The organism is Citrobacter sp. S39 (genome assembly GCF_009495675.1).
GTDB classification, from domain to species: domain Bacteria; phylum Pseudomonadota; class Gammaproteobacteria; order Enterobacterales; family Enterobacteriaceae; genus Citrobacter; species Citrobacter freundii.
In genome coordinates this window covers 2,124,507-2,182,177 of the sequence record NZ_CP045555.1, presented here as the reverse complement: position 1 = coordinate 2,182,177, position 57,671 = coordinate 2,124,507, and the positions used below count along the sequence as shown (strand labels likewise).

Here is a 57,671-nt window from a genome sequence, read left to right as displayed (position 1 = left end):
ACGGTCGGGAGTGGAAAAATGAAAACCAATCCGCATGATGCCGCCATGGACGACCTCGATATCCGCCGCGAGCACCGTTTTTCCGGGGCCAGCCGCATTATTCTGCTCAGCACGCTGCTGTTTGCCGTCCTGGGTATCTGGGCATATTTCGGCAAGCTGGATGAAGTCTCAACCGGCAGCGGGAAAGTGATCCCCAGCTCGCGTGAACAAGTCTTGCAATCACTGGATGGCGGTATTCTCGCCGAACTGACGGTCCGCGAGGGAGATAAAGTCCAGGCTAATCAAATTGTTGCTCGCCTCGACCCTACCCGTTCAGAGTCCAACGTTGGGGAGAGCGCCGCCCGTTATCGCGCCTCACTGGCCTCCAGCGCAAGGCTCAATGCCGAAGTTAACGATCTGCCGCTGGTCTTTCCCGATTCACTGCGCGCTTGGCCGGATCTCATCGCCTCCGAAACTCGCCTGTATAAAAGCCGCCGCGCACAGCTTGCGGATTCAATGGCGGAACTGCAGGATGCGCTGGTCTCGGTAAATAAAGAATTGGCCATTACTCAGCGACTGGAGAAAAGCGGTGCCGCCAGCCACGTAGAAGTGCTGCGCCTGCAACGCCAAAAAAGCGATCTGGGATTAAAAATCACCGACCTGCGCTCGCAATATTTCGTGCAGGCGCGGGAAGCGCTGTCAAAAGCCAACGCCGAAGTGGATATGCTGGCGGCTATTTTAAAAGGACGCGAGGATTCCGTCACCCGCCTGACCGTACGCGCGCCGATGCGTGGTATTGTGAAAAATATCCAGGTCACCACCATTGGCGGCGTTATTCCGCCCAACGGCGAGATGATGGAGATTGTGCCGCTGGACGATCATCTGCTGATAGAAACCCGCCTGTCGCCGCGTGATATCGCGTTCATCCATCCTGGCCAGCGGGCGCTGGTGAAGATAACCGCCTATGACTACGCCATTTACGGCGGTCTGGAAGGCGTAGTCGAAACCATCTCACCGGACACCATTCAGGATAAAGTGAAACCGGAAATCTTCTATTACCGCGTGTTTATCCGCACCCATCAGGACTTCTTACAGAACAAACTGGGACGCCATTTCTCCATCGTACCGGGCATGATTGCCACAGTGGATATAAAAACAGGTGAAAAAACCATCGTCGACTATTTAATCAAACCGTTTAATCGCGCAAAAGAAGCGCTGCGTGAGCGCTAAATCCTTGAGGATTAGGGGTTGCGGGGGCTGGTCACGCGTGTCACAAGTCTGTTATACTTGTCCTAACACATTGGGGCTGATTCTGGATTCGACGGGATTCGCGAAACCCAAGGTGCATGCCGAGGGGCGGTTGGCCTCGTAAAAAGCCGCAAAAAAATAGTCGCAAACGACGAAAACTACGCTTTAGCAGCTTAATAACCTGCTCTGAGCCCTCTCTCCCTAGCTTCCGCTCTTAAGACGGGGATCAAAGAGAGGTCAAACCCAAAAGAGATCGCGTGGAGGCCCTGCCTGGGGTTGAAGCGTTAAATCTAATCAGGCTAGTCTGGTAGTGGCGTGTCTGTCCGCAGGTGCCAGGCGAATGTAAAGACTGACTAAGCATGTAGTACCGAGGATGTAGGAATTTCGGACGCGGGTTCAACTCCCGCCAGCTCCACCAAAATTCTCCATCGGTGATTACCAGAGTCATCCGATGAAGTCCTAAGAGCCCGCACGGCGCAAGCCCTGCGGGCTTTTTTATGCCTTGAATTTGTCCCGCGAAGTCTGATGCCAACTAATTAAATCCGAACCTTTTAGGCACCTTGTTAGGCACCTCATAAAGCTTTATTGTTTTTGAGGTGCCTAAAACCATGGAAACCCGGCAATGGCAAGACAAACCAAACCTCTATCCGTTAAAGAAATCGAATCTGCTAAGCCTAAGGAAGCGGACTACGTTCTCTATGATGGTGATGGCCTTGAGCTACTCATCAAATCCAGCGGCAGCAAAATCTGGCAGTTTCGCTACATTCGCCCTGTCACCAAGAAACGAGCAAAGAAGAGCATAGGTCCCTACCCGTCAGTTACGCTTGCCGATGCCAGAAACTACCGGGCAGAGTCACGCTCTCTCCTGGCGAAACAAATCGATCCACAGGAACATCAGCAAGAACAACTTCGCAGTTCGCTTGAAGCTAAAACTGTAGTGGTCAACTAAAACTGGCCACGGCTTTAGAGTTTTTCCAGTATCGGTTTTCCGATTCGTTTGGGGGCAACCCACCGTTATAGTCATGCGGCCTTAGCGAGCTGTAATACCCGACGATATAGTCTGTGATCGCATGAGCAGCATCGCTAAAGTTTATATAACCTGTCACTGGCACCCACTCGTTTTTCAGACTACGGAAGAAGCGTTCCATCGGGCTGTTGTCCCAACAGTTTCCACGTCGGCTCATACTCTGCCTGATCTGGCAACGCCACAGTAACTGCCGGAACTGCCTGCTTGTATAGTGGCTACCCTGGTCACTGTGGAACATCACTCCGGCTGGTTTACCGCGAGCTTCCCACGCCATTTCCAGCGCTCTGATGGTCAGCTTGCTATCCGGCGAGAATGACATTGCCCAGCCCACTGGTTTCCTTGCGAACAGATCGAGAACAACTGCAAGGTAAGCCCAACGCTTGCCTGTCCAGATGTACGTCACATCGCCGCACCACACCTGGTTAGGTTCTGTCACTGCGAACTGTCGCTCAAGGCGATTCGGGATAGCGATGTGTTCATGACCAACACGTTTATACCGGTGGGTAGGCTGCTGACAACTCACCAGCCCCAGTTCTTTCATGAGCCTGCCAGCAAGCCAGCGTCCCATTCTGAAGCCTCTCAGGGTTGCCATAATGGCGATACTTCTTGCGCCAGCAGAGCCATGGCTGATGTTATGCAGCTCCCGAACCTGGCTGCGTAACACAGCTCGCCAGCCGTCTGGCTTTTCGGCGCTTTTCTCCCAGTATTTGTAGCTACTGCGATGAACCCCGAACACGTGGCAGAGTGTGACCACAGGATACTGCGCTCTGAGTTTCCCGATTAACGAGAATTGTTCAGGGAGTCTGACATCAAGAGCGCGGTAGCCTTTTTTAATATGTCGTTTTCCATTTCAATGCGTTGTAGCTTTTTCTTCAGCTCACGTATTTCAATCTGTTCCGGGGTTATAGGGGAGGCTTTAGGTATTTTGCCCTGTCGTTCATCCCGCAACTGCTTTACCCATCGCGTCATGGTAGAAAGACCCACATCCATAGCACTGGCCGCAGCTGCAACGGTGTAGTTCTGATCAAGGACCAGTTGAGCGGATTCACGTTTAAACTCTGCGCTGAAATTTCTTTTTTTCATTAGGGCACCTGTAATGTTCTGAGGTGAGCATATCACCTCTGTTCAGGTGGCCAAATTCAGTAAACCACTACAGTTGATAGAACTGTTTGCTATATCGACTCCATAAATCAACCTGCGTATTGGAAATTTTCGACCACTTCTCCGTCATCTGCAAAATCTCACGTGGCGGTATGGCCTGTAGCGCTTTATCCATAACAGACTTCAACATAGGCTCGTGAGAAGAAATCGCAAAACTTACAGAGGCACCAGGCATATCTGGAAGCCTAAAAAAGTGCATATTTTTCTGATAGTAATGATCGACCATAAACCTTGCTGACAATTCGGTAGCAATTGCCGCATCAGCGCTGCCCTCCTTGACCATGACCATCGCAACACTGCCAGTATCAGCATTAACCCAGGTGGCCTGCGGATAGCGTTGCTTCAGCTCGCTTTCCAGTACATGCCCGGCAGGTAGCGCAATACGAATCGGCTTCTCCAGTAGCGAGTCGGCGGTTTCCTCACGGGAAGTGATCATCACAAATGCCACATTCATCAGAGGATCGCTAAAGGTCGAATTGTACGGGTTTTGATGAGTGAGCGTGATAGTGGGATACATATCCCACTGTTCGCCGCTTATTTGCTTTGTCTGCTCGCTTTTAGAGTTAGCTAAAATGGGTTCAAAATCGAGCCCCGTTTGCAGATGAATAATATTCAGTAAATCGCCAAGAATACCGCGTAATTCACCGCTGCGATCGACCAGCGTATAGGGCGGGTAATCTGGGTTGATTAAAATGCGGATGACATGCTTTTTCTTCAACCACGCTTTTTCCTGAGTGGTGAAAGGTATAGGTGCATTCAGATAGGCAAGGTTGCCGCGGTTCAGCCAGTTCTGCATGACTTGCATATGAATTTCATTACTGATTGACGTAATGAAACCATCAAGAATATTTCTTAATACCGGCTGATCTTCGTTAACGACAAAATAATTATATTGTTCTTGCTTATCAAAGTAGTGCGTAATAACCAGTGATTGTGAGAAGTATCGAGAGATGCAATGGCTGCTGGTGATATTGTTACCAATATAATATTGGTTATCACCATTCACTACCGAGGCCATGGCCTGATACTCGTCGTCATAAAATGAGACTTTAGCCTCAGGAAAGGCCCCCTGGATAACATCGAGAAAAGGGCAATCCCGCACACACGCGACGCTAACCTGATGGTTCGTGGTCAGCGGCAGCATAGTGTTTTTTAGCGATGTTACAAGCGTCGGCCACGTCGTCAGCAATACCGAAGTACGCAACAAATTTCCGCCAACATCCTGGCGTCGGGACAGTTGGGTTATCAGCGTATCAACATCGTTATTGGCGAGCGCGGCCAGCGCCTCTTGTTCATTATCATACTGCTTTATAATGATTTTCAGATTGAGGTTCTTTTGCATTAACGCAAGGTAATCTGCGTTGACTCCCCGATAATATTCGCCGCTATTTTGATAAACAATGGGGGAGACTTCAGGTAACCAGGTACCAACAACCAAGGTTTTTTTATGCGCTAACCAGTTTGTTTCTTCCCTGTTCAAGCTGATATTTTGTACTGAAGTATTATAGTTACTTTTTAGCTCAACTTGCCGAGCTGAGCTTACACCCGTAGACAACCCGATGGTAAATATGACCATCAAAAAAATAAACAAGCGTTCCAGCATTACTCTATCCTATTTTATTTCTCTGCGCATAATCATAGATTTCCATTAATGATGAACAATCTAATTTTTCCATCAACCGGCTTTTATAGGTACTCACCGTTTTATTACTGATATTCATTTTGCTGGCAATTGAGCTGTAATCCATGCCATTAAGGATATAACGCAATACTCTCATTTCCTGATTCGACAACGTATCAAGCTTATCCTGCTCGCTGACGGATGAACCAGTAAAATGCTCAAGGGAAAAGGGAAAATAGCTATAGCCATTTTTTGCTGCTTCGATTGCGGCAAGAATATTATTCATACCTTCTTTTTTACTCACAAATCCGTTGGCACCGTATTCGGCGCTACGTTTGCCGTAAAAAAATTCATTTTTGGCTGAAATGATAATGATTACACCAGCATAGTGCCGCTTTCTCAGTTGCTCCAGCACTTCGATGCCACTGATACCGGGAATATCTACATCGATAATCAACAGCTCCGGCTTAGTTTTTTCAACGGTTTGAACCACTTGATCTCCGCTGTCGAGTTCGGTGGTCACAGCGATACCATTAGTATCGAGTAAGTTGCGGATGGCAATGCGTGCCAATGGGTGATCGTCAACGATTATCGCGTTCATTGCGTATAAGAATCCCGATAAATAAAGAGAGGCGATGGCTATAGAGCAGGCGAGCCTTCAACATTATAATTTCTGAAAATAAGGCTTTATCAGGTAAATCCTAACATAATCACGCGTATATTTTATTCATTTTTTATAAAAAATGCAGAACAAGGTATAAACGCAACACTGTAATTTACAAATTTTAAACCTTGCGCCTATCTAAATATCAAACCATTAACACAACATAAAAGGAATATTCTTACACGCGTAGGACAAATCTCTCATTTATTATGATTTATTCTTAATAATTTAGGACATATAACCGGCATATTGTTCATCAGAACTACGAGGGGGGATATGCGAATAGCTATCTAAAAATAAATTTCATACCAGGTCAAATATGGAGAACAAGAGTACAAACCTGCTGAATTTAGAGAGAAACTCCCTGCAGCTCTGGAGCAGCAGTGCCACAGGGAGGCAGCGATTAATCAGGCTTTACTGGGCAATGCCCCTACTGCATGCGAGCTTTTCACAGTCAGTGTAACGACGGCAGAACACAACAGTGCGGCAATCATAAAGATAAAGGCGCTGTTATAGCTTCCGCCGCTACTTTGGATCAACCAGCCGATGATGGGCGCTGATACAACCCCTGCCATCTGGCCGCCAAAGTTAACAATACCGGATGCCCGCCCCATGATGTTGCTGGGAATGGTATCCATCAGAATACCCCAGAACGTTGCCATAGCGAAAAACATGAACAAGGCTGAAATACACTGATAAACCACCGCCATATCTGCACTGCTCACGCTGAAGGTCAGATACAGGAAACCCGCGGCAATAACAGAGGTTACGACATACAGCGTTTTACGCTGGGGTTTGAATTTATCTGAGCAATAACCACCTAATAATGTTCCGCCAGCCCCGAACAGGAAGGGAATGGCCGCCATGACACCGGTCTTTGCCAGAGAAAACTCTCGTACGGTAATCAGGTAGCTTGGCAGCCAGGTTGAAAAACCCCAGAAGGTGATATCAAACAAAAACCAGATACTGGCCATTTGCCAGAGCACCGGCATTTTGAGTACGTCTTTAAACGCGATAGCACTGGTGTTTTGCAGGCTCCCCTGGTCGTCAGCAGCCAGCTCCGCCAGGTCTTGTTGCGTAATGGCAGGGTGATCTTTCGGGTTGTCACGCGTAAATAAGTAGATACCTGCGGCGATAAACAGACCGGGAATACCCAGCACGATAAAAACCATGTGCCAGCCAAATGCCCCAATGATGCTTGCCGCCACGACTACCGCCAGCGCTGGGCCTAAGGTGTTTACCGTTGACTGAATCGCCGTGGCGCGGCCACGTTCTTTCGATGGGAAATAAGTTGATATCATCTTCCATGAGGCCGACGGGAAACATCCCTCACCGATACCAAAGAAGAAACGTACTGCTAACATCAGCGGAAGCGTCAGCACAGCGCCGGTTAAGCTGGTGAACACAGACCACCATGCAATACCAATGGCCATGATTTTTCGCGAGCCAAACTTATCCGCCAGTAATCCACCGGGAATTTGAAACGCGGCATAACCAATAAAAAAGGCGCTAATAATTAAACCTTGTTGAGTCGTATCAAGATTTAAATCTTTGCCAATATAAGGGAGTGAAACGCTCATCACCATTCTGTCGAGAAAAGAGAGCAGCCACGCCAGCCAGATCAGTGTCAGGACGGTATATCTTGCTTTCCAGGTCTTGGGTTTACCTGAAGGTAAAGACGTTTGTAGGTTCATTTTGATGTCCTTAGGGTGTAGTGATCTACCGCGGCCATAAATAGTCGCGATAGATCCATGCGTGTTTAGCGTTATTTATTAATATTGTTTTCTAATAACCGTACCGCTACAGGCATAACTTTCCGTGCCATTGATTAAGGCAATGCGCCCATTAACCATGACAATTTCAATCCCTTCCGGGTACTGATTGGGTTCAACAAAAGTGCCTTTATCCGCAATTGTGTTCGGATCGAACATCACGATATCCGCTGCATAACCGACCTTCAGCAGTCCGCGATCCTGCAAACCCAATACTTCAGCAGGTTTCCCCGTCATCTTGCGGATTGCTGCTTCCCAGCTCAGACATCCCTCTTCACGAACATATTTACCGAGCACGCGAGGGAATGCGCCAAACACGCGCGGGTGCGGTTTGCCAGCCCCCATCAAGCCATCGGTACAGACGTTTTGTTCAGGTCGACAGAGAAACTTAATCACGTGCTCTTCGGTACCGTAGAAGTCGACCATCCCCACGGCGTTTTCCTCTTCAAAGAGCAGATCGAAGGTGGCGTTGTACGGATCTTTTCCACGCAGCTCGCCCAACTGGACGAGGTTCAAACCGACAGCATCCTGATTTTTTGCCGTTTTCACGCTGGTGACAAAAATCTGGTCCAAACCGGCAAAATCGATAAAGTTATCCCAGCCAGGAATGCCCTGCTGAATATCGTCAATCATTTTGGCGCGCAGTTCGGGCGAGGCGAGACGCTCAAGTAATTTGTCCGTACCACCGGAGTGAACCCAGGGCGGCAGGATCACGCCGAGCATCGTGCTGCCCGCCACATACGGATACTGGTCGAAAGAGATACGAATCCCCTTTTCCTGCGCCTGTTCCAGCATGCCCAGCATTTGGTCGATCAGCCCCCAGTTTTTCTTGCCGCAAACCTTCATATGCGAAATATGCAGCCAGACGCCGGTGGCTGTGGCGATATCAATCAGTTCCTGGGTTGAGTTGATAATATCGTCAGCTTCACTGCGCTGATGCACCACAAAAATCCCGTCATATTTCGCCGTGACCTTACACAGTTCAATCATTTCGGCAGTATCACCAAAGGCGCAAGGCATATAGATAAGACCAGTGGAAAGTCCAAATGCCCCAGCTTTTAACTCCCGCTCAAGGACCTCACACATCTTCGCCACGTCTTCGCGGGTCGAAGGACGCCCATCCAGGCCCATCGCTTCCATGCGCACGTTGCCATGAGGAACTAAATACGCGAGGTTTGTCGCCGGATGACGCGATGCCAACAGATTGAGATAACCGTCTGTATTTTTATATTTCCAGTCAATTTTGTCGGTGTCACCGTCCAGTCCGGCGATATTTTTACGCCAGGCTGGAATATATTCTTCCGGTAGCGGCGCTAAGGCGACGCCATCCTGGCCCAACAGTTCGGTGGTGATACCCTGACGAATTTTTGCCGACAGAGCGGGGTTAATAATGGCTGACAGGTCAGAGTGCGTATGGGTATCAATAAAGCCAGGACAAATTATTTTTCCTGTTGCATCAATAACCTGCTCATTAACGCCAACCTCAATTTGGCCGATTGCGACAATACGTCCTTCATCAACCATCACATCGGCAATTCTGCCTTCACTGCCCGTCCCATCAATTACATTTCCGTTTTTGAAAATGGTTTTCATCGTTATTCTCCATGGCGGTGCTGCTGAGCTACACCGCCTGTAAGGTAAGAGGTGGTTATCTTTATTTTTATTGGCGATAGAGTGTCTGGATAATGCTGTAATAGCCGCTGGCCGAGCCGGTTAATTGCTCGATCTCGATATACTCATCAATGGTGTGTGCCAGGTTTTCTCGTGAAGGACCGAAGCCGATGGTTTTGATTCCCGCTTCGCCCGCATAGTGGCTACCGTTGGTACAAAATGAGTACTGCGTAATGGTTGGATTAAAGCCAGTCTCACGAACGCCCGCCAACGCTGCCTGCACGAATTCGTCGGACTCGTCGTACACCCAGCCTGGGAAGAACCGCTCTCCCTCAATCGTGGCGCCGGTATAGCAAGACTCCTGACCCACCGCGTAGGACACTCGGGCCTTAAACTGCGGATCCTGAGCAATAAGTTCCGCAAGCGCATTTTCCAGCGGAGCAATCACGCTTTCTTTGGTTTCACCCACCAGCAAACGGCGATCGTAGGTTGCGCGACAGTAATCCGGTACCACCGAGGCCCCCGGGTACGGCGAAGATTTAATGTCGGTCAGTTCCAGAATGCCTGGCCCCAGAACCGGATGCGTTGGCGGCGTAATCGTGCGAATTTTGTCGATCAATTGCGCCATTTTGTACACCGCGTTAATCCCCGCCTGCGGGTTAGCGGAGTGCGCGGGTTTACCAAAGGTTTCGACCACAATTTCAGCGCGGCCACGTTGACCAATTTTCAGGTTTAACTCGGAAGCTTCACCGATGATCACGTAGTCTGGCTTATAGCGCTCGCTGACCAGGCGAGCGGCAATACCTTCAAAACACTCTTCATGCACGATGCACGCAACGTAGATTTTCCCGGCAAAATTTCGCTGATTGTCCTGACCGAAAAAGCCCACGGCGGAGATCATCGCCGCCACGGCACCTTTCATGTCAGTTGTGCCGCGACCATAAATTTTGCCATCTTCAATATCGCCGCCGTATGGGTTGCGGGACCACTTCTCTTCGTTCACCGGCACGGTATCGATATGTCCATCGAGAACCAACGTTTTCCCTGGCTGGTTGCCGACAATACCGCCAACAATGTTGCCGTACTTATCAACGTGGATGTCATCGAATTGGTAATGCTGCATCATTGTTTTTATGGCATTAACCACTTCACCTTCCTGACCGGAATAACTTTTTTGTTGGATCAGCGCCTGACAGTTTTTAATGACTTCTTCAATGCGGTTTGCAGATAACATGGGTTTCTCCGTTATATCTCTTAATCAGGGAATTATTTGTTGATGCCCGGGTACTGTCCGCCCCAGACAATATCCAGATATTGTTGCGGGTCGGTATCCCCTTCGGTGCTGACTAACAGCACGCGAGAGTGCGCATCCAGCCCCAGTTGCTCACGCGTTTGCGCCAGTTCAGGTGAGGTCATCAACAGCGCCAGCAGACCGGTAGTAACCGCACCTGACTCACCCGAAATAATCTGTGGATCGCCTGCCAGCGGGTTGCCCAACATGCGCATGCCTAACGCTGCAACTTCATCCGGGCAGGAAGCAAATGCGTTGGCATAGTCGCGCAGCAGTTTCCAGCCGATACTGTTCGCCTCACCGCAGGCGAGACCGGCCATCACGGTTTGTAAATCACCGCCCACCGCAATGGCATCCCCCTCTTTCGAACGGGCTGAGCGGTAGAGGCAATCGGCAATTAACGCTTCGGCGACGATCACTTTCGGGCGATTCTCACCCCAGGCTGCCGTCACCATTCCCTGAACCATGCCGGCAAACGAGCCGACGCCTGCCTGCACAAAAATGTGAGTCGGCGCAACCTGATGCAGCTGATCTATCGCCTCCAGCATCAGCGTGCCGTAGCCCTGCATAATCCACTGCGGGATCTTTTCGTATCCTTCCCAGGCGGTATCCTGCACGACAATCCAGCCATACTTTTCGGCCTGCTCTGCGGTCATACGAACCGCATCGTCATAGTTCATATCGACGATCTCAGCGGTAGCGCCTTCGTTACGGATAGAGGTCAGACGTTGCTGCGAAGAGCCCTTTGGCATATAAACTACGGCGTTTTGCTTCAGTTGGCGCGCCATCCATGCCACGCCGCGACCGTGGTTGCCATCAGTGGTGGTAGCAAACGTGACGGTTTGCAGATCGTGGCGTACCTCTTCGCTGGTCATCACGTCAAACGGCAGTTCACTGATATCCTTACCAACTAATTCAGCGATATGGCACGCCATCGCATAGGAGCCACCCAGCGCTTTGAAGGCTTTCAGGCCAAAACGCTGAGATTCATCTTTGAGGTAGATATTTTTTACGCCCAGTTTTTGTGCAAGCGCCGGTAGCGTATACAGCGGCGTCGGCGCGTAGCCCGGAATAGACCGATGAAAATTCAACGCTTTTACCAGTTCCTGGCGGCTAAACGGTGCCAGCGGCGCGTTCGGATGTTCGGTAAACGGTGTCTGGTTGATAAAAAATGATAAGTTTTCCTGCATCATAAAACCTCATTGTCCTGGTATTTCATTCCCTGTAATCGGTGCAATACAGAGATATTTCCGTTATCGGTATTGGCAATAGAGCAAAATACTTACCAGCTTTTTATGAATTGAGTAAATTCTTATAAATATTTTAATAAAGGCTTTAATTTCAATAAATTAAATGAAATTTTAAATTGACAACCGAAAATATCAATACCTCAGTTTATCGCCTCGTTTTGATAAATTCTCATCATTGATAAATAGTGTGATCGCGGAATATAAAATAAGAAAAACATTCAAAAACAGCGTGGTAGATTGATTTTTCGCAAATCATTTTTGCATTGTTTCGCCTATTTATCATTTTCCTTGAGAAATGTGACACACCGTCGGAGAAGTACCATGATTTCAGTACTCAGCAATATTCAGGATGATATATGCAATTACGCCGATGCTATTTCTGGCATAACGGGCACGGACGTTGAAATCATTGATGAATCTTTAATGCGCATCGCGGGTACCGGGAAATACCGGCATATGCTCAATGAGAACGTGGCCAAAAATGGCTACATTTATCATCACGTATTGCAGGTGCGAGAAACGGTACTGATCAAAAACCCCGGCGAGCATCCGCTGTGTCAGTTATGTGAAAAACACCACTACTGTTCTGAAATGCTGGATTTGAACGCACCTATTTTTCTCAATAATCGCGTGATTGGCGTGATCGGGATTATTTGCTCAACCCAGGCACAGCGTGACACGTTATTGAGCCAGATTGATAAATTTGTCACCTTTATTGAGCAAATCGCCGTAATGATCTCCAGTAAGGTCTTTGAATGCCTGGAACGCTTACGCGCACAGGAAACGCTTGGCGCATTTCGGCGTCTGATCGATGCCATGGACCGCGGCGTGGTGGCGATTGATGGCAAGGGTCTTATCTGGCATGCCAATCATTCAGCCGATCGCATCCTCAACCGCGAGGTTCAGGGATTACCTCTGACCATTGAAACAACCGGGGACAGCCTGTATGGCGATGAAGAAGCGTGGCTGACGCTTGAAGGTCAGAAACATCATGTACTGTGCAAACAAATTTCGCTCTCCTCGCAGGATAACGATCGCTTAACCATGGTTATCTTTCGTGATGCACACGACTACCTGAGTAACCTTACTCCATCCCCTTATGAGTCCGACATACAGGTACGACTAATTGGTCACTCTCCCTCAATGGAACAGCTCAGAAGTACCATAGGTAAAATCGCCAACAGTTACGCCAGCGTGCTCATCACCGGGGAAAGTGGCTCGGGGAAAGAGGTCGTGGCATTTGCCATTCACCAGAGCAGTCCACGTAAAGCCGCGCCTTTCGTAACAATCAACTGCGCAGCTATCCCAGAACAACTGCTGGAAAGCGAACTGTTTGGTTATGTTCGCGGCGCATTCAGCGGGGCCGATCCCAAAGGGCGAATGGGGAAATTTGAACTGGCCAACGGCGGCAGCCTGTTTCTGGATGAGATTGGCGATATGCCACTGCACCTGCAGGCCAAGCTGCTCAGGGTATTGCAGGAAAAGGCGATCACCCGCGTTGGCTCTAATAACACCATCAATATTGATGTGCGCATTATTGCTGCAACTAACAAAAACATTAACGCGATGGTGGAAAATAATCAGTTTCGTGAAGATCTTTTCTATCGCCTGAACGTGGTCCCTCTGGTACTTCCTTCCCTGCGTGAACGCCGGGCTGATATTGCGGTCCTCGCACAGTATTTTGCCGATGAGTTTTCGGTCAGTTACCAGCGACCACCGCAAAAACTGCCTGATGACGTTATTAATCGCCTTTATGCCTGGCACTGGCCGGGTAACATTCGTGAATTACGCAACGTGATCGAATACATTTTTGTGATGCGCGGAGAAGCCGCTGGGATCAACGCCAGCCATCTTCCCCCTTACCTGCTTACCGCCGCTGACGGTAGAAAAACGACGATGACCGCGCAACCCCGACAGCTTGCCAGCAAAGGAAAACAAGCGGAAAGGGAGGCTATCGAAAACGTCATCCAGCGATTCGGCTCAAGCGTTGAGGGGAAAAAGCAAGCCGCGACAGAACTGGGGATCAGCATTGCCACGCTCTATAGAAAAATAAAACTGTACGGACTGTAAGCTTTCCTTATTAACTGAGAAGCCCGCACAACGCGGGCTTCTCATCGGTAGAACAGAGCACATTAAGCCCGAAAATACTTAATCAAACACACCATTAATTACCGCGGTGACAATCGCCGTACTCAGTGCAATCAACACCAGATTGTCGCCCACAACCTGCCATTCATAACCTGGATAATACGGCAATTGGTTCAGCATAGAGGATGGAACACTTTTCTTAGCGATCCCCGGAGGAAGCGGCTTTCCTCGCGCCAGATTTTTGGCGATACCCGGAGGCAGTGACTTATAGCCCGTCAAACCATATCTGACGGCATACTGTCTGGCCACGTTATAGCTGATGTCACTATCAACATGGTCCGGCTTACCATAATTTTTACGTTGTTCTGCCTGCGAATTGCCTTTCTGGCTATTGCCCTTATTCCCGCTATTACCATGATTGCTACTATTTCCATGGTTGCCACTATTACCATTGCCGTTGCCATTACCGGGGTTGGCCAATACTGGGGTGGCGCACATCGTCATCGCGGCAACGGCGACTAAAGCTGTTGCTAAAGCACGAAGTCTGGACATGATGATTCCTTAAAATGTGGATACATATAAAAATGTACGGTATCGCGTGAATACTGGCTATCGCTACAACTCCGATTTATTGGCAAAAAAGGGAAAGCACATAGCACACATCACGCTATTCGCCTCGCCGCGGTGGAGAAAAGTTAGCCAAAGATGTTGCAGAACTGCTATAAAGTCTTTCTCTTCTGTCGGCTGGTGTTAAACTGGAAAGTGTGATCTTCATCATAACCTGCTTAAACAGAGAAAAGAGACACTGCTATGCAACATATCATTGAGGGCTTCCTCAACTTCCAAAAAGAGATTTTCCCTCAACGCAAGGAACTCTTTCGCAGCCTGGCATCCAGCCAAAATCCTAAAGCGCTTTTCATCTCCTGTTCCGATAGCCGCCTGGTGCCAGAACTCGTTACTCAGCAAGATCCCGGACAGCTTTTCGTTATCCGCAACGCCGGTAATATCGTCCCCTCTTTCGGCCCGGAACCGGGTGGCGTATCCGCAACCATCGAATACGCGGTTGTGGCACTTGGAGTGACGGATATCGTCATCTGCGGACACTCCAACTGCGGCGCGATGAAAGCCATCGCCGATAGCCAGCCTCTGGATCCGATGCCTGCTGTGGCTCACTGGCTGCACTATGCCGATGCCGCGAAAGCCGTGGTCGAGAAAAAAACCTGGGCTAACCCAATCGATAAAGTTAACGCCATGGTGGAAGAGAACGTTATCGCGCAGCTCAACAACATTAAAACGCATCCTTGTGTCGCGGTTGGACTGAGAAATAATGCTCTTCGTCTGCACGGCTGGGTATATGACATCGAAAGCGGTGAAATCCGTACCCTGGATAAAAACAGCAAAACCTACGTTTCCCTTGCTGAAAACCCGCAGGTGCATTTCGAGTAATTCTTCCACTGGAGCAAGGATGCTCTGGACATCTCCTCCCCCTATTTCTGTTAGTAGACAAAAAACGGACTTGCGACTAGCTTTAAAGTGGCCACTGGTGTTCCCACATCGGTTTTCGCACATTTTATAAAATATTGCGACAGGTCTCATTTCCTGAGTCGCAAACAGCTGTTCATACATGGTGCAGGCGATAAAAGGAGCCGGTACGAATGCAAGCAAAAATAAAAAGAATAATGAATATGTTATTTTATCATGAGTCGTGGGATATCATGCTTATTAAGGATAATGGCACACACTTATTCCCTGATAACACCCTGGAGATATTAAGCAAATCCACTGCACAGCAGTTAAAAAAGAAATATACATTTCAGGCTGACCCTTTTCTGATTGAAAAAGACGATAAACTGTATGTTTTCTATGAAGCTCTTAGCTTTCGCAACTCAAAAGGCACGCTACGATGTCGCGTTCTTGACCGTGAACTGGTTGAACTTGATGATATTAAGCTTGAGGGCTTTGACGACTTAAAGTGTCATTTGTCATTCCCTTATCTGATTCATATCAACGATCAACTCTTCATGATCCCCGAGTCTTCAGAAAGAAAAGAGGTAATACTGTTTCAGTCAATAGAGTTCCCTGCACGCTGGAAGCAAGTTAAAGTTTTAATCTCTGATATCGAATTAACCGACAACTTATTTATATCAATTAATGAAGCCTGTTATCTTTTGTCCACCACGATGGATAATGAAATAATTATTCATTCGGCAGATCATATTTATGGACAATGGCAGCGGATTACCCCCTCATTGAAAGTGAGCAATCCTCATCATCGAGGCGCAGGAGCCTCCTATCAGGTCGAAAATAAAATGTACTTCCTTACTCAGGAGTGCACACCTGAAACTTATGGAAAATCAATCTATATCAAAGAATTAGTGACACTGAACGACGCTAATTTTGATGAGAACCTAATCGAACAAATCAATTCGTCGATCAACCACAGTGACGGCGTCCACACGCTGAACTTCTCAAATAACTATATTGTTTATGATACAAAAATAAACCAATTCAGCTTTTTATCTATACTTAAAAAAATATCTTATAAATGCATGGTGAGGTATCGCAACTATAACCTTACCAAACGTCACCAATAACGCGTTCTCTATGGTACTGGCGTGACTCAATCCCCGTTTATCTGGAGTCTGTATGGCAATTCTGGTCACTGGTGGTGCAGGTTATATTGGTTCACATACTGTTTTAACGCTACTGGAAAGAGGCGATGATGTCGTTGTCATCGATAATCTGGCGAACGCCAGTCAAATCTCGCTGGACAGGGTCGCGGAACTTACTGGAAGAGAGCCTATTGTCTATATCGCCGATGTTCTTGACAGGCCGGCATTGAAAAACATTTTCGCCAACCATAACATCACCGATGTCATTCATTTTGCGGGGCTTAAATCGGTTTCAGAGTCGATAAAAGAGCCCCTCGCCTACTATGAAAACAACGTCACCGGAACGCTGGTTTTACTGGATGAAATGCTGGCCGCAGGCGTTAATCGTTTCATTTTTAGCTCATCCGCCACGGTATATGGTAATCCGGAAAGCGTACCGCTTAGCGAGCAATCGCGTACGGGCGGCACCACCAATCCGTACGGCACGTCTAAGTTAATGGTCGAACAAATTCTGGCTGACTTCTCACGTGCACAACCCGATTTCCGCATTACCTGCCTGCGCTATTTCAACCCGGTCGGCGCCCATCCATCGGGTCGGATTGGTGAAGATCCTAACGGTATCCCCAATAATCTGGTTCCGTATATCTCTCAGGTCGCGATTGGTAAGCTGGAAACCGTGTCGGTGTACGGTAATGATTATCCCACTCCCGACGGTACCGGCGTGCGTGATTATATTCACGTCATGGATCTGGCGACCGGTCATTTAGCCGCGCTGGATTGCCTGAACAAAGGCGCGGCTTACAAGGTGATTAATCTCGGTACCGGTGTCGGTTATTCCGTGATTAAGTTGATTGAAGCATTTGAGAAAGCGGCCCAGACCAAAATTCATTATCAGTTTGTCGCCAGAAGACCCGGAGACATTGCCGAATGTTGGTCTGACCCATCGCTGGCATATAAGGAGTTAGGTTGGAAGGCCATCTACAGCCTTGATGAAATGATGCGTGACACCTGGAACTGGCAAAAAAACAACCCGAATGGGTATCAAATTTAATGTTCACAGCAGCGAGCCTGACCGTCAGGCTCGCTGCTGTGTCTGACTATTGTACTGTTATTGTTGATACCCGGTACCAGCCGCTGTTCTGCTTCCCTTCATTGGCAAAGTTAATTCTCGCCGCACCCGACTTATCCAACATCGCAACCTCAATCGCGTACTGCCCTTTTGCCAGTCGGCCTGGCATAGATAACGCATAACTGACCTGATACTTACCGGGGAGCCAGCGGCGAATATCCTCCGCGGAATTCCCCTGTGCCACCACCTTATTAGCATTGTCCACAACACGGAATGCCAGCATATAAGGCAGATAAATCGGAGCGATACCCTCATTGTACCAGGTACTGTTCAATGTCAGCGTTTGTCCGCTGTCCCACACGGACTCATGGCTCAGGGACGCCAGGCGAAATCGATAGCCCAATTTGGTCAGCGCATCGTCGACAATCGGTCGATAGTCGCTGGGTATCGCTCTCGATTTCAGGTTAATGGTACTGGCGTGCTGTTTGACCGCCCAGTCAAAAATCCCCTGCACTTCAGCACGTGTATAGTGAAAGGTATTCTTCCAGTCCTGCATATACGAGCAGATCTCCAGGCTCACCGGCGCACGTTTCCATGCGTCGTTGAACCCTGAATAACTCTGCTGCGCAGCCAGCAATCGCTGCGGGTAATCATCAGTCATATGGTTCCAGGAGTCCGAAAATACGCGCAGGTCCCCCCAACAGTCCGCACGCCATCCTGCCCCACGCTCCACCGCATTCGCCAGACTTTGTCCGCCGCTTATCAGCATGGTTTTTGGCGTCACCGGAAAAGCAGAAAAGTGCATCGCGACGTAGCGATCCAGTTGCGCCGTGGTGTATCGCTCCAGTAATGGCTTCAGGTTCGGGAAGTTGCTGTTATGCCATTCTCCCCATGATCCCACCATGCCAATATCAACAAACGCGAGATTCTCATTACCATCGTAGCGCTTACCAAATGCGTTCAACAGACGCTGGCTGTATTGAATAAACAGAGGATCGTCTAAATCCGGGGCAAATGTCTTTTTATCCGGCGTCCAGGTACCTTTCACGCCTTTTTTAATCAGCCAGTCAGGAATTTGCGAACCGCTTTCCGGCTCTGCCAGTACCATAAATCGTAGCCCGACATTCATCGCTGGACGATGTGCCGCCGCGTATTTGAAGGCATCATCCACCAACGCAAAATTGTACTGGCCTTCGACAGGCTCCAGGTCCCGCCAGTAAAAACGCTCGTATTCAAATCCGGTATTGGGATAGTCCGCCAGCCCCAGCGTTTCACCGTATCCCTGATGAAAACTTGCCACGCCAATCCCCGGATTGGTTAGCGGGCCAGTTAATGCTTTGGGGGTAACGGTCGTCAATGCGGCCATGACCGTCAGCGGGAAAAACATGCACAACAACGCACTAACCCATTTACGTTTCATCGCAATGACATCCTCCACCAATTTGTAAACGCTAGCGGCCTTTAAGGCTTAACCACCAGTCCCAGATACCTACGTGAAAATTTTGGAACACATCAATACCTAACGCGGATTTGATCATATACAGCGTCAGCAATATGCAGCAGGTGACGAATAGCACGGCAATCAGCAGCAAAAATGTGAGCAGCATTCTCGACAGGGTTGATTCCTGGCGATGCTGGCGGCGTAAATCTCTGCCAAACAAAAAAACCAGATAATAACGCTTACTGAAAAAGGGAAAGCTTCTGCGAATATCGATCTGATGCCGCGAAGCCAGCGTCGAGGCCAGGATCGCATTTTCCACCCCTTCTTTTTGTTCAGGGGTCAACCCCTGCGCAATCGTCTCATCAAGATGAGTATAAAATCGTTCGATTACGGGGGGACGATTTTGAGGACTGGTCAAAATTAACCTATATCTTTATCAATTGAGTGATAGACGTTAACCGTCTTTTTGGCGATTTCATGCCAATTGTAGTTTTGCAAATATACACGATAGTCCACGCTATTTGCTGTTACCCCTTGGCCTAATTTTTCGGCCAGACCGGTTACATCTCCCACCTTAAAATAGGTCTCGGCAGGCAGTTGAACTTCAAGGTTAGCAGGAATATCACTGACGACGGCCGGAAGAGAAAATGACATTGCCTCCAGCAGCGCAATGGGCAATCCTTCATGGTATGAAGGCATCACAAATAGCCTGGCCTGCGAAAACACCGCCTGCAGCTCATCACCACGTAAGAAACCGGTCATCACTACGCCTGGCGTGTCGGCGGCAAGCTTTTTGAGGCGAATGCTGTATTCGGTTGGATGATCCGCATCACCAATTAACACTAACGGCATGGTCAAACCGCTGTGTTGATAGGCGGCAATGGCATCATGCATCCCTTTTTCTTCCACAAACCGTCCAACCACAACGAGATAATTTTTCGGCTGCAGCCCAAAGCGGGAGAGCGTATTGTCGATGGTGAGCTCTGATAACAACCGCGGCTCGTTTACGCCATTGTGAATTAAATGCGCATCATAGCGACCATGTTTTTTCTGGATCAGTTGATTAATAACTTCAGAAATCACAATCACCTCGTTGGCATATCTCACCGCCCAACGTTCGCCCAGCAGCAATATTTTTTTTGCAACGAAACCCCATTTCTGACGATCGTAATCAGGTCCGTGGTGGGTGAAAACCACCTTCTTACCCATCACGCGTAAGAGTGGGATCACAAGGCCAGGGCCGATAGCATGGACATGCACAATATCCGAATGGTCGATACGTGTCCTAAACGCCGCTAAAACGGAATGGACAATAGCTTCCAGCGAGCGCTTTTTGGGGGCCCACAGCGCGTAGGTTTCGACTTTTTTATAGACCGAACGTTTGTAATTTACATATGGCGAGCGAGCAATCACGCAAATATCCACATCGAACTGCTGTTTAATGGCAGGATAAAGATTCTGACAGTGTGTCTCCACACCGCCCAATACATCGGGAATACCACGCGTTCCAAAAACCGTTATTTTTTTACTCATTCTATGGCCTGCTCAGCAGTTCTTTATACAGCGCCTGTAAGGTATCCATATGTTTACTCAGCGCATATTTTTCACTCAACCGCGCACGGCCATGTAAGCCCATATTCCGCGCCTTCTCTTGCGAGCCTGCCAGGACGTCCATCGCATTTGCCAACTCCTGCGCATTGCCTGGTTCGAATAAAATCCCTTCGATACCGTCACGAATTTGTTCCGGGATGCCGCCAATGCGCGACCCAATAACCGGCTTGCCTAAGGACATCGCTTCCAATATCGCCATAGAACAGTTTTCATAGCATTCAGAAGGAAGGATCACCGCTCGCGCATGCTTAATAAGCTTGTCGAGGGCTTCTCCTTGTTGCACATAACCTAAAAATTCAACATCAGGGTATTTGGCGGCTAATTCATCATGCAACGGACCGTGCCCCACAACTTTCAGCGGCGCACTGTTCTGCATTTTTTTATGCGCTGCCAACAACGTTGCCACGCCCTTTTCACGGCTCAGACGGCCAAAGTACAGCATATAGCCCTCATCGCTCACTTCGGCCTGGGGACGACTGTCATCAACGCCATTGACGATGACATCAATGCGCGAATTTGGCAGCGTACGCAGCAGGATACCTCGTAAAAAAACACTCGGTGAAATAATCACATCCAGCGCCTGATAGTTTTGTGCAATGTACTGCCAGGTTGCCTCCAGGGAGAGCAGAAAGCTTTTTGAGGCTGAACCTTCCTGGCAACGATACCTGAAGGCATTGAAAACCGTCCCGGTAATACAGGAATCGCACACTTTGCCGTCGCGCAGCATGGAATACGAGGGGCACACAATCTTATAGTCATGCGCAGTCAGCACCGTTTTGCAGCCAAAATTACGCGCAACTTTAATCAACGCCGGTGTTAACTGATGGTAGATGTTGTGAAAGTGGACAATATCCGGACGCTCTTTTTCTAATAGCGCCAGCATTTTTTTGCAGGCCTGCGAATTATGAATAAAGTTAACCGCCGTTTTGATACCGCCCAGCAGATTGCTCTCTTTGTGGTAGTCCACATTGCTGACGAAATAATCCGCATAGTCCGAGGGGAAATTATTATCATGATGCATAGATAAATCAATAACCTGCACTCCGGCCTGTTTCAGCATATCGCGCTCTTGAAAATAAACCGTTTCCGCGCCGCCTTTAATGAAAAAAAACTTGTTAACTAATAATACTTTCATGGCGCCTGCCCCGGTTATTCATGAATGATTTTACTGTTAGGTGGAGTCAACGGATCGCGTACGGGATAAAAAATACCTTTGATCAGCCCCGCTGAGCGTACGATTAAGTTAATAACGCTTTGCAGCCCATCTGTTAACGAGCGGTTTTGCACAATCTTCAACAAGGTAAATGCCAGTAATGGTAGAAGCGCAACGGCAAACACGTCGATATTAAAAGTGAGCAGCGCCACAAATAAGAGAATAAGGTAGAGCGCAAATACCGCCTCATTCTTCACGATGTTGAATGACTGGGAAAACCAGGGTTTCCCCCAACTACAACGCAAAAGCTCACCCGGAGCCTGGTAATAACCGCTGGTCCAGCGTCGCGCCAGCATCTTAAACGTCGGTAGCGTATGTGACGTATGGCTGAAGTAAGGAATATCCAGACGCCGCAGTTTATAGCCCGCTTCGATTAAACGCAGACCCAGCTCAGCCTCTTCATACGCGTGCAAATTACGGTTAGTCAGATAACCAATTTTCTCAATCGCAGAGCGACGATATAATCCACCACCGCCTAAATGGTCACTATCCCCGAGCGGATATATTTTATTAATGCGTTGCTTACGAGACTTAAATTCATAGTTAACGGCATCATCCATTTCAACGGTTCCCGCAACGCCTGCATATTCTGGTTCAGCCTGCAAAAAGGCGACGGCCTGATCCACAAATCCTTCTTCCAGCTCCATGTCGCCGTCCATCAACAACAGATATTCCCCTTCACTATACAGATAACCTAACTGGTGCCCGACGCCACAGCAGCGATCGCCAGGGTCAGTTAAGGACACTACGGTCACCCCTTTATCGATCGCAAGCTGTTGGGTGTTATCCGTTGAGAGACTATCTGCCACAATGATTTTATGTGGATAGTCAATAAGCTGCTTACGGATGCTGTCAATCGTCTTCTCAATACATTTAGATTCATTGAGTGTTTTAATGCTCACTGAAATAAACGGTTTTTGGTCCATACAATTACCCTACGCAGCGAAGGACGGTTCGACGAATCACTAAACTTGCCCCTAGTGATAAATAGAACAGGAATTGTAACATCGGTGTAATCATCAGTATCTGGCTGTAAGGTAAGCTAATTAAGCAACTGATAGCAAAAGCGTTAAACGCCGGTGCAAAACTCAGCAACTGGAGATCCTGCTGGTCCAGTTGTTCAAGTCTCAGTAATGGCTTTGGCTGACAAACTTTCAGGATATAAATGAATAAGCTAACAAAGAGTAATGTACCAATCGCCCCCACTTCCCACAGCAGCATACTCAGGGAAGTCGAGTCGAGAATTAAGTTGTAGATAATATTCAAAAATCCCGGAGACACCGTACTACCACTGTTAGTGGCGTTGAGTCCGTAGCCAAATAACGTTCCTGAAAGCCCCCACAGATCGTTATTTTTCAACCAGAACAGGAACGTCGTAAAGCGCCCTAATTCACCGGTAGACATAATGTAGTTCGGATCAAAGATATAGCTTAAGGAGTCGATAAAAATACTTAACGAGCTTTTCGATGGATCGCCACCGAACGCCGTAGAATAATAGTACGCGAGGATCACAATCGACAGGCTAATGAGCAACAGCATTCCCGCCACAATAACCAATAACGTCTTCAGATTAACCTTACTAACGTCTTTGACGTAGCTCGGTGAGAGCCACACCCACGCCAGGAATATTGGCGATAGCAGGATGACAAACTTCACTTCACCAATTATGCATAACCCGATACCGAGAACAATATGCAGCGCCATGGATTTGAACGTGGTGAGCCCATGCTTATATTCGGAGACTTTTAACAACATAATTAACAGGCAAAACAGCCCCATTGCGGCAGTATTCCCGCCCCCCATGGGGTCACCGCCAAACGTACCAACCACGGAGTCCCATTTCTCATCTTCGCCGCGCACCGCGACGCGCTGGGGAACGACCAGTAAAACCTGATAAATCATTACCGGGATCTGCGCGTAAAAAACCCAGTACAGATAGCGTGTTACACGATAAATCTGCGACTCCCTGCAAAACCCTAGCAGCAAACAGATCATCACCAGCGACAATGCAATTTCGTTTTTAAATGCCACAATCGCGACGGTGATCCCGCCCTGAATCAACGTCGATGTCCCAGCCAGTACCAGGAACGAGAAATACAACGCCAGAACAATCGTCTCCTGCGCATCCAGTTGCAGCGAGCCATCACGCGTCTGCATCACCAATAATCCCACCATCAATAAGGTGAGGAAAAAAGGTATCCACAGCACTGACTGCATACCGGTAAAGTATTGCACCAAGCCACACAGGATCAGCGTGACAAAAGTATAAACCTGTAAAAAGTATCCGGTATTCAGTGTCATATTATCACCGGCTTGTCTTTCAGGAGATTGGCTCGCTTATTCATTTTCAGATAAATGAAGGCGTAGCGAATAAATGTCAGTGAAGAAAACAAGATGACCGACGTTGCATAATCTTTATAAAAATAGGGCGTCACGACAAAAGCGAATAGTACAATCGCCAGCTGTTCCAGTTGGATACGCAGAAAATAGCGATGGGAACCAAAAATAAGTTCTATCACCGTCAGAGGGCTTATCGCCAGCGCAGGGAATAAATAGGGCAACATGTAGCGCGACGTCTCAATGGAGTTAATCCAGTCTTCGCTAAAACCGAGGCGCATCACAATCGGATAGAAAATAAAAACCCCAAGGGTACAGATAACCCCTAGTACCAGCAATAGCATACGTACCTTGGTATATTCCTGATAGTTAAAGGTATTATTTCTGAAGTCGATAGACCACTTGGAAAAAATAGTATTGCGTACCGCGTTGCCGATGATCACCACCGGTGCCAGGCAAAAGCGGCTAACCACGGAAAAATAACCCGCCGTCAGCGCCGAGAACCAAAAGTTAATCAGCATAATCGGCAAATTGCTGCTGGCCATCGCCAGCACTTCCGCACTGCCCACTTTGGTAATGTGATGAATATTCTGTTTGAAAAAATGCCAATTACTGGCGGGTCGCAGATGTCTGGCTGCCACCGAACGAATATCAAACGAATGCAAAATACAGCTTATGGTCAGCGCCATCGTCGCGCAGGCCCACGACCAATAAAACAGCTGTACATAATGCGTAACCAGAACCGAAAGTAATACCACCACTGAAACAGAAATACGCTGGAAAATCAGAAAACGAAAGTTGGCCGTGCGTAGCGACAGGTTTTCCGAGATCAAAACCCACGCCGTTGCCAGCGTCAGCAAATAAAGAAACAGGATGTTCTGGTGAAACAGCCACGCGGTGAGCACGGCGTAAGGTAAGGCAATGATCGTGCTTTGGATCAGGCAAAACACAACATTCTGTACCAGTTCGTCATCCTGCTGTTTAGGAATTAACAGCTGTGATGCAAAGGTACATACCTGAGCGCCCACCACGGCGATACTGTAGTTGAGCGCATAAAGCCCCACCTCAGCCATATCGTACTTGTGTGAAATCAACCAAATAGACAGTGCACCAATCAACTGCGAGATGACTGATGAACCGGCTATCGTGGAAGCGCTCTTCAGTAGACTCATACGCGGCCTGGCGTGGTCATCAGTTGATCGGTACTGAAGTTCAGTGAACGCAGACCTTCTTGCGTCTCAAGATCTTTTTCTTCAACCGCATTGAGTACCGCGCCAATTACCACGCCGTTATTTTCTTCCAGCTTATCCAGCGCGTTGGCGATTTGCCCGGCGGACCCTGTCCCGGCTTTCACGATGAAAATCACCCCATCAACGGCGCGTTTAATCAGTTGAACATCCTGACTCTGATTCACAGCAGCGACATCAATAATAATGCGCTGATAGTGCGATTTCAGTTCGCGCATTAAGGGCTCAACGTGCCCCGACGACAGCATTAGTAGAGAAGAGATGGTTGTCTTGCCGTGCGGAATAAAATCGAGATGATCACTGAGCGTAATCCGCGCCTGTTCAAGCTGAACCTCCCCGCGCAACAGTTCCGCCAAACCTGCGGATGTTGCCGACGCCAGTTCAGAAGAGAGCCCGTCAATGTTAAAGAAATCCGCATCAATAAGCAGTGTTTTCTGGTCGAAACTAAAAGAGTTAGCTAACAGATTCGCCAACAAAGAACGCCCATCACCGTGCTCCGTCGACGCCACGGCAAGCGTCTGTAAAGGTCGATTATCCAGCATAATCCGGGTACGGATACCGTGCACAATATCGGCATTCAGCGGGTTCTTCATGATCATGTCCCGCACCTGCGCGCGCCCTGAGGTTCCGCTAAAACGACGGATTTCACCCAGTGGAGCAACATTGAGCCGTTTTTTCATGCGACTGAGGGTACCGATTGAGTTATCCATTGCCGCTTTAACAATGAAATACATGATGCTGAACACCACCACCAGCATGACCACCATCAGCAACAGCAAAGATTTATTCGGTTTCGCCGGTTTTAACGCGGGTACCGCAGGGTCGTATAACACCGCATCAGCATTCACACCGGACAGCGACAGCTCTTGAGTACGTTGATAAAGCGATTTATACAGGTCTTCCATTTTATCTAACGACAGCTTTTGACTGTTCCAGGCATCCCTTTTTGACGCCATTTTCTGGAAGATCTCTTTCTGCTCAGTCACCTGCTGTTGATAGTTTTTTTCGTCCGCCAGCGCCGCCAGATATTGCTGGCGTAAACCGACTTTCAGCTCACCCAACACTCGTCCAGTCTGGTTTTGGATCGACTGAACATCGGCCTCTGCTTTTAAAATGGCGGGATTTTTTGGCCCGTAGACTTTACGCTGTTCGGACAACGTTCGTTGCGCCTGAATCAACGCAATGCGCAAATCCTGGATCTGAGCATGATTAGAGACCGAAGGCAGCGAGATAACGCTCTCAATGGACTTACCTCCCCCGTTCACCTCGTTATAGACGGATTCAGCGGCAACCCGACGCTGAGTTGCATCGGCCAGGCGATTGGTTACGATACTTAGCTGCTCGGTTTCAAAACCATCGATTCCACGGAAGGTCAGCAGCCCGGCATTTTTCAGATAGTTGTCCATCTCGTCTTTTTGCTTAGCTATCGACTTCTGAATCTCTTCCATTTTTTCAAAATTCAGTTCACGAGCTTGCTCCACTTTCAGACGCTTCTGCTCCACCGTGTAGTTGATGAAAGCCTGCGCGACGCCATTCGCAATGTCAGCCGCAACCTGTGGGGACGTTGATTCATAGGTAATAGACGCCAGGTTCGTCGTACGAATACCAATGACATTCAGATTTTTCGCCAGCGTTTTCAGCGCTTGTTCCATTCTCAGTTGCCGACTTTCATTGCTATCAGCCCCCCGAGCACCGGCTTTTTCCCCGGTAAACTCCGGGTTTTCATCCAGCTTCATATCACGTATGGCTTTCTCCATCACAATACGTGAATGCATCAACGCATATTGTGTTTCGTAGTAACCACTACGCGTTGAATCGAAACCATCAACCTGTGGAAACGGAGAAACGTTATCAGCTTGCGCCTTAATCAGCACCGTCGCCGTTGAAACATACTTTGAGGACATCATGCTGATTAATGGATAGGCGACGACCCCAGCAACGATACCGGCCAGCGCGATTTTCCAGGCGTTCTTTTTCAGCTCTTTGGCAAAGCGGGAGAATTCGACACTGCTTTCTCGTTTTTTGCCGTTTTCCACTATAGATAGTTTCATCGTTAGAAGAACCCCATGCCAATAATCACGACATCCCCTGGATGAACAGAGTGCGTTAAATCGACATTCTCAAGCAGCTGATTGCTACCCGACAGACGAATGTTGATATCTTGACGGTCCGCACGGTCTGTAAACCCACCCGCCTGCGCAATAGACTTCTCGACGGTAAGCCCTGGCTCATAGGCGAAGCCATTTGGACTTTTCACCTCGCCTGAAACATAGTATTTGCGGAACTCGGCAATGCTCACCGTCACCATCGGAGTGGTAAAATAATCTCCGGTCAGGCGTTGAGTTAATTCTTTTGTCACTTGATCAACGGTTTTATCTTGTAATTTAAGAGCACCAACAAACGGGAAATTAATTTCCCCACTCTTATCCAAAATAAACCGCATCGTCATATCGGGTTGACCATGAACAGCGATATTGACCGTATCCCCCGCCCCAAGTCGGTAATCCTGCTGAACAGTAGCAGGATCGTCCATTAATCGCGGGCTGGACGTTGTGCATCCGACCAACAGGATACTGAAAAGCAAAACCGCGCACAGTTCTATTATTTTCATTTTAGATCTGAACCTTAGCTTTAAGCATAATCATAGAATTATCATAACCCAACGTTCTAATGACTTCCTGATTGTCGTTGGGACCGATATAAAACGAGTCAGTATCCCTATTCGAATTTAATGTATCTATCTGATATTTAATCTCAAAATTAACCGACGGCGTATAGTCATAGCTCATGGTTACGCTAAACACACCATCTTTATCATGTCGATCCTTGTTCTGTTTTTTATAGTCTTCCGAAGTGAATGAGTAGTCCAATAAAGTAGAAAAACGAGTGCCTAACCAGAAATGCTGGTAAGAAAGACCATACTGGGTCACTAAAATATATCCACCAACTTCCGATGGGTCTTTAATGCTTTGCGCAGAGTGAGCCGTGAAAACAGATTGTTGTAATGGCTTCCACTCCGCTTTTATGTCCCAGTTTAGACCATTAAAATCATGCGAGTTTGCGTTGTTTTCAAATGTTTTATACAGCCATGAAATATTCATGTCGACATTGGTTTTCCCCGTCAACTGCGACTTCAGGCCATACAGCAAATAGTACTCATTCGTGTCTTTTTCTGAGTTGTTATCATAGCGACGCTGGTTAGTAATAAAACTATAGCGAAAGCGCGTTCTGGATGAGTATTGGTCAAAAACTTCCGCTATCAGGCTATTTTCATGCCATTCCTGTTCCTGAATATAATTGTAGAAGTCTTCACTGCTGTCCCGAACATCAGAAGTGTTACCGAAAGTCAGTTTTTTGTATAACAACGCCAGTTCCGCTTTGCCGCGACCATCAGGCGCACCGTAGCTGTAGCGCAATTCACTATTGATAAAATTTGTCGTCAGCGGGGATTTAATCCCATATTGCTCAAATTGACTCGGTAGAAAACCCTCGGTGATGTCACGACCACGGGATTCATGCCCAAGCGAATCCTCCAGATTAAGGGTTAAACCATGCTTGTGCCCATAACGCCAGGCACCGTTAAAACGGAATCTATGGTCACTCCCGTTTTTGCAACACCGATTTTGACGACAAGTTGGCTTGCTTGAATCTATCCGGCGTCTGAATGGGATTTTATTCCCGCGCCTTGATGAGTTCCGCGCCTGATGAACCTCCAGAAAATATACGGCTTCAATGAGCCTTTCCGTTTTACAGGTTCCTCAACAGGCCGGTGGGCCGTTAGTATCATCAATATCAGTATTCGCAAAACCAGATCAGTAATTCTTTAAACCGGTGTATTTCTGCCGTTATGCTACATAAGTTTGCTGTCGTGCCGTTAGGGCCCAGGCTATTCTGGCCAGCTTGTTTGCCAGAGCACAAGTGACGACAAAGTTGCTTTTCCGGCACAGTAAATCCCTGACCCAATCGGCCAATTTGCCAGACTGGTGTTCCAGTTTTTGTATGAATACCCTGGCACATTGAACCAACAAAGTTCGGATCTTTTTATTACCTCGCTTACTAATTCCCAGCAATGTCGTCCTACCTCCCGTGCTGTACTGCCGAGGTACAAGCCCTGTTGCCGCCGCAAAGTCACGGCTGCTGGCGTACTGCTTCCCGTCGCCAATCTCAGTTGAAATAGTACTCGCTGTCAGTGTTCCGACGCAGGGAATGCTCAGCAAGCGCTGTCCAACCTCATCTTCGTCCAACTTTCGTTTCAACTGGGATTCCAAATCTTTAATCTGCTCAACAAGATAGTGATAATGCTGTTGTAATTTCAGCAATAACTGGCTGAGGTAAAGAGGCAAACTATTATCCTCAAGAATGGTACTCAGTCGGCTAATAACGGCAGCTCCTCGGGGAACGCTAATGCCAAATTCCAGCAGAAAAGCATGCATTTGATTGGTTGTTTTTACCTTATCCTGAACCAGGGATTCACGGACACGATGCAGAGCCCGCATTGCCTGCTGAGATTCCGTTCTGGGCTGCACAAAACGCATAGACGGACGCGATGCAGCTTCACAAATAGCTTCGGCGTCGACAAAGTCGTTTTTATTGCTTTTAACGAACGGGCGGACAAATTGTGGTGATATCAGCTTTGGGGAATGCCCCAACTCTTCCAACTTGCGTGCCATAAAGTGAGAACCGCCACAGGCTTCCATTGCGATGGTTGTAGCGGGGCATGTCGCCAAAAATTCGATCAACTTTGGCCGGGTAAATTTTTTACGGTAAACAGCCTTCCCGCGACGATCCTGGCAATGAATATGGAAAGAGTTTTTACCCAGATCGATACCAATGAGCGCAATGTTTTCCATGATAGTTCTCCGAATGAAAGCCTGTCCTCAGCATAGTACCGGGAAGGAGGGAGTGACCATCTCATTAAAAATGATCGTTGTAGTTATCAGCAGAATCGCTTGAGTAGTTACGGTAATCCCCGGAGTACATCAGCAAATACTTATCCTGACCACGCTCTCCACTCATACTCAGCACTGGCGCTGCACTCTGAAATGAGGAACCGATAGCATCGTTGCTATGTGGCTGATAAGAGACGTTATCATTATAACCGTAGTCCACAGCAACCTTGCCCTGGAAGTCTATCCCCGCAAAGCCAATGTGTGATTTCGGTGTTAAATCAGCCCATGCGGACTGCGATATCACGATTCCGGTAATCACTATCAATTTAGTATGCATTCTTACCGACAAATCCTTTGAAAATAGTTTTAATAATAATTTTTAAATCCAGCCATAACGACCAGTTTTGAATGTACTCAATATCGTACTGAACCCGTTTTTCCATCTTATAAAGCGCATCAATTTCCCCACGGAACCCGTTGATCTGCGCAAGCCCAGTGATCCCAGGCTTAACTTTATGGCGGATCATGTAATTTTCAACCTGTTTGCGGTACTGCTCATTATGCGTAACCGCATGAGGTCTGGGACCGACAATCGACATACTTCCCTGCAAAACGTTAATAAATTGCGGAAGTTCATCCAGCGAAGTGCGGCGTAAAAAGCTCCCGAATTTGGTTACCCGCGGATCGTTTTTCGTGGCCTGAATAACCGTATCGGAATTCTCCATGACGCACATAGAACGAAACTTCCAGACCTTAATTTTTTGCCCGCTAAGACCATAGCGGTCCTGTTTGAAAAACACCGGCCCGCGGGACGTGAGTTTGATACCAATGGCAATAGCCAGCATCAGGGAGGAAATCATCACCATAATGATGCTGCCAAGAACCAGATCTTCCGCCCGCTTAATAAACGACCCCGCCCCTTCAAACGGTGAACTGAAGATACCGATAGTTTGCAGGTTGTGGATGGAGCGTAACTTGGACATGTTGTTACTATAGGTATAAAAGTCAGGGACAATATAGGTATCTACGGTGGTGTCAGACATCATCGCTAAAAAATGACGAATTCGGTGTAAAGCAACCATCGGTAAAGCGATGTAGATTTCGTCTATATTTCCCTGCCTGGCTTCCTCAACTAAATTGCTCACCGAGCCGCGAAAGGGACTTTTTATTTTCTCCACCACATCGCCGCAACGGGATGGACTGCGCTCATCATAAAATGCCAGGTCTAATTTGATATTGGCATATTCAGTGGTCAATGCGTTTTCCGCCGCCAGACCGTTCTCAGTAAGCCCAATCACAGCAACGCGAATATTTTTCCTGGCGGTGTATTTGAAAAGAAAAAAGCGGATATAGTATAGAAAAGGTAATGGAATGAAGTACCAGTAAATAATGGCTGAATAAAACGGTGAAGGCAGTCTGTCTAAGTAGCCGAGTGATTCAGGCTCAGCCACCGTCATACTGACCAGTTCGTTAAAAAAAATCGCCAGCAGCGTACAAAAAACCAAGCGTTTTTGATTACGCAAACCGATCGTCTTAATCTTTTGCTGGTACATTTTAATGTATTCAGCAAACAGTAAGAAAAAGATCGAGAAGAGAAGACTCAAAATCGCAATGGTGTTAAAGGGCACCAAACCCAGCAGATGGGCGCTAAAAATTAACACCACATTGATAACAATGAAATCGACCAGTTTTAAAAAGACCGGATATCCTTGACTGCTAATCTTTAGCGAATTTTTAAGCATATCTCAACCTATTATCGATTGATCTTTAATTGTTTTTTTCTTATTTCATGAAGTTAATTATATCACAAGCTTAAAAAACACAAGGGTAGATTGTCAGCAAATGTAAAAAGAAAGATGATAAGTTGTGACAGGCACCTCACAAGATATCAGCATCAATATGATTTTATTGACTATTAAAATCAAGCTCGATTTATTTTCCACATTAGAAAATATAATTACCTGCAACAAAAATCGCATTGACAGATAACAGTTCATGAACTAATAGCAAGTGCAATTGTATGATGAATACCCGGGTCACTTACTGGGGTAGGCTCATCGGGAGCCTCTCACTTGCCGCCTTCCCACAACGAGAAATCCGTAGCATATATAAGCGTATATAATATCCTTTAGAAAAATAACACGGGAATATATTAACAAGAAAATGATTAGCAAGCTTATTGTGAGCGTGATGCTTACTGATTGGATCTTAGAATTATCGTCATTCTGATGTACAAAAATGAAGAACAATCAAATTCAGCACAAAAAATTTAGTTTAAATAATTGTAGCAACTCCGATGACTGAAGATGACCAACATGACTTTACAGGTATAAAAAACACACTGTAACTGTTCAACCCCAAAATGAATATCACATCTCGCTAATATCAACATTCTGCGAACTTATACATCTAACAACAGTAATTTCAACACAGATCAACCCGCTCATTCAAAACACCCAAAAAGAATAAATGACAACATTGACATTTTGTTAAATGTACCACAACGATAATCCCATACGTTATTTATAATCATGTATACACCGTGTTAAAAAACCTGAAAAGATTACTGAAACACCCTTTCATCACACATAAAAATTATGTTTACTTATTTTTCGTAAATAAATAATATCCGCAGCGGATGACTTGTTGAGCAATTTACAAACGTTAATCGTTTCTTTTAAATGAAGTCCTGCATCATTTTTTGACATTGATGTACTCCGGCTGAATCTGCGCCTCTGACAAGTACTCTTCTGGGTAAATAATAAATTTAACGGAGTTATGATGAAGAAAATTACACTCACCTGCACCGCGCTGGTTGCTTTGTTTGCGGCTAATGTTGGCGCGGCAGGAAGTACTAATTACGCCACCACCGCGGGAGCAGGTTCTAAAGCCACCGCGACGGTCCATTTTACCGGTGAAATTGTTGCCAGCACCTGCGTAGTGAACACCGCCAATCCAACAAATACAAACGTCGTATTACCGCAAGTCACCAACCAGTTATTTGGCGGCGCAGGCTCTACCACCGGCGATACTCAGTTTACGTTGCAATTCACCAACTGCAGTGGGGCTACAGGAGGAAGCGGCTATGTGGTGGTATTTACTGATAAAACCCCTGGCAGTAACACAAAACTTCTGGAAGCGTTTCGTACAACAGTTGCTGCCACCGATGTCGGCATCGAAGTGGATCATGCCGGTAGCGCCCTCGATTTCTCCGCGGGTCAGAATGAAGTGTCATTGACACCGGACCAAAACGGCGATGCACATATTGATTTGGTCGCCAAATATCAGCAAATAGGCGCAACGCTGCCTGCGGCAGGCACAATTACTGCGGATATGAATTACACCGTCATTTATAAATAACAGACGTTGATTGCTATGGATGGCACTGTTCCCTGAATCTGGAAAGTGCACCTGATGAATAAAGTCTTCTTTTATCTGTTGCTATGCGTGGTTAGCACCGCACACAGCGCGATTAATTTGGGTCAAACACGCGTTATTTATAATGAGAACGATAAAGCAGCGATGTTTGACGTCAACAATAATACAGACAAGCCATATATGGTACAGACATGGCTGGATAAGGGTAATCCAGATGAGACGCCGGCCAATCTGCCAATGATAATTACCCCGCCGATCCTGAAACTCGACGGCCATAAATCCGCCGTGCTACGGGCTATTTACCAGGGCAACGGGCTTCCCCATGATGTTGAATCGGTATTGTGGATTAACGTGCAGGAAATCCCCACCATTGAAAACGAGGAAAATACCTTACAACTGGCGCAACGAATTCGCATCAAACTCTTTTATCGCCCTACGGGGTTGAATATGACGCTACCTGAAGCGGTCGAGAAATTACAGTGGCAATGTCACGGAAATACTCTGCGTGCCGTTAATCCGACACCGTTACATATTTCTCTGACGCAATTGCATATTAACGGCCAAAACGTTGATGCCGATATGGTGAATCCTCATGGCGAACGCACGTTTACGCTGTCGCAGCAAAAAGTTAGCCACATCGATTTTAACTGGGTAGATGATTACGGCGGCACTAACGCGGTCAATAACGTCCCGATATCGTGTTATTAAGTCAGGGGTTGCAATGATGATAAAAAATAAGCAACCGCAACGGTTTAAGGAAAAGGTCTTTACGCTGTCAACGTTGGTCCTGTGTATGCCTGCTTACGCCAACAGTGCGCCACAATTTAATACCCGTTTTGTGCACGGTGCGCAAAATATTACCTCCGTGGTGCAAATCGCCCGTAATGATGGGCTTAGCGAAGGGACGTTTGAATACGATATTTATATTGATCATAGCTTCGTTGAGACGCGCAATGTTGCCTTCAAAAGACGTCAGCCAGAAGGCAAGCCACAACCCTGCCTAAGCGCTGACGATCTGCGCAGATACGGGATTAAAATCCCGGATGACCGCAGCGATACCTGCGTTGAGCTCACAGCGCTGATAGCAAACAGCCGCCTGACGGCAGATGCAAACTACCAGCGTATTGATATTTCAGTGCCGGAAGCTTTTCTGCTCTCGACCGCACACGATGCAGTCCCGGAGTCTGCCTATGACGATGGGGTTAATGCCGCTTTTGTCGGCTACAACGTCAATACCACCCGCCTGGCCGAACAGGGTCAGGATCATGACTCCGTTTTTGCCAGTTTTGCCAACGGCATCAACCTGGCGGGATGGCATTTCCGTAACCAGTCCACGTTCAGCTACGCCAGCGGTTCAGGCCGCCAGTGGCAGGCGGTTTCTACGTGGGTGGAGCGCAATATTGTTGCGCTACGTAGCCGCTTGCGCATCGGGCAAACCTACACGGATGACAATGTGTTCGACAGCATCCAGTTTACCGGGGCGCAGCTCACCAGCGATGAAAATATGTTGCCTGATAGCCAACGCGATTTTGCCCCGGTCGTTCGCGGCGTCGCCAACAGCAATGCCACAATCGAAATCCGGCAAAATGGCTACCTGATCTACAGTAAAAACGTCGCGCCGGGCGCGTTTGACATCGACGATATTAACCCCAGCAACCAGAGTGGCGATCTGGATGTTAGCGTTATTGAAGCCGATGGCAGCCGTCGCAATTTCAGCGTGCCTTATTCGGCGGTACCGAACATGCTGCGCGCAGGTAACAGCCGTTTTCAGTTTACGGCCGGGGAATACCGTGACGGTTACAGTGGCGGCTGGCGGCCCCGTTTTGTCCAGGGAACGTTGAGCTATGGCCTCAGCTCTGGAACCACGCTGTACGGCGGTTTACTGACGGCGGAAAGTTACAACGCGATTGCCACTGGGGTCGCTCAGGATCTGCATCAGTTCGGCGCGATCTCCTTTGATATCACCACCGCCCGAGCACAGCTTGCCAGCGGAGAAGCGTCCACGGGGCAAAGTTACCGTTTCCTGTATTCTAAATCGCTGAACCAGTACGGCACGGATTTTCGTCTGGTTGGCTACCGCTACAATACATCCGGCTATTACAGCTTTAGCGACACCATTAACGAGCATAACAGCTGGTCCTCGGGTTATTACGACATCGCCTATGACGACCCCAATCAGCAGCTGCGTTACCCTGGCGAGCAGCACAACAAAAAGCATTACTACACCAGTAACTACAATAATCGCCGCCAACGTTTTGAGGTTTCTGTTAATCAGCGTTTGTGGGATAACGCCTCGCTTTACGTCAGCGCCAGCCAGCAAAACTACTGGCACAACGGGAGTCACGACCGCACGATACAGCTGGGTTACAACGATACGCTGGGGAAAATCAACTGGAGCGTATACGTGCAGGACACCCGCAACCAGCACGACTACCAGGACCGCAGTATCAACCTGACGTTATCCATCCCATTTGATTTCATGGACAGCCACGGCTTTGTCTCTGCCAACGTGATGCATAGCCAGCAGAATGGCGACAGCTACTCCACCAGCTACAGCAACACCGCATTTGACGATCGTCTGAGCTGGGGCGTTCAAGGCAGTACCACCGATCGACAGGATTCCGCTGCCGGCGTTAACGCCGCCTGGCAAGGCGACAAGATGAACGTTCAGGGAGGCTATAGCGCCGGGCGCAACTACCAGAATATGAATATGGGCATCAGAGGCGGGGCGATGCTGCACGCAGGCGGCGTTACGCTTATGCACTCTCCGGGTGACACCATGGTGTTGGTCGAGGCTCAAAATGCCGACGGCGTCCATATCCAGCAACAAAACGGCGTGGCGATAGACGGTAACGGCTATGCGGTCCTGACTGCGGCAGATGCCTGGCATTACAACGTGGTGAGTCTGAATACCGCCGATATTGGCGCCGGTCTGGATATTCCCCAGGCACAGAAAAAAATTGTCCCGACAGAGAAAGCCATCGGCAAAGTCGTGTTTGAAACCTTCAGCGGGCGCAACTATCTGGTGAATGCAGTCATACCCGGCAACATAGCCCCACCGGTTGGTGCGATCGTTCGGGATGCCAAAGGCCGCAATCACGGCCTGGTCGGTTTGCATGGCGCTCTGTATGCCAGCGGCGTGGAAGATAATTCGCGCCTGGAAGTGCGCTGGGGCTCACATACCAATGAACACTGCTTTATTCAAATGCCGGATAACCATCACCAGCCGGTGAAGAAAATCGGATATACACAAATTACTGCCCAGTGCGTCGGTTCGTAAGGTGCAATCAATGAATCCGTTAAAAATAGTTAAACTCGTGGTGCTGTTTTGTTTGCCGATCTTCAGTAGTACAAGCTATGCGGTTACCTGTACAGCAAACAGCGTCTCTGTACACGTTGATCCGATTAAAATTAGCCACAGCACCGCCGCCGGAGACACCGTCTGGGTGTCCAATTCACAGACCGTTAGCGTCACCTGCAGCGACACGGACCATATGCCCCAGGGCGAAGCGGCCAGAATCTACATCGATCCCGACCATGAGTTTGCGCATTTTTTGCAGGGAACCAATATGAAACTGGTGGTGAGCATCGATGGTCGTTCTTACGATCAGAGCGCGCAGGCCGTCACCACGCAATATCAGGCAACGCTGCCCCGCACAGGTTCAAATAACCACTGTAACAACGGAAATACCCGTTCCTGCCCGGCACTTTCGCAAACTTTCTCTTTTACCTTTAATCTCAGTCTGGTTGCTACCGGAAAACTACCTGATCCTTTACCCGCGCTGGCCGGTCGTACCATCAACAAAGTTTTCGTCGTCGATGGTATCGGCGGAATTAACGCTTGCGGTACAAACTGTTCCACCAGTCGACCGGCAAAAAATTTTGGTCCCGCGTTGACTGGCCTGAATAACATCAGTTATATCAACTGCGAACCGATCGTCTCTATTGCCTCAGACAAAGGAACGGATACCGTCGAGTTTGGCAGGATCAGCATTACCGAAGCCAAAGCGGGCAAGGATAACAGCCACAGCAAACAGTTTGCCGTTATCGCTGCAGAAGCTGCCGGGAAGCATGAATGTCGCGGCATCAATTACGCGATAACCTTTACCGGCACCACGCACAACAGCGGCACGGTTTTTACCGGTCAGGGTACGCCGGATATCGGCGTTACGCTTCAGGATGCTGCACGGCCCGGCGCCGGGGATATTATCAGCGGCAACCGCATCGATTTTACCAGCGGCACGTTTAACAACCAGAGCGACAGTCGGCGCAAAGAGTTCATGGCGACCCTGTTCTGGCTGAAGAACCCTCCTCAACCAGGCGCATTTAGTATCCCGGTCAATGCGACAGTGACCTTTAAATAACGGGCGCAGGACGACACCGATCGTCCTGCCCTTCTCGCTCCAGACATAAAAACCGCATCCGTACGCTTAACCCGCCTAATGCTTCACTCCGGGATAGCTGTGGGTGCGTACGATGCAGGCGAGCAATGTCGTTGACCAGCGCCAGACCGATTCCTGCCCCAGGAATATTGCCGACGTTATCCAGACGATGAAACGGGAGCAGCGCCTGATGCACCATTTGTTCATCAATGCCTGGCCCGCTATCTTCGACTACCAGCACCACGGCCTTTCCTTCTCGTTGCAGCCGGGCGGTCACCATCCCCTGCGTCGGCGTGTATTTCAGTGCGTTATCCAGCAGATTCCCACACAGTTCGCCGAGCAGCACTTCATCTCCCTCAACCCACACCGCGTCCTGATCCCCTTCATAGCCCAGATCGATCCCTTTACTACGCGCTTGCGCCAGTCGGGTAAAACAGCTGGTTTGCACCACCTCATACAGATTAACCGGCGAGAAATGCCTTTCCCCTTGCTCTTTGCGCTTCACCGCAGACAACTGCAACAGCCTCTCTGTCAGCTGAATGGTGTTATCCAGCGTGGTACTCATGGCTTGCAGACTCTCGTACCACTGCTGCGGCTGCTGACTGGCGAGGGCCACCGATGCCTGAGTTTTCAGTACCGCCAGCGGTGTTTTAAGCTGATGGGAAGCATCCGCGCTGAAGCGCTCCTGGCGAGAGATCAGACCGCGAAGTCGGTCCAGATAGCGGTTAAACGCCACAATCAGCAGACGGGTTTCCGACCACGGCAGCAACTCCGGCAGCGGCGTCAGCAGACCTGGCTCACGACGCACCATCAGCGATGACAGCTGGCGCATCGGGCGCAGCACCCGGCGCAGCAGCCAGCCAACCAGCACCAGAGTCAGTAGTACCAACAGCCCTTGCGAAACCCACGAGGAAAACAACAGCTGTCGCGCCAGATAACGCCGCGATTGAAGCGTTTCGGCAACATAAATCTCCGCCATGCCAACAATGCCACCTTCGTTGACAGGCTGCAGCAGACGCGCCACACGGATTGCCTCACCGCGATATTCAGTGTGATAAAACCATGCCAGCGCCGGATAAAGCCGCGTGCGCGAGGTAGCAGGCGGCATCGCCGGTAAATCGTCATAACCAGAGATAACCTTCCCCGCCGGATCAACCACTTTGTAATACAGTCGGTCGTTCATATTCAATTCAAAGCTGTCCAGCACCACCCATGGCACATTCACTTCTAACTGTTTATTGCGCACCACCAGCCGCTCGGAGACGGTCCTGGCGGATGAAAGCAGCGTGCGGTCATACGCCTGGGTCGCCGCCTGTAGCGCACTGACATAGCTGTTAAATGCTGACAGGCCCCACAGCAACATTAGCGGCAGGCCCAAAAACATCAGCAGTTGCAGGTATAACGATTGGGGTTTAACCCACTTCATCGCTACGCTCCAGCACATAGCCCAGACCACGCAACGTGGCGATGCGCACATCACTTCCCTGTAGCTTTTTGCGCAAACGATGGATATACAGCTCAATGCTTTCAGGACTGACCTCATCACTCAGGCTGAAGACCTGCTCAAACAACTGCTGGCGTGAAACCGGTCGCAACCGACGGTACATCAGCACCGTCAACAGCGCCTGTTCGCGCGGCGTGAGCGCCAACGGCTGCCCCTGCAAGAGAAAATAGCCTTCATCGTGAAACGCCAGTTCCCCCAGTTGCTGGATGCCTTGTACCTGCCCCGCGCTGCGCCGTAGCAAGGCCCGCAGCCGGGCATCCAGCTCCTCGATTTCAAACGGCTTTGCCAGATAATCATCGGCCCCGACGTTCAGTCCCTTCACCCGATCGGCCACCGCGCTGCGCGCCGTAAGCAGCAGAACGGGAAGCGTCTGTCCGCGTTTACGCAGGCGCTGAACGACTTCGAGGCCGTCCAGCCCCGGCATATTGATATCCAGCACCGCCAGCGCGTACGTTTCACTATGTAAAAGGTGAACGGCCGCCAGGCCATCAAAAACGCAGTCAACGGCAAAACCGTTTTGCACCAGCGCTTTCTCCAGCCAGTGAGCTAACTCACGGTTATCTTCCGCTAATAAGAGACGCATATCACATCCTGTAAAGTTTCTGCCGCATTGAAAGGGAATTGAAAGGTTAATGTTTTAACAATCACGCAACCGAACTGCTACACATCGGCTCACATAATCACAAAAATCTTCTTCCGTACCCGAAAATCCGGTTTTCCGGCGTGAGGATAAACAATGAAAAAACAGTTACTTCGTACCCTTACTGCAAGCATTTTACTGATGAGTACCTCTTTACTGGCCGAACAAGCGCCATCGCGCACTGAATGTATCGCCCCTGCTAAACCCGGCGGTGGTTTCGATCTCACCTGTAAGTTGATTCAGGTGAGCATGATGGAAACCGGCGCTATCGAAAAACCGATGCGCGTAACCTACATGCCCGGCGGCGTTGGTGCCGTGGCCTATAACGCTATCGTCGCTCAACGCCCGGCTGAAGCGGGAACCGTGGTGGCCTTCTCCGGCGGCTCCCTGCTGAACCTGTCTCAGGGCAAGTTTGGTCGCTACGGTGTGGATGATGTCCGCTGGCTGGCAAGTGTCGGCACCGACTACGGCATGATTGCCGTACGTCAGGATGCGCCATGGAAGACGCTGAAAGATCTGCTTACGGCAATGGAGAAAGACCCTAACAGCGTGGTCATTGGCGCAGGTGCTTCTATCGGTAGCCAGGACTGGATGAAGTCGGCGCTGCTGGCGCAAAAAGCCAATGTCGATCCGCATAAGATGCGCTATGTGGCTTTTGAAGGCGGTGGCGAACCGGTTACCGCATTGATGGGAAATCACGTACAGGTGGTTTCCGGCGATCTCAGTGAGATGGTGCCCTACCTCAGCGGCGACAAAATCCGCGTGCTCGCGGTGTTCTCTGATGAACGCCTACCGGGCCAGTTAGCCAACGTGCCAACCGCCAAAGAGCAGGGTTATGACCTCGTGTGGCCTATCATTCGTGGCTTCTACGTTGGGCCAAAAGTCAGCGACGCTGAGTATCAGTGGTGGGTTGATGCCTTTAACAAACTCCAGCAGACCGATGAGTTTAAAAAACAACGCGATCTGCGCGGTCTGTTTGAGTTCAACATGAGCGGCAAACAGCTCGACGACTACGTGAAAAAACAGGTTACGGATTATCGTGAGCAGGCGAAAGCCTTCGGTCTGGCGAAGTAAACGCAGAGGCAAAGATGATGAGCGATCGTATTTTTGCAGGTATCTGGCTGTTGCTCTGCATAGCCGGGCTGTTCGTGGCCTGGCAAATCAGCAGCGAATACAGCTATGAACCCGTAGGGCCGCGTCCCTTCCCGCTGGGCATTATCAGTCTGATGTTGGTATGCGCCGTGGCGCTGCTGTTGCGCCATCCGGACACCATCAGTTGGCCCCGTCGCCACGTGCTGCAAAAGCTGCTGACGATGGTAATTGTTCTGTTGATGTACGCCTGGGGTTTTGAGTGGCTCGGTTTTCCCATCGCTACCGCCATTCTCACCGTGGTGATTGGCATGCTGTTCGGCGCAACCATCCCGGCTGCGGGTATTTCCGGCGCGGTGCTCGGCATTCTGCTGTGGTATGCCTTTGACCGACTGCTTGACGTCACCTTACCACTCGGCGCCTGGCTGGGTTAACGGAGAAACGATGGATACCTGGATTTATCTTTCTCAGGGTTTCGCGGTGGCAATGACGCCGGAAAACCTGGTCATCGCCTTGATAGGCTGTTTTGTAGGCACCATTGTGGGTTTGCTGCCTGGCCTTGGGCCAATCAACGGCGTGGCGATCCTGCTGCCGCTGGCCTTTGCTTTGCATCTGCCCGCAGAATCCGCGCTGATCCTGCTGGCTACGGTCTACATTGGCTGTGAATATGGCGGGCGCATCTCCTCCATCCTGCTGAATGTTCCCGGCGATGCGGCGGCGATTATGACCGCGCTGGATGGTTACCCGATGGCGCAGCAAGGACGCGGCGGCGTGGCGCTCTCTATCTCGGCGGTCAGCTCTTTCTTTGGTTCGCTTATCGCCATCGGCGGCATCATTCTGTTTGCCCCGGCGTTAGCCCAATGGTCGCTGGCCTTCGGTCCGGCAGAATACTTTGCCTTAATGGTTTTCGCCATTGCCTGTCTCGGCAGCATGATGGCGCAAAATCCGCTGAAATCATTTCTGGCAGCGCTTATCGGTCTCGGACTTGCGACCGTCGGCGTAGATGCCAACACCGGGGTTTATCGCTTTACTTTTGACAGTGTCCATCTCTCCGACGGTGTGCAGTTTATCGTAGTGGTGATTGGGCTGTTCTCTGTCTCTGAAATACTGTTAATGCTGGAACATACCAGCAGTGGCCAGACGCTGGTGCGTAAAACGGGCCGCATGTTGTTCAACGCCAAAGAAGGCGCACAGTGCGTAGGGGCCACCCTGCGTTCATCAGTAATTGGCTTTTTCGTCGGCGTTCTGCCTGGCGCTGGCGCCACCATTGCCAGTGCCATCACCTACATGACCGAGAAAAAGCTCAGCGGCAACAGCGACAGCTTTGGCAAGGGGGATATTCGTGGCGTAGCGGCGCCAGAAGCCGCCAACAACGCCTCGGCCTGCGGCTCTTTCATCCCAATGCTGACGCTCGGCGTGCCGGGCTCCGGTACCACGGCGGTGATGATGGGCGCGCTGACGCTGTACAACATCACCCCGGGGCCGGCGATGTTCACTGAACAGCCGGATATCGTCTGGGGGCTGATTGCGGCGCTGCTGATCGCTAACGTAATGCTGCTGGTGATGAACATTCCACTGATCGGTCTGTTTACCCGCATGCTGACCATTCCGCTGTGGTTTTTGGTACCCGCTATTGCGGCAGTCTCCGCGGTAGGTGTGTACGCTGTCCACAGCACTACCTTCGATTTGGTGTTGATGGTCGCCCTCGGCGTGCTGGGCTACATTTTGCGTAAAATGCACTTCCCAATGTCGCCATTGATTCTGGGCTTCGTTCTCGGGGAAATGCTGGAGCAGAACCTGCGCCGGGCGTTGTCTATCAGTAACGGGAGTATGGATATTCTGTGGGCCAGCGGCGTGGCGAAAGTGCTGCTGGTGATGGCGGTACTGGTTATCGTGGTCCCGCCGGTGCTGCGCATGATCCGTAAACGCAACAGCAAACCGCAGGTGGATATCGTTTAGTAACGCGCCTTGTCCGGCCTACGATTAATCGCCACTGTAGGCCGGATAAGCGCAGCGCCATCCGGCATTTTCATCTTAATTCCTGAACTGCACTAAGAACGTGTTCAACAAACCGTGTCAGCTTGGGCAACGGACGCAAATCCTGTCGCCACAGCAAATGAATCGGTCGCGGCTGTGGCGTAAATCCTTCCAGAATACGAACCAACTTGCCAGTAGCCAGCTCTTCTGCCAACAGCACCTCCGGTTGCAATAACAGCCCAGCCCCCGCTACCGCCGCCATACGCAGTCCATGACCATCGTTACAGCGCAGGATCGCATCGCGTTTCCATCTGACTTCCCCCGTCACGCCAGGCAGTATCCACTCGTTGCGGGCCGTCCACACGGTATGGGACAGACACAGATGATCCACCAGATCCGCGGGCGTCCGGGGGGTGCCATGGCGGGCAAGATATTCTGGCGAAGCACAAATTGCCATACGGTAGGGACACAGGTATTTCGCCACCACGTCAGTCTGATGGATATCGCCAATGCGGATCGCCAGATCAACACCTTCATTAACCAGATCAACCATCCGGTTGGTTAGATCCAGTTCAATGCGCACCTCTGGCCAGGTCTGTAAAAACGCAGCGGCCAGTGGCGAGATCACGCAAGCGCCAAAAGACGTGGGCGCGCTTATGCGCAGCGTCCCTGCTGGTGCCAGCCGCAGACGCTCTACCGAACGTTCAGCTATCGATACCTGCTCCAGCACGCGACGAGCTTCTTCAAAATAGACGCGTCCGGCATCGGTCAGACTCTGGCGACGCGTATTGCGCTCCAGCAAACGCGTGCCGAGCTGCGCTTCCAGTTGGGCGATATATTTTCCCACCATCACCGCAGACATCTCGAGCCTCGTCGCCGCAGAAGTAAAGCTCCCGCTCTCCACCACGGCGACAAACGTTTCCATGCCGCGTAACTTATCCATATTGCAAACCTCTGGTTAGTAATCATCTAACTTTTAGCCAGTTTATCCGATTTCATTTTCATTAAAGAATAGCGGCTCACACTATTGCGGAGGTGGTTATGAAAATCGTCATTATTGGTGCCAGTGGTACAGTGGGTCGCGCAGTCACAGAAACGTTAAGCCGTAAACATGAGGTGATCCGCGTAGGTCGCACGCAGGGGGATTACCAGGTCGATATCACCTCGCAGGAGAGTGTCGAGGCATTGTTCGAAAAAGTCGGTCGGGTAGATGCGATCGTTTCCGCCACCGGCAATCTGTTCTTTGGACCGCTGTCGACAATGACCGACCAGGACTTTAATCAGGGGCTTCAGGATAAACTGTTAGGCCAGATACGTCTGGCCTTAACCGGGCAGCATTTCCTCAATGATGGCGGTTCGATAACGTTAATTAGCGGCATTATCGCCCACGAGCCCATCGCACAAGGCGCAAATGCGGCAACGATCAATGCCGGTCTGGAAGGATTTGTGCGCGCTGCTGCCTGTGAGCTAGAGCGTGGTCAGCGTATTAACCTGATAAGTCCGACCGTACTGAGTGAATCCGCCGAAGCCTTTGACGGGTTCTTCCCCGGCTTTGAAAGCGTCCCCGCCGTCACGGTCGCCAACGCCTATCGCCGCAGCGTCGAAGGCATCCAGAGCGGGCGCATTTATAAAGTGGGTTACTGTTAACCGCTTTTTCTCGTCTCTTACGTCATCAGTAAGAGGCGAGGAGTCGCATATTTCAGGCACCCGTTTCGTTTCTGATCCGCGCATTGATGTATTCCACGGCCTGCGTGATGTCCATAATGCCGTTAATCGCATTCGTCACGCCTTGCCCGATAATAATCTCTGCCTGTCGCAGGTTAAAAGGCTCACCTTTACTTCCCTGAGACTCCCGTATTCCCGTCATGCCTTTTTCATTCAGTAAATTAAACCACGGGTAGAGATTGAGAACATTTTGATCGTGACATATTCCAGACCAGGCGCTGTTGCCCCCCAATAGAACCAGATGGCGCGAAATTTCATCGGAATAAAGCCAATGAAAAAACTGCTCAACCTGTTTTTTCTTCTTACTGTAGCGAGACATTCCAATAGAGCCACCGCCCAATTGTGGAAGCTGCCCCGGAACGGGAGCATAGCCGATCGTGGGGGCGATGGTCGTATGCGCAACATCGTTAAACAAATTGAGATACATAATCAGCATGGCGAGATTTCCACGCTCAAACTGTTTAACCGCATCACTCCACCACTCACCAGGGAGATTCACGGCGATAGAAAGCTGGTGCAGATATTCTTCGAGTGCAGCGGCAGCAAGCGAAGCATCAAGTTGTACCGGCTCGCCCTCACGCACCAATCGTCCACCTAACGCGTAGTAACGTAGCAAGTACTCAGTGGCGATAAGTCCTGAGCTGCCCAACGTCACCGCCGTTCCCATTGGGCGCTGTCTGTTTTCTGGCTGATGCAATTGACTAAAGAAAGCGGCAATCTCATCAAATTGTGCGAAATTCTCTGGTAGCGTTAACTCTTTGCCTGTTGATTCATAAAACATCCGTTTAATCGTCGCATCTTCAAACAGATCTCGTCGATAAAACAGAAGCTGCATACTGGCATCAAAGGGAATTGCCCATGCAGTCCCATTCACCTGGCTGAAGTGCTGCTGAATTTGCTCAGAGAAGTTATCCAGCAATAACGGGAGTTCGGGGGAGACCGACTCCAGCGGCAATAATGCTTTTTCTGCAAACCAGGGAAAACATGCCATATCGATTCGCAGTAAATCGTAATAAGGGTGCAGGTGAAGATGAGAGAGAATTTCAAAAACCTCATCATACGGATAAACCGCAAGATTAACCTTAATACCGGTCTGGCGATAAAAGTGAGGTAACAGTTTCTTCAGCGCATCGGTCGAAGGGCTGGGCAAAATTAACATATTCAGCGTCGCCTCCGTCTCATGAGGCGGAGCGTATTGCCCATTCCAGGAAAAACCGCAATTCGTCAGAATACGGTGCTTCTCTTTACTTTTGGGTTGGCGAATACATGAAGCAATAGTTGTCCCCAGGCGGGCATAATCCATCTGATAGCTGGTGATTCCATCAAAAGATGCAGGAAGATTATCACTCAGTTGTACTATCGGCGGGCAGGACTGAGAACTCCCAAACCAGGACGCTTGCGTCAACGCACGCGTCTTCTCACTGTCCTGAACAATAAACAGATCGGGTATCGCCCCCCGGAAAAAGTCAAACGCGACGGTGTTAACTTCACTGGCATGCGCAGGTATAACCGTAATCTTTGTGTGCGGACATAACTCCCGGCATACCTTCTGTATCGCTTGAGTAAAGCGTGCGCTGTGGGCAAATTCAAGCGGTTCGCAGAAAACACCAATATGACCCGGCTGCTGCGCCAGTGCCCTTCTTGTGGTTTCTTCCCCTGCGGTCACATAGTCAAGGCTAAAATAACAAACTGCACCGGCTGGCTGGCGATACGCAAAAAGCACATTCTCCGGGGAGAGCCTGAGCATATCGTAATAGGGCTGGCTGTTGTCCAGGCAACTCACGGTGACAACAGCCTGGTAAGACTTTGCCGCCAGTGTTTGCAAAATATCCAGTTCCAGATTGGGCAAATCATTAGTCAGGTAAAGATCAACCGGTTCGCTGAGTGAAGGTTGCCAGGCCTGGTGTAATCCCCGATAAAGTTGATAGTAACGTTCTGCATTGATGTCCGGCAGAATCAAGGCCACTCCCTGACTTTTGCTGGCTCTCAATGATTGCGCCTGCGCATTCAACTGATAGCCAACTTCTCGGGCCGCACGTTGAACCGCTTCAATCTTCTCAACGCTTACATTTCCTCTGCCATTGAGCACATTCGAGACAGTCCCATGCGACACACCGGCAATTCTTGCTATGTCTTTGATAGTTGGCATTTTTACATCCTTCCCCTGATGTTTTGATGCTAGCACGGCGCTCATCAGGAAACTATCTCCAGCAAGATAATTTGAACGTTACAATATTAAAAAGTGCATTTTATCAACACACTCATGTAACTACCTCTCAACCCCACATAGCACGAAGAAATGAACTAAAAATTTCAACGCTATGAAATATAAAAATAAATTATTAAATTCTTGAAGAGGATCACTTATGCAACAAAAGATCGTTGTTGCCTTGAAGCTGCAGGATAATAATTGACACGTTCCAATTACGTTTCATTACATTTTCGTTCAAAAAACAACACTCTGTTTTGATCAAGAGGGAAACATGAATATTCATTTTCTGGGAACCGCAGCATCCGAAGGGATACCCAATCCTTTTTGCCGTTGTGAGCACTGTCAGCAAGCCCGTATTCGTAAAGGCAAAGACATACGCACGCACTCCTCGGCGATCATCGACGATGAACTGTTGATTGATGTCGCGCCTGAATTCAGCCAGCAACTGCTGCGAGATGGCCTGGACGCAACAGAGATCAAATCGCTGCTGTTCACGCATACACATCCCGATCATTTCAACGTCGGCGATCTTTTTAGCCGAATGGAAGGGTACGGATTTGAGATTACTCATCCGTTGCACATTTTTGGTAATGACCGTGCGATTAACGGCGCGGCACAAGTGTTACCAGGCTACAGCGCAGAAAGATTTGCTTTTCATTGCCTGGTTCCCTTCGTAACCGTTGAAACCCGCGGATACCGAATCACTCCACTGCTGGCGAACCATGCCAAATGGGAGCTTTGTTATACCTGGTTTATCGAAAAAGATGGTCAGTCAATTTTCTATGGACATGATTCGGGCTGGTTCCCTGAACTCACCTGGCAATGGTTGAAAGGGAAAAAAATCGATTTAACGGTGCTGGAATGTACCTACGGTTTTAATGGTGATAACCGTACAAATAACCACATGAGTCTGGAAACCGTTTTCGCCGCCAGAGACAGGCTTGCAGAACTGGGCTGCCTTGAGAAAAATAGCCAACTCATCGTCTCGCATGTCTCACACAGCGGCGGTCTACTGCACGACGATCTCGTGGCGGCGTGCGACAAAGAGAACATTCTTGTCGCCTGGGATGGGCTTAACCTGAGCATCAACCAATAAGGATATGCAATATGGACCTTAATAAAACACCACGCCTGCTGGTTATGATGTTCATACAATATTTCATGCAGGGCGCCTGGAATATGACCATGGGACTGGTATTAAGTACCTATGGTATGGCGACCATTATTGGCTCATCTTATGCTTTGCTTGGTCTGGCGACCATTCTTTCGCCACTCTTTATTGGCATGGTAGCCGACCGTTTCTTTTCGTCACAAAAAGTCATGGCGATCCTGCATTTAATTAATGCTGGCGTACTGTTGTTTGTTCCACAATTTATTGAGGCACAAAACACGGGAATGACGTTGACCATGATCTTCCTGGTCGGTCTGCTGTTTTATCCAACAACTGCGCTGGCTAACAGCATCAGTTTCAGCCACATTAACGGGGTGAAATACTTCCCCTTTATTCGTGTGTTCGGCACATTTGGCTTTATGGTCATCGGTTTTATTATTGGTGAAATGGGCTATTCTGGAAATACCATCACCTGGTATATTGCGTCAGCCTCCGGTGTCGTGCTCGGCCTTTACTGCTTTACGTTGCCAAACACCCCACCGAAAGCAAAAGGAAGCGTATTTACACTCCGCGATCTGTTATGTCTGGACGCTCTGGCACTCTTCAAGGACCGCAGTTTCTCGGTTTTGATGCTCAGTATTTTTGTCCTGATGATCCCCAAAACAGCTTATTCCGCCTATATCCCGGTCTTTTTAAAAGCGCTTGGATTCGATAACGCCGCGTCAATGATGCAGGTCGGCATCGCCTGTGAAGTCATTTTTATGTTCCTGCTCTCGTTTTTCTTACTGAAAGCCGGCTTCAAAATTACTCTCATGTTGGGCGCCGTTTGCTGGATCATCCGCACACTGTTGTTTGCTCATGCATCACTGGATGCCAACATGATGTTTGTGCTGATCGGCCTGATGTTGCAGGGATTCTGCTGGGACTTTTTCTTTACCGTGGGCGACATTTATGTTGACCGTAAAGCCGCGCCAGAGATCAAAGCACAAGCCCAAAGCTTGCGATTTATCGTCTCCAACGGCGTCGGTTTGCTGTTTGCCTCTACCGTATGCGGTCAAATCTTCAACAGCACCGTGACGGAACAAGGCCCACAGGCGTTACCGCAATGGGAAACATTCTGGCTAGTTTCCGCAGGCGTTGCCGCAGTGGTCAGCGTATTCTTCCTGATATTCTTCCGGGACGATATTTCAAAACGCAAAGCAGACCTCCCATTGAAAAAAGCAAACTCCTGATCGTTAAAGACTCTTTCATTAAGGTAATTGCATGAATAATCTGGCCGCCATCATCAATGAGCAAGGATTGTTGCCTTTAACTACGATCATCAAAATCAGCATTGCATTTATTCTGGGTGGCATTATAGGCCTGGAAAGAGAATCGAAAGGGAAACCGGTTGGCTTCAAAACTTGCGTTATTTTATCCGTAGCCAGCTGTGTGTTAACTGTCGTATCAATACAATCTGCAGAATACTATGCTGAAATTTCGATGAACATCCGTAGCGATCCTATGCGTCTGGCGGCTCAGATTATTAGTGGCGTTGGTTTTCTCGGTGCGGGAGTCATTCTGCACCGACACGACGATGCTATTTCTGGTCTCACTACTGCGGCAATTGTCTGGGCATCTGCTGGGGTGGGAATCACCTGTGGGGCCGGTTTTTATTTTCATGCTTTTTTTGCCACGGCTTTATTTTTATTGGCAATTAAATTAAGCCCGTTCATTATTTTCTTACAGACTAAAAACCAGTTCCCCGGAAAAGTAAAAGTCAGGGTTATTCTTGATGAACGCGATGCGCTCGAAAATCTGATAACCCGCATCCATCAACAGAAAAACATTATTGAAAACATCACGATCAGGGATATTAAGAAGGGTAAAATCGAGGTTAATCTCAAAATCGTAATTCGTAAGAAGATGACCTTGCCTGACTTGTACCACGATCTCACTCATGTTGAACACGTCTGCGCTATTGCTCTTGAACATTAAGATGCTTTATTTCCCTCTTTAAAATCAGGTGGTTACCACCTGATATAACCGCTCTATCCCTGCCTTCGCTTTAAATCCCTATTGTTTGCAATGTTAAATATTTGTTGCTCTTGATCACAAATAATAAACAAACAAGCTCATTATGTGCGCGTTTTTCAAAAATGTAGATATTTTTAATTTATGGCTACGAAACGAGCTGCGCCATATCTCCCTGACAATCTACTGAGAGGAACGATTTGATGAACGCACTGACTGCCGTAAAACCGAACGCTGAAGATCCAGCCCAGCACTACAGCGGTTTCACGCTGAAACCATCAGCCCAGTCCCCACGCCTGCTGGAGCTGACTTTTTCTGCTGAGACCACTGAGCAATTTCTGCAGGCCGTCGCGCAGTGGCCGGTGCAGGCGCTGGAATACAAATCCTTCTTGCGCTTCAAAGTGGGCAAGATCCTCGACGACCTGTGCGGCAATCAGTTGCAGCCTCTGCTGCTGAAAACGTTGCTCGATCGTGCCGAAGGCGCACTGCTGATCAATGCCGTTGGCGTGGATGATGTGGCGCAGGCAGAAGAGATGGTCAAGCTGGCGACGGCGGTAGCACATCTAATCGGACGCTCGAATTTTGATGCGATGAGCGGTCAATATTACGCACGTTTTGTGGTGAAAAACGTCGATAACTCAGACAGCTATCTGCGCCAGCCTCACCGAGTGATGGAATTGCACAACGACGGAACCTATCTCGAAGAAATCACCGATTACGTGCTGATGATGAAGATTGACGAGCAGAACATGACCGGCGGTAACTCGCTGCTGCTGCACCTCGACGACTGGGAACATCTGGATCAGTACTTTACCCATCCACTGGCGCGTCGCGCTATGCGCTTTGCCGCGCCGCCAAGCAAAAACGTGAGCCAGGAAGTGTTCCATCCGGTATTTGACGTTGATCAGCAGGGTCGTCCGGTGATGCGCTACATCGACCAGTTCGTCCAGCCAAAAGACTATGAAGAAGGCGTCTGGCTGAGTGACCTGTCCGACGCGCTGGAAACCAGCAAAAGTATTATTTCCGTACCGGTTTCAGTGGGTAAATTCCTGCTGATCAACAACCTGTTCTGGCTGCACGGTCGCGATCGTTTCACCTCGCATCCTGACCTACGCCGCGAACTGATGCGCCAACGTGGTTATTTCGCTTACGCGACAAACCACTACCAGACTCATCAGTAAGCGCGAAGGAAAAAAGCGGATGTATGATTTTGTGATTATTGGCGGCGGCATTATCGGCATGTCGACCGCCATGCAGCTGATTGATGTCTATCCGGACGCCAGAATCGCGCTGTTGGAAAAAGAGTCCGGCCCGGCCTGTCACCAGACGGGCCACAACAGCGGCGTCATTCATGCCGGGGTCTATTACACTCCCGGCAGCCTGAAGGCGCAGTTTTGCCTGGCCGGAAATCGCGCCACAAAAGCCTTTTGCGACCAAAACGGCATCCGCTACGACGTCTGCGGAAAAATGCTGGTTGCCACCTCCCCTCTGGAAATGGAGCGCATGCGCGCGCTATGGGATCGCACCGCCGCTAACGGTTTGGAGCGCGAATGGCTGAATGCGCAGGAGCTTCGCGAGCGTGAACCGAATATCACCGGTCTGGGCGGCATTTTTGTTCCGTCGAGCGGGATCGTCAGCTACCGTGAAGTCACCGCCGCGATGGCGAATATTTTCCAGACCAAAGGCGGTGAGATTATTTACAACGCCGAGGTCAGCGCGCTGAAAGAGCACGCTACGGGCGTGATTGTCCATACCCGTCAGGGTCAGGAATATGAAGGCGCGACGCTGATTAGTTGTTCTGGCCTGATGGCGGACCGACTGGTGAAAATGCTCGGCGTTGAACCTGGCTTTATCATCTGTCCGTTCCGTGGCGAATATTTCCGCCTGGCACCAGAACATAATCAGATAGTTAACCATCTGATCTACCCCATCCCCGACCCGGCAATGCCGTTTCTCGGTGTTCATCTGACCCGGATGATTGACGGCAGCGTCACGGTCGGCCCCAACGCGGTGCTGGCATTTAAACGTGAAGGCTACCGTAAGCGTGACTTCTCGCTCAGCGATACGCTGGAGATCCTCGGCTCTTCTGGTATTCGCCGCGTGCTGCAAAACAACCTGCGCTCAGGGCTTGGCGAAATGAAGAATTCGCTGTGCAAAAGCGGTTATCTGCGGCTGGTACAAAAGTACTGTCCGAGCCTGATGCTTAAGGATCTGCAACCGTGGCCTGCGGGCGTGCGGGCACAGACGGTATCACCTGATGGCAAGCTTATCGACGATTTTCTGTTTGTCACCACGCCACGCTCAATTCACACCTGTAACGCGCCTTCTCCGGCGGCAACATCGGCAATCCCTATCGGTGCACATATTGTCAGCAAAGTTCATGCGCTGCTGGAGAACCAGAGTAATCCCGGACGCACGCTGCGTGCGGCACGTAGCGTGGAGACATTACACGCCGCATTTACCCGTTAAACCGATTAAGACAGGAAGCAATCATGCAACTTAACGATCCAACCTTATTTCGCCAGCAGGCACTGATCGACGGCAACTGGCGTGACGCTAACAGCGGCGAGACCATCGCGGTGACCAATCCCGCCAACGGTCAGCAATTGGGTAGCGTACCTAAAATGGGGGCAGATGAAACCCGCGAAGCGATTAACGCCGCAAACCGCGCTCTGCCGGCCTGGCGTGCGCTGACTGCCAAAGAGCGAGCCAATATCCTGCGCCGCTGGTTCAACCTGATGATTGAGCATCAGGACGATCTCGCCCGCTTGATGACCCTGGAACAGGGTAAACCGCTGGCGGAGGCCAAAGGCGAAATCACCTATGCCGCCTCATTTATTGAGTGGTTTGCCGAAGAGGGTAAACGCATCTATGGCGATACGATCCCTGGCCATCAGGCCGATAAGCGTCTGATCGTCATCAAGCAGCCGATCGGCGTTACCGCCGCGATTACGCCGTGGAACTTTCCCTCAGCGATGATCACCCGTAAAGCCGGTCCGGCGCTGGCAGCAGGCTGTACGATGGTGCTTAAACCCGCCAGCCAGACCCCCTACTCCGCTCTGGCGCTGGCAGAACTGGCTAATCGCGCCGGGATCCCGGCTGGCGTTTTCAGCGTGGTGACCGGTTCTGCGAGCGCGGTCGGTAACGAGCTGACCGGCAACCCGCTGGTGCGCAAACTGTCATTTACCGGCTCAACCGAAATTGGCCGTCAGTTAATGCAGCAGTGCGCCAAAGACATCAAAAAGGTATCGCTGGAACTGGGCGGCAATGCGCCGTTTATCGTCTTTGACGATGCCGATCTTGATAAAGCCGTGGAAGGTGCGCTGGCCTCGAAGTTTCGTAACGCCGGGCAAACCTGCGTCTGCGCCAACCGCCTGTACGTACAGGACGGTGTGTATGAGCGTTTTGCCGAAAAACTCCAGCATGCAGTGAGCAAACTGCATCTCGGCGATGGTCTGCAACCAGAGGTCACCACCGGACCGCTGATCGACGATAAAGCGGTTGCCAAAGTGCAGGAACACATCGCCGATGCTCTGGATAAAGGCGCGCGCATTATCGCGGGCGGTAAACCTCATGCGCTCGGCGGTAACTTCTTCCAGCCCACCATTCTGGTGGATGTGCCTGACAACGCGAAGGTCGCCAAAGAAGAGACGTTCGGACCGCTGGCTCCGCTGTTTCGTTTTAAAGACGAAGCCGACGTCATCGCTCAGGCCAACGACACCGAGTTTGGTCTGGCCGCCTATTTCTACGCCCGTGATTTAAGCCGCGTCTTCCGCGTTGGCGAAGCGCTGGAGTACGGCATCGTCGGGATTAACACCGGCATTATCTCCAACGAAGTCGCCCCGTTTGGGGGAATCAAAGCCTCCGGTCTTGGCCGTGAAGGATCAAAATACGGCATCGAAGACTACTTAGAAATCAAATATATGTGCATCGGCCTTTAATAAAATAAATACTGGAGAACACCTGATGAGCACCAACAACGAACTTATGCAACGTCGCAGCAACGCCGTTCCCCGTGGCGTAGGCCAGATCCACCCTATTTTTGCCGAGCGTGCAGAAAACTGTCGGGTCTGGGACGTTGAAGGCCGTGAATTCCTTGACTTTGCTGGCGGTATTGCAGTGTTGAACACCGGTCACCTGCACCCGCAGATCGTCTCTGCGGTAGAAGCGCAGTTGAAAAAGCTGTCCCATACCTGTTTCCAGGTACTGGCCTATGAGCCATACCTGGAGCTGTGCGAAATCATGAATAAGAAAGTGCCGGGTGATTTCGCCAAGAAAACCCTGCTGGTGACCACCGGTTCTGAAGCGGTAGAAAATGCGGTGAAAATCGCCCGCGCCGCCACCAAACGCACCGGCACAATCGCCTTCAGCGGTGCTTACCACGGCCGTACCCACTACACCTTGTCACTGACCGGGAAAGTGAACCCATACTCTGCCGGAATGGGGCTGATGCCGGGCCACGTGTATCGCGCACTTTATCCTTGCCCGCTGCACGGCATCAGTGACGACGATGCTATCGCCAGCATTCACCGCATTTTCAAAAACGATGCCGCGCCAGAAGACGTCGCCGCCATCGTAATTGAACCCGTCCAGGGCGAAGGTGGTTTTTACGCCGCTTCTCCTGCTTTTATGCAACGTCTGCGCGCTATTTGTGACGAACACGGGATCATGCTGATTGCTGATGAAGTACAGAGCGGTGCGGGCCGCACCGGTACGCTGTTTGCCATGGAGCAGATGGGCGTTGCGCCCGATCTCACCACCTTCGCCAAATCCATCGCCGGAGGCTTCCCGCTGGCAGGCGTGACCGGACGCGCCGACGTCATGGACGCTATTCCACCGGGCGGTCTGGGCGGTACCTATGCCGGTAACCCAATTGCCTGTGCCGCTGCGCTGGCGGTACTAAACATTTTCGAGCAGGAAAATCTGCTGCAAAAAGCCAACGAGCTGGGGCAAACCCTGCGTGAAGGCCTGTTGGCTATCGCGGAAACCCACCGCGAGATTGGCGACGTACGCGGGCTGGGCGCGATGATTGCTATCGAACTGTTCGAAAACGGCGACCACACGAAACCAGACGCCAAACTGACTGCGGAAGTGGTGGCGCGTGCACGTGAGAAAGGACTGATCCTGCTCTCCTGCGGACCTTACTACAACGTGCTGCGCATTCTTGTCCCGCTGACTATTGAAGATGCGCAGATCAGTCAAGGGCTGAACATTATCGCTCAATGCTTTGATGAAGCTAAGCAAGGTTAAGACACAGGCACCCGTGCCGGATGGCGACGCAAAAGCGTCTTATCCGGCCTACAAAAAGTACCACCTGTAGGCCGGATAAGCGAAGCGCCATCCGGCAAACAGGCCAAAAACAATAACGGGGTAAGAAGATGGGGCAACTGTCACAATCACATGATTTAGGGGGCGGGCTGAAATCACGCCACGTCACCATGCTGTCTATTGCCGGGGTAATCGGCGCAAGTCTGTTTGTCGGTTCAAGCGTGGCGATTGCAGAAGCCGGTCCCGCAGTATTATTAGCCTATCTGTTCGCCGGATTGCTGGTGGTGATGATTATGCGCATGTTGGCCGAAATGGCCGTCGCCACACCGGATACCGGTTCTTTTTCCACATACGCCGATAAGGCCATCGGCCCTTGGGCGGGCTACACTATCGGCTGGTTGTACTGGTGGTTCTGGGTGTTGGTTATCCCACTGGAGGCGAATATCGCCGCCATCATTCTTCACTCCTGGGTGCCTGGCATTCCTATCTGGCTGTTTTCTCTGGTTATCACGCTGGCATTAACCGGCAGTAATTTACTGAGCGTCAAAAATTACGGTGAGTTCGAGTTCTGGCTGGCGCTGTGCAAAGTGATTGCCATTCTGGCGTTTATAACCCTCGGCGCAGCGGCGATTAGCGGTTTCTATCCTTATGCCGATGTCAGCGGGGTTTCGCGCCTGTGGGATCAGGGCGGCTTTATGCCCAACGGTTTTGGCGCCGTGATCAGCGCAATGTTAATCACCATGTTCTCCTTTATGGGCGCAGAGATAGTTACCATCGCCGCCGCCGAATCCGATACCCCGGATGAACATATCGTTCGCGCCACCAACTCGGTTATCTGGCGTATCTCCATCTTCTATCTGTGCTCTATTTTTGTGGTGGTGGCGCTGATCCCGTGGAACATGCCGGGACTGAAAGAAGTCGGTTCTTACCGCTCGGTACTGGAGCTACTGCATATCCCGCACGCGAAATTGATCATGGATTGCGTCATTTTGCTGTCGGTGACTAGCTGTCTCAACTCCGCGCTGTATACGTCCTCGCGTATGCTCTACTCCCTGAGCCGCCGTGGCGATGCCCCCGCCTTTATGGGTAAAACGAACCGCAGTAAAACGCCTTATGTGGCGGTGTTGCTGTCTACCGGTGCCGCATTCCTCACCGTCATCGTCAACTATTACGCCCCGGCCAAGGTGTTTAAATTCCTGATCGACAGTTCCGGTGCCATCGCACTGCTGGTCTATCTGGTCATTGCCGTTTCTCAACTGCGGATGCGCAAAATCCTGCTGGCGCGAGGCGGTGAAATTAAACTGAAAATGTGGCTCTATCCGTGGCTTACCTGGCTGGTCATCGCGTTTATTATCTTTGTGCTGGTGGTCATGCTGTTTCGCCCGGCACAACAGCTGGAAGTTATCTCTACCGGGTTGTTAGCCATAGGAATTATTTGCACCGTGCCCATTATGTCACGCTGGAAAAAACTGCTATCGTGGCAAAAAGCACCATTGCAAAATACGCATTAAACCTGTTCCCGGCGCAGGCCGGGAAATCCTTTCAGGAGTATGACCATGACCGCCATTCCCCAACCGACGGCCATTGATGGATACCGCTGGCTGAAGAACGACATCATCCGCGGTGTGTATCAGCCTGATGAAAAACTGCGTATGAGCCTGCTGACCTCACGCTATGAGCTTGGCGTGGGACCGCTACGCGAAGCGCTTTCGCAGTTAGTTGCCGAGCGGTTAGTGACGGTAGTAAATCAGAAAGGGTATCGTGTTGCCCCGATGTCAGAGCAGGAGTTGCTCGATATTTTCGATGCCCGCGCCAATATGGAAGCCATGCTGGTCGCGCTGGCCATTGAACGCGGCGACGACGCCTGGGAAGCTGAAATTCTGGCGCGCGCGCATATGCTTAGTAAGCTTGAAGCCATTGATGCCAGCGAACAGATGCTCGACGAGTGGGATCAGCGCCATCAGGCGTTTCACTCGGCGATTGTCGCTGGCTGTGGTTCACAATATCTGCTGCAAATGCGCGAACGACTGTTCGATTTGGCGGCGCGCTACCGGTTTATCTGGCTGCGAAAAACGGTGCTGTCGGTGGAGATGCTGGAAGACAAACACGATCAGCACCAAACGTTAACCGAAGCAATTCTGGCACGCGATGCCGCGCGCGCCAGCGAATTAATGCGCCAGCACCTGCTGACGCCGATTCCGATTATTCAACAGGCGATGTCCGGTAAATTGCTGACGGAAT

At 49.8% G+C, this 57,671-nt stretch carries 45 protein-coding genes, 1 other RNA gene and 4 pseudogenes (2 of these 50 cut by a window edge); 25 read left to right on the top strand and 25 right to left on the bottom strand.

All coding sequences use genetic code 11. From position 1 onward, the window contains the following. From GFB57_RS10370 to GFB57_RS10355, 4 genes and pseudogenes are all read left to right on the top strand, one after another. Positions 1-38, top strand: the end of a protein-coding gene (locus GFB57_RS10370; protein WP_003033428.1) for a type I secretion system permease/ATPase. It extends 2,149 nt beyond the left edge of the window; 38 of the gene's 2,187 nt are visible here — the last part of the coding sequence; its start codon lies beyond the left edge, outside the window; it ends in the stop codon at positions 36-38. Positions 39-45: 7 nt separating this feature from the next. Next, on the top strand, positions 46-1,209 hold the full coding sequence (locus GFB57_RS10365) for an HlyD family efflux transporter periplasmic adaptor subunit (protein WP_085951585.1): 1,164 nt from the start codon (positions 46-48) through the stop codon (positions 1,207-1,209). 72 nt (positions 1,210-1,281) lie between these two features. Further along, positions 1,282-1,645: a transfer-messenger RNA gene (ssrA, locus tag GFB57_RS10360) on the top strand. Positions 1,646-1,849: 204 nt separating this feature from the next. Further along, positions 1,850-2,161 (top strand): annotated as a pseudogene (locus GFB57_RS10355) (integrase arm-type DNA-binding domain-containing protein); the annotation flags it as partial. Positions 2,162-2,168: 7 nt separating this feature from the next. On the opposite strand, the gene GFB57_RS10350 reads toward GFB57_RS10355, so the two are convergent. From GFB57_RS10350 to dpaL, 7 genes and pseudogenes are all read right to left on the bottom strand, one after another. Next, positions 2,169-3,337 (bottom strand): IS3 family transposase gene (locus tag GFB57_RS10350; protein ID WP_100216202.1). Its coding sequence is split into 2 segments (ribosomal slippage): positions 2,169-3,088 and positions 3,088-3,337, totalling 1,170 coding nucleotides; the frame shifts between segments, so codons are not numbered across the junction. Between the two features lie 70 nt (positions 3,338-3,407). After that, positions 3,408-5,018, bottom strand: a pseudogene (locus GFB57_RS10345) (transporter substrate-binding domain-containing protein); the annotation flags it as partial. Between the two features lie 4 nt (positions 5,019-5,022). Further along, on the bottom strand, positions 5,023-5,637 hold the full coding sequence (gene evgA / locus GFB57_RS10340; protein WP_003839762.1) for an acid-sensing system DNA-binding response regulator EvgA: 615 nt from the start codon (positions 5,635-5,637) through the stop codon (positions 5,023-5,025). A gap of 470 nt (positions 5,638-6,107) precedes the next feature. Then, positions 6,108-7,394: an MFS transporter gene (locus GFB57_RS10335; protein ID WP_003839760.1), complete on the bottom strand. Its 1,287-nt coding sequence runs from the start codon at positions 7,392-7,394 to the stop codon at positions 6,108-6,110. Positions 7,395-7,472: 78 nt separating this feature from the next. Continuing rightward, positions 7,473-9,065: a D-aminoacylase gene (locus GFB57_RS10330; RefSeq protein ID WP_008321492.1), complete on the bottom strand. Its 1,593-nt coding sequence runs from the start codon at positions 9,063-9,065 to the stop codon at positions 7,473-7,475. Positions 9,066-9,132: 67 nt separating this feature from the next. Then, positions 9,133-10,317, bottom strand: a complete 1,185-nt coding sequence (locus GFB57_RS10325) for a YgeY family selenium metabolism-linked hydrolase (RefSeq protein WP_008321490.1) — start codon at positions 10,315-10,317, stop codon at positions 9,133-9,135. A gap of 32 nt (positions 10,318-10,349) precedes the next feature. Next, entirely contained in the window at positions 10,350-11,564 is a 1,215-nt protein-coding gene (dpaL, locus tag GFB57_RS10320; protein WP_008321489.1) for a diaminopropionate ammonia-lyase, read from the bottom strand. Positions 11,565-11,945: 381 nt separating this feature from the next. On the opposite strand from dpaL, the gene GFB57_RS10315 reads away from it, so the two are divergent. Next, the gene (locus GFB57_RS10315) at positions 11,946-13,694 is read left to right on the top strand and encodes a sigma 54-interacting transcriptional regulator (RefSeq protein WP_008321488.1); all 1,749 of its coding nucleotides are present in this window, start codon (positions 11,946-11,948) and stop codon (positions 13,692-13,694) included. A gap of 78 nt (positions 13,695-13,772) precedes the next feature. Here the strand turns inward: GFB57_RS10315 and GFB57_RS10310 are convergent, their stop codons facing one another. Then, positions 13,773-14,264: an anti-virulence regulator CigR family protein gene (locus tag GFB57_RS10310; protein ID WP_003037154.1), complete on the bottom strand. Its 492-nt coding sequence runs from the start codon at positions 14,262-14,264 to the stop codon at positions 13,773-13,775. 258 nt (positions 14,265-14,522) lie between these two features. Here GFB57_RS10310 and GFB57_RS10305 point away from each other — a divergent pair, with 258 nt between their 5' ends. The 3 genes from GFB57_RS10305 to galE all read left to right on the top strand — a co-directional run bounded on the left by GFB57_RS10305 (position 14,523) and on the right by galE (position 17,375). After that, positions 14,523-15,158, top strand: coding sequence for a carbonic anhydrase (locus GFB57_RS10305; RefSeq protein ID WP_003037157.1), 636 nt, complete (start codon positions 14,523-14,525; stop codon positions 15,156-15,158). A gap of 209 nt (positions 15,159-15,367) precedes the next feature. Continuing rightward, entirely contained in the window at positions 15,368-16,306 is a 939-nt protein-coding gene (locus GFB57_RS10300; RefSeq protein WP_003037160.1) for a hypothetical protein, read from the top strand. Between the two features lie 52 nt (positions 16,307-16,358). Next, positions 16,359-17,375: a UDP-glucose 4-epimerase GalE gene (galE, locus tag GFB57_RS10295; RefSeq protein ID WP_003037163.1), complete on the top strand. Its 1,017-nt coding sequence runs from the start codon at positions 16,359-16,361 to the stop codon at positions 17,373-17,375. Between the two features lie 46 nt (positions 17,376-17,421). On the opposite strand, the gene GFB57_RS10290 is transcribed toward galE, so the two are convergent. The 13 genes and pseudogenes from GFB57_RS10290 to GFB57_RS10230 all read right to left on the bottom strand — a co-directional run bounded on the left by GFB57_RS10290 (position 17,422) and on the right by GFB57_RS10230 (position 31,873). Beyond that, on the bottom strand, positions 17,422-18,813 hold the full coding sequence (locus GFB57_RS10290) for a DUF4832 domain-containing protein (RefSeq protein ID WP_003037165.1): 1,392 nt from the start codon (positions 18,811-18,813) through the stop codon (positions 17,422-17,424). 31 nt (positions 18,814-18,844) lie between these two features. Further along, positions 18,845-19,252 (bottom strand): hypothetical protein, encoded by a 408-nt coding sequence (locus tag GFB57_RS10285; protein WP_003037166.1) that lies wholly within the window; start codon positions 19,250-19,252, stop codon positions 18,845-18,847. Positions 19,253-19,254: 2 nt separating this feature from the next. Next, entirely contained in the window at positions 19,255-20,367 is a 1,113-nt protein-coding gene (locus GFB57_RS10280; RefSeq protein ID WP_003037168.1) for a glycosyltransferase family 4 protein, read from the bottom strand. A 1-nt stretch (position 20,368) separates the two neighbouring features. After that, the gene (locus GFB57_RS10275) at positions 20,369-21,580 is read right to left on the bottom strand and encodes a glycosyltransferase family 4 protein (RefSeq protein ID WP_003037170.1); all 1,212 of its coding nucleotides are present in this window, start codon (positions 21,578-21,580) and stop codon (positions 20,369-20,371) included. Between the two features lie 14 nt (positions 21,581-21,594). Next, on the bottom strand, positions 21,595-22,584 hold the full coding sequence (locus tag GFB57_RS10270; protein ID WP_003037172.1) for a glycosyltransferase: 990 nt from the start codon (positions 22,582-22,584) through the stop codon (positions 21,595-21,597). Positions 22,585-22,588: 4 nt separating this feature from the next. Next, the gene (locus GFB57_RS10265) at positions 22,589-23,959 is read right to left on the bottom strand and encodes a hypothetical protein (protein ID WP_003037174.1); all 1,371 of its coding nucleotides are present in this window, start codon (positions 23,957-23,959) and stop codon (positions 22,589-22,591) included. Then, entirely contained in the window at positions 23,956-25,167 is a 1,212-nt protein-coding gene (locus GFB57_RS10260) for an oligosaccharide flippase family protein (protein WP_003037176.1), read from the bottom strand. Before GFB57_RS10260 ends, GFB57_RS10265 begins: the two co-directional genes overlap by 4 nt. After that, on the bottom strand, positions 25,164-27,293 hold the full coding sequence (locus GFB57_RS10255) for a tyrosine-protein kinase domain-containing protein (RefSeq protein WP_003037178.1): 2,130 nt from the start codon (positions 27,291-27,293) through the stop codon (positions 25,164-25,166). Before GFB57_RS10255 ends, GFB57_RS10260 begins: the two co-directional genes overlap by 4 nt. A gap of 2 nt (positions 27,294-27,295) precedes the next feature. Continuing rightward, the gene (locus GFB57_RS10250) at positions 27,296-27,853 is read right to left on the bottom strand and encodes a polysaccharide biosynthesis/export family protein (RefSeq protein ID WP_003037180.1); all 558 of its coding nucleotides are present in this window, start codon (positions 27,851-27,853) and stop codon (positions 27,296-27,298) included. Between the two features lies 1 nt (position 27,854). Further along, positions 27,855-28,844 (bottom strand): annotated as a pseudogene (locus GFB57_RS10245) (outer membrane beta-barrel protein); the annotation flags it as partial. A 243-nt stretch (positions 28,845-29,087) separates the two neighbouring features. After that, complete coding sequence (locus GFB57_RS10240; protein ID WP_000427623.1) at positions 29,088-30,092, bottom strand: IS110-like element IS4321 family transposase; 1,005 nt, start codon at positions 30,090-30,092, stop codon at positions 29,088-29,090. 67 nt (positions 30,093-30,159) lie between these two features. Then, positions 30,160-30,468, bottom strand: a pseudogene (locus tag GFB57_RS10235) (capsular biosynthesis protein); the annotation flags it as partial. Continuing rightward, positions 30,458-31,873, bottom strand: coding sequence for an undecaprenyl-phosphate glucose phosphotransferase (locus tag GFB57_RS10230; RefSeq protein ID WP_003037183.1), 1,416 nt, complete (start codon positions 31,871-31,873; stop codon positions 30,458-30,460). The gene GFB57_RS10230 and the pseudogene GFB57_RS10235, both read right to left, overlap by 11 nt. 1,039 nt (positions 31,874-32,912) lie before the next feature. Here GFB57_RS10230 and GFB57_RS10225 point away from each other — a divergent pair. The 4 genes from GFB57_RS10225 to GFB57_RS10210 are packed head-to-tail and all read left to right on the top strand — an operon-like array spanning position 32,913 to position 37,873. Then, the gene (locus GFB57_RS10225) at positions 32,913-33,491 is read left to right on the top strand and encodes a fimbrial protein (protein WP_003037185.1); all 579 of its coding nucleotides are present in this window, start codon (positions 32,913-32,915) and stop codon (positions 33,489-33,491) included. Between the two features lie 54 nt (positions 33,492-33,545). Continuing rightward, a complete protein-coding gene (locus tag GFB57_RS10220) occupies positions 33,546-34,217 on the top strand; it encodes a molecular chaperone (RefSeq protein WP_003037186.1) in 672 nt (223 codons plus the stop codon). 13 nt (positions 34,218-34,230) lie between these two features. Further along, entirely contained in the window at positions 34,231-36,789 is a 2,559-nt protein-coding gene (locus GFB57_RS10215) for a fimbria/pilus outer membrane usher protein (RefSeq protein WP_008321485.1), read from the top strand. 10 nt (positions 36,790-36,799) lie between these two features. Further along, positions 36,800-37,873 carry a fimbrial protein gene (locus GFB57_RS10210; protein WP_003037190.1) on the top strand — a complete coding sequence of 358 codons (1,074 nt, stop codon included), beginning with the start codon at positions 36,800-36,802 and terminating at the stop codon, positions 37,871-37,873. Here the strand turns inward: GFB57_RS10210 and GFB57_RS10205 are convergent. Together GFB57_RS10205 and tctD are read right to left on the bottom strand one after the other, a co-directional pair. Then, positions 37,866-39,317 (bottom strand): sensor histidine kinase, encoded by a 1,452-nt coding sequence (locus GFB57_RS10205; RefSeq protein ID WP_003037192.1) that lies wholly within the window; start codon positions 39,315-39,317, stop codon positions 37,866-37,868. The two genes, GFB57_RS10210 and GFB57_RS10205, sit on opposite strands and share 8 nt — an antisense overlap. Continuing rightward, entirely contained in the window at positions 39,304-39,978 is a 675-nt protein-coding gene (gene tctD / locus GFB57_RS10200) for a transcriptional regulator TctD (RefSeq protein ID WP_003037195.1), read from the bottom strand. The genes GFB57_RS10205 and tctD overlap by 14 nt, the downstream gene beginning before the upstream one ends. Before the next feature lie 153 nt (positions 39,979-40,131). Between tctD and GFB57_RS10195 the strand changes: the two genes are divergently transcribed. Genes GFB57_RS10195 through GFB57_RS10185 form a run of 3 tightly spaced genes read left to right on the top strand, consistent with a single transcriptional unit; the run spans position 40,132 to position 43,083 of the window. After that, the gene (locus tag GFB57_RS10195) at positions 40,132-41,109 is read left to right on the top strand and encodes a tripartite tricarboxylate transporter substrate binding protein (protein WP_003037198.1); all 978 of its coding nucleotides are present in this window, start codon (positions 40,132-40,134) and stop codon (positions 41,107-41,109) included. A gap of 14 nt (positions 41,110-41,123) precedes the next feature. Then, positions 41,124-41,558 carry a tripartite tricarboxylate transporter TctB family protein gene (locus tag GFB57_RS10190; protein WP_008321484.1) on the top strand — a complete coding sequence of 145 codons (435 nt, stop codon included), beginning with the start codon at positions 41,124-41,126 and terminating at the stop codon, positions 41,556-41,558. A gap of 10 nt (positions 41,559-41,568) precedes the next feature. Then, positions 41,569-43,083, top strand: coding sequence for a tripartite tricarboxylate transporter permease (locus GFB57_RS10185; protein ID WP_003037202.1), 1,515 nt, complete (start codon positions 41,569-41,571; stop codon positions 43,081-43,083). A gap of 70 nt (positions 43,084-43,153) precedes the next feature. Here GFB57_RS10185 and GFB57_RS10180 read toward each other — a convergent pair whose 3' ends face one another. Further along, the gene (locus GFB57_RS10180; RefSeq protein ID WP_003037204.1) at positions 43,154-44,044 is read right to left on the bottom strand and encodes a LysR family transcriptional regulator; all 891 of its coding nucleotides are present in this window, start codon (positions 44,042-44,044) and stop codon (positions 43,154-43,156) included. A 98-nt stretch (positions 44,045-44,142) separates the two neighbouring features. Here GFB57_RS10180 and GFB57_RS10175 point away from each other — a divergent pair, with 98 nt between their 5' ends. Further along, on the top strand, positions 44,143-44,748 hold the full coding sequence (locus GFB57_RS10175) for a short chain dehydrogenase (protein WP_003037207.1): 606 nt from the start codon (positions 44,143-44,145) through the stop codon (positions 44,746-44,748). 52 nt (positions 44,749-44,800) lie between these two features. On the opposite strand, the gene GFB57_RS10170 is transcribed toward GFB57_RS10175, so the two are convergent. Further along, on the bottom strand, positions 44,801-46,975 hold the full coding sequence (locus GFB57_RS10170; protein WP_003037210.1) for an extracellular solute-binding protein: 2,175 nt from the start codon (positions 46,973-46,975) through the stop codon (positions 44,801-44,803). 334 nt (positions 46,976-47,309) lie between these two features. On the opposite strand from GFB57_RS10170, the gene GFB57_RS10165 reads away from it, so the two are divergent. From GFB57_RS10165 to csiR, 9 genes are all read left to right on the top strand, one after another. After that, on the top strand, positions 47,310-48,134 hold the full coding sequence (locus tag GFB57_RS10165) for an MBL fold metallo-hydrolase (protein WP_003037212.1): 825 nt from the start codon (positions 47,310-47,312) through the stop codon (positions 48,132-48,134). A gap of 11 nt (positions 48,135-48,145) precedes the next feature. Next, a complete protein-coding gene (locus GFB57_RS10160; RefSeq protein WP_003037215.1) occupies positions 48,146-49,381 on the top strand; it encodes an MFS transporter in 1,236 nt (411 codons plus the stop codon). Between the two features lie 31 nt (positions 49,382-49,412). Continuing rightward, positions 49,413-50,126 (top strand): MgtC/SapB family protein, encoded by a 714-nt coding sequence (locus GFB57_RS10155; protein ID WP_003037218.1) that lies wholly within the window; start codon positions 49,413-49,415, stop codon positions 50,124-50,126. A 239-nt stretch (positions 50,127-50,365) separates the two neighbouring features. Further along, the gene (gene glaH, locus GFB57_RS10150) at positions 50,366-51,343 is read left to right on the top strand and encodes a glutarate dioxygenase GlaH (RefSeq protein ID WP_003037221.1); all 978 of its coding nucleotides are present in this window, start codon (positions 50,366-50,368) and stop codon (positions 51,341-51,343) included. A gap of 19 nt (positions 51,344-51,362) precedes the next feature. Next, on the top strand, positions 51,363-52,631 hold the full coding sequence (lhgO, locus tag GFB57_RS10145; protein WP_003037224.1) for an L-2-hydroxyglutarate oxidase: 1,269 nt from the start codon (positions 51,363-51,365) through the stop codon (positions 52,629-52,631). A gap of 23 nt (positions 52,632-52,654) precedes the next feature. Then, positions 52,655-54,103 (top strand): NADP-dependent succinate-semialdehyde dehydrogenase, encoded by a 1,449-nt coding sequence (gene gabD, locus GFB57_RS10140; protein ID WP_003037227.1) that lies wholly within the window; start codon positions 52,655-52,657, stop codon positions 54,101-54,103. Between the two features lie 25 nt (positions 54,104-54,128). Continuing rightward, a complete protein-coding gene (gene gabT / locus GFB57_RS10135) occupies positions 54,129-55,412 on the top strand; it encodes a 4-aminobutyrate--2-oxoglutarate transaminase (protein ID WP_003037230.1) in 1,284 nt (427 codons plus the stop codon). A gap of 128 nt (positions 55,413-55,540) precedes the next feature. After that, positions 55,541-56,941, top strand: a complete 1,401-nt coding sequence (gene gabP / locus GFB57_RS10130; protein WP_290366968.1) for a GABA permease — start codon at positions 55,541-55,543, stop codon at positions 56,939-56,941. A gap of 45 nt (positions 56,942-56,986) precedes the next feature. Further along, positions 56,987-57,671, top strand: partial view of a DNA-binding transcriptional regulator CsiR gene (csiR, locus tag GFB57_RS10125; RefSeq protein ID WP_003037236.1) — the 5' portion only. The gene runs 2 nt beyond the window's last position; only the first 685 of its 687 coding nucleotides appear in the window; it begins with the start codon at positions 56,987-56,989; its stop codon straddles the right edge of the window (only 1 of its three bases is visible, at position 57,671).

Excerpts from the sequence above, each read along its gene's own strand:
- GFB57_RS10275 (WP_003037170.1), bottom strand. The coding sequence starts at position 21,580 with ATGAAAGTATTATTAGTTAACAAGTTTTTTTTCATTAAAGGCGGCGCG.
- GFB57_RS10180 (WP_003037204.1), bottom strand. The coding sequence starts at position 44,044 with ATGGATAAGTTACGCGGCATGGAAACGTTTGTCGCCGTGGTGGAGAGC.
- GFB57_RS10270 (WP_003037172.1), bottom strand. The coding sequence starts at position 22,584 with ATGGACCAAAAACCGTTTATTTCAGTGAGCATTAAAACACTCAATGAA.
- galE (WP_003037163.1), top strand. The coding sequence starts at position 16,359 with ATGGCAATTCTGGTCACTGGTGGTGCAGGTTATATTGGTTCACATACT.
- GFB57_RS10225 (WP_003037185.1), top strand. The coding sequence starts at position 32,913 with ATGAAGAAAATTACACTCACCTGCACCGCGCTGGTTGCTTTGTTTGCG.
- GFB57_RS10190 (WP_008321484.1), top strand. The coding sequence starts at position 41,124 with ATGATGAGCGATCGTATTTTTGCAGGTATCTGGCTGTTGCTCTGCATA.
- GFB57_RS10315 (WP_008321488.1), top strand. The coding sequence starts at position 11,946 with ATGATTTCAGTACTCAGCAATATTCAGGATGATATATGCAATTACGCC.
- GFB57_RS10300 (WP_003037160.1), top strand. The coding sequence starts at position 15,368 with ATGCAAGCAAAAATAAAAAGAATAATGAATATGTTATTTTATCATGAG.
- gabP (WP_290366968.1), top strand. The coding sequence starts at position 55,541 with ATGGGGCAACTGTCACAATCACATGATTTAGGGGGCGGGCTGAAATCA.
- glaH (WP_003037221.1), top strand. The coding sequence starts at position 50,366 with ATGAACGCACTGACTGCCGTAAAACCGAACGCTGAAGATCCAGCCCAG.
- GFB57_RS10280 (WP_003037168.1), bottom strand. The coding sequence starts at position 20,367 with ATGAGTAAAAAAATAACGGTTTTTGGAACGCGTGGTATTCCCGATGTA.
- evgA (WP_003839762.1), bottom strand. The coding sequence starts at position 5,637 with ATGAACGCGATAATCGTTGACGATCACCCATTGGCACGCATTGCCATC.
- GFB57_RS10210 (WP_003037190.1), top strand. The coding sequence starts at position 36,800 with ATGAATCCGTTAAAAATAGTTAAACTCGTGGTGCTGTTTTGTTTGCCG.
- GFB57_RS10255 (WP_003037178.1), bottom strand. The coding sequence starts at position 27,293 with ATGAAACTATCTATAGTGGAAAACGGCAAAAAACGAGAAAGCAGTGTC.
- GFB57_RS10265 (WP_003037174.1), bottom strand. The coding sequence starts at position 23,959 with ATGACACTGAATACCGGATACTTTTTACAGGTTTATACTTTTGTCACG.
- GFB57_RS10290 (WP_003037165.1), bottom strand. The coding sequence starts at position 18,813 with ATGAAACGTAAATGGGTTAGTGCGTTGTTGTGCATGTTTTTCCCGCTG.
- GFB57_RS10230 (WP_003037183.1), bottom strand. The coding sequence starts at position 31,873 with ATGCTTAAAAATTCGCTAAAGATTAGCAGTCAAGGATATCCGGTCTTT.
- gabT (WP_003037230.1), top strand. The coding sequence starts at position 54,129 with ATGAGCACCAACAACGAACTTATGCAACGTCGCAGCAACGCCGTTCCC.
- GFB57_RS10175 (WP_003037207.1), top strand. The coding sequence starts at position 44,143 with ATGAAAATCGTCATTATTGGTGCCAGTGGTACAGTGGGTCGCGCAGTC.
- lhgO (WP_003037224.1), top strand. The coding sequence starts at position 51,363 with ATGTATGATTTTGTGATTATTGGCGGCGGCATTATCGGCATGTCGACC.
- tctD (WP_003037195.1), bottom strand. The coding sequence starts at position 39,978 with ATGCGTCTCTTATTAGCGGAAGATAACCGTGAGTTAGCTCACTGGCTG.
- GFB57_RS10365 (WP_085951585.1), top strand. The coding sequence starts at position 46 with ATGGACGACCTCGATATCCGCCGCGAGCACCGTTTTTCCGGGGCCAGC.
- gabD (WP_003037227.1), top strand. The coding sequence starts at position 52,655 with ATGCAACTTAACGATCCAACCTTATTTCGCCAGCAGGCACTGATCGAC.
- GFB57_RS10165 (WP_003037212.1), top strand. The coding sequence starts at position 47,310 with ATGAATATTCATTTTCTGGGAACCGCAGCATCCGAAGGGATACCCAAT.
- GFB57_RS10160 (WP_003037215.1), top strand. The coding sequence starts at position 48,146 with ATGGACCTTAATAAAACACCACGCCTGCTGGTTATGATGTTCATACAA.
- GFB57_RS10155 (WP_003037218.1), top strand. The coding sequence starts at position 49,413 with ATGAATAATCTGGCCGCCATCATCAATGAGCAAGGATTGTTGCCTTTA.
- GFB57_RS10195 (WP_003037198.1), top strand. The coding sequence starts at position 40,132 with ATGAAAAAACAGTTACTTCGTACCCTTACTGCAAGCATTTTACTGATG.
- GFB57_RS10250 (WP_003037180.1), bottom strand. The coding sequence starts at position 27,853 with ATGAAAATAATAGAACTGTGCGCGGTTTTGCTTTTCAGTATCCTGTTG.
- GFB57_RS10260 (WP_003037176.1), bottom strand. The coding sequence starts at position 25,167 with ATGAGTCTACTGAAGAGCGCTTCCACGATAGCCGGTTCATCAGTCATC.
- GFB57_RS10335 (WP_003839760.1), bottom strand. The coding sequence starts at position 7,394 with ATGAACCTACAAACGTCTTTACCTTCAGGTAAACCCAAGACCTGGAAA.
- dpaL (WP_008321489.1), bottom strand. The coding sequence starts at position 11,564 with ATGCAGGAAAACTTATCATTTTTTATCAACCAGACACCGTTTACCGAA.
- GFB57_RS10205 (WP_003037192.1), bottom strand. The coding sequence starts at position 39,317 with ATGAAGTGGGTTAAACCCCAATCGTTATACCTGCAACTGCTGATGTTT.
- GFB57_RS10185 (WP_003037202.1), top strand. The coding sequence starts at position 41,569 with ATGGATACCTGGATTTATCTTTCTCAGGGTTTCGCGGTGGCAATGACG.
- GFB57_RS10330 (WP_008321492.1), bottom strand. The coding sequence starts at position 9,065 with ATGAAAACCATTTTCAAAAACGGAAATGTAATTGATGGGACGGGCAGT.
- GFB57_RS10240 (WP_000427623.1), bottom strand. The coding sequence starts at position 30,092 with ATGGAAAACATTGCGCTCATTGGTATCGATCTGGGTAAAAACTCTTTC.
- GFB57_RS10305 (WP_003037157.1), top strand. The coding sequence starts at position 14,523 with ATGCAACATATCATTGAGGGCTTCCTCAACTTCCAAAAAGAGATTTTC.
- GFB57_RS10325 (WP_008321490.1), bottom strand. The coding sequence starts at position 10,317 with ATGTTATCTGCAAACCGCATTGAAGAAGTCATTAAAAACTGTCAGGCG.
- GFB57_RS10215 (WP_008321485.1), top strand. The coding sequence starts at position 34,231 with ATGATGATAAAAAATAAGCAACCGCAACGGTTTAAGGAAAAGGTCTTT.
- GFB57_RS10220 (WP_003037186.1), top strand. The coding sequence starts at position 33,546 with ATGAATAAAGTCTTCTTTTATCTGTTGCTATGCGTGGTTAGCACCGCA.
- GFB57_RS10170 (WP_003037210.1), bottom strand. The coding sequence starts at position 46,975 with ATGCCAACTATCAAAGACATAGCAAGAATTGCCGGTGTGTCGCATGGG.
- GFB57_RS10310 (WP_003037154.1), bottom strand. The coding sequence starts at position 14,264 with ATGTCCAGACTTCGTGCTTTAGCAACAGCTTTAGTCGCCGTTGCCGCG.